This is a genomic window from Promicromonospora sukumoe, from assembly GCF_014137995.1.
Classification (GTDB): Bacteria; Actinomycetota; Actinomycetes; order Actinomycetales; family Cellulomonadaceae; genus Promicromonospora; species Promicromonospora sukumoe.
In genome coordinates this window covers 629,903-687,573 of the sequence record NZ_JACGWV010000002.1, presented here as the reverse complement: position 1 = coordinate 687,573, position 57,671 = coordinate 629,903, and the positions used below count along the sequence as shown (strand labels likewise).

41 protein-coding genes (2 of these 41 running past the window's edge) are annotated in these 57,671 nt (G+C 74.1%); 21 read left to right on the top strand and 20 right to left on the bottom strand.

Annotated features, from left to right (window positions below):
- Together FHX71_RS20060 and FHX71_RS20055 are read right to left on the bottom strand one after the other, a co-directional pair.
- Window positions 1-137: the 5' end (the start) of a Glu/Leu/Phe/Val family dehydrogenase gene (locus FHX71_RS20060; protein WP_376770151.1), read on the bottom strand. 1,171 nt of this gene lie to the left of the window's left edge; 137 of the gene's 1,308 nt are visible here — the first part of the coding sequence; it begins with the start codon at window positions 135-137; its stop codon lies beyond the left edge, outside the window.
- Between the two features lie 275 nt (window positions 138-412).
- Window positions 413-1,177, bottom strand: coding sequence for a TetR/AcrR family transcriptional regulator (locus FHX71_RS20055; protein ID WP_182619218.1), 765 nt, complete (start codon window positions 1,175-1,177; stop codon window positions 413-415).
- A gap of 90 nt (window positions 1,178-1,267) precedes the next feature.
- Here FHX71_RS20055 and FHX71_RS20050 point away from each other — a divergent pair, with 90 nt between their 5' ends.
- Together FHX71_RS20050 and FHX71_RS20045 are read left to right on the top strand one after the other, a co-directional pair.
- Complete coding sequence (locus FHX71_RS20050) at window positions 1,268-2,242, top strand: ATP-binding cassette domain-containing protein (RefSeq protein WP_182619217.1); 975 nt, start codon at window positions 1,268-1,270, stop codon at window positions 2,240-2,242.
- Window positions 2,239-3,030, top strand: coding sequence for an ABC transporter permease (locus tag FHX71_RS20045; protein ID WP_182619216.1), 792 nt, complete (start codon window positions 2,239-2,241; stop codon window positions 3,028-3,030). Before FHX71_RS20050 ends, FHX71_RS20045 begins: the two co-directional genes overlap by 4 nt.
- 10 nt (window positions 3,031-3,040) lie before the next feature.
- Here the strand turns inward: FHX71_RS20045 and FHX71_RS20040 are convergent, their stop codons facing one another.
- Window positions 3,041-3,811 carry an AraC family transcriptional regulator gene (locus FHX71_RS20040; protein WP_182619215.1) on the bottom strand — a complete coding sequence of 257 codons (771 nt, stop codon included), beginning with the start codon at window positions 3,809-3,811 and terminating at the stop codon, window positions 3,041-3,043.
- A 118-nt stretch (window positions 3,812-3,929) separates the two neighbouring features.
- Here FHX71_RS20040 and FHX71_RS20035 point away from each other — a divergent pair, with 118 nt between their 5' ends.
- Window positions 3,930-7,496 (top strand): bifunctional proline dehydrogenase/L-glutamate gamma-semialdehyde dehydrogenase, encoded by a 3,567-nt coding sequence (locus FHX71_RS20035; protein ID WP_182619214.1) that lies wholly within the window; start codon window positions 3,930-3,932, stop codon window positions 7,494-7,496.
- 99 nt (window positions 7,497-7,595) lie between these two features.
- Here the strand turns inward: FHX71_RS20035 and FHX71_RS20030 are convergent, their stop codons facing one another.
- From FHX71_RS20030 to FHX71_RS20000, 7 genes are all read right to left on the bottom strand, one after another.
- The gene (locus FHX71_RS20030) at window positions 7,596-8,588 is read right to left on the bottom strand and encodes a LacI family DNA-binding transcriptional regulator (protein WP_020016990.1); all 993 of its coding nucleotides are present in this window, start codon (window positions 8,586-8,588) and stop codon (window positions 7,596-7,598) included.
- Between the two features lie 29 nt (window positions 8,589-8,617).
- The gene (locus FHX71_RS20025; RefSeq protein WP_182619998.1) at window positions 8,618-10,216 is read right to left on the bottom strand and encodes a GH1 family beta-glucosidase; all 1,599 of its coding nucleotides are present in this window, start codon (window positions 10,214-10,216) and stop codon (window positions 8,618-8,620) included.
- A 5-nt stretch (window positions 10,217-10,221) separates the two neighbouring features.
- Complete coding sequence (locus tag FHX71_RS20020) at window positions 10,222-11,139, bottom strand: carbohydrate ABC transporter permease (protein WP_182619213.1); 918 nt, start codon at window positions 11,137-11,139, stop codon at window positions 10,222-10,224.
- A complete protein-coding gene (locus tag FHX71_RS20015; protein WP_182619212.1) occupies window positions 11,136-12,152 on the bottom strand; it encodes a carbohydrate ABC transporter permease in 1,017 nt (338 codons plus the stop codon). The genes FHX71_RS20020 and FHX71_RS20015 overlap by 4 nt, the downstream gene beginning before the upstream one ends.
- 193 nt (window positions 12,153-12,345) lie before the next feature.
- Entirely contained in the window at window positions 12,346-13,671 is a 1,326-nt protein-coding gene (locus FHX71_RS20010) for an ABC transporter substrate-binding protein (protein ID WP_182619211.1), read from the bottom strand.
- Window positions 13,672-13,863: 192 nt separating this feature from the next.
- Window positions 13,864-15,210 carry an ABC transporter substrate-binding protein gene (locus FHX71_RS20005; protein ID WP_182619210.1) on the bottom strand — a complete coding sequence of 449 codons (1,347 nt, stop codon included), beginning with the start codon at window positions 15,208-15,210 and terminating at the stop codon, window positions 13,864-13,866.
- Between the two features lie 292 nt (window positions 15,211-15,502).
- Window positions 15,503-16,027, bottom strand: a complete 525-nt coding sequence (locus tag FHX71_RS20000; RefSeq protein ID WP_182619209.1) for a DUF2505 domain-containing protein — start codon at window positions 16,025-16,027, stop codon at window positions 15,503-15,505.
- A 133-nt stretch (window positions 16,028-16,160) separates the two neighbouring features.
- Between FHX71_RS20000 and FHX71_RS19995 the strand changes: the two genes are divergently transcribed.
- Window positions 16,161-17,642 (top strand): sensor histidine kinase, encoded by a 1,482-nt coding sequence (locus FHX71_RS19995; RefSeq protein ID WP_182619997.1) that lies wholly within the window; start codon window positions 16,161-16,163, stop codon window positions 17,640-17,642.
- 156 nt (window positions 17,643-17,798) lie between these two features.
- Here the strand turns inward: FHX71_RS19995 and FHX71_RS19990 are convergent, their stop codons facing one another.
- On the bottom strand, window positions 17,799-18,047 hold the full coding sequence (locus FHX71_RS19990) for a WhiB family transcriptional regulator (protein ID WP_026365970.1): 249 nt from the start codon (window positions 18,045-18,047) through the stop codon (window positions 17,799-17,801).
- Window positions 18,048-18,586: 539 nt separating this feature from the next.
- Between FHX71_RS19990 and FHX71_RS19985 the strand changes: the two genes are divergently transcribed.
- Window positions 18,587-18,757 carry a hypothetical protein gene (locus FHX71_RS19985; RefSeq protein WP_182619208.1) on the top strand — a complete coding sequence of 57 codons (171 nt, stop codon included), beginning with the start codon at window positions 18,587-18,589 and terminating at the stop codon, window positions 18,755-18,757.
- Here FHX71_RS19985 and FHX71_RS19980 read toward each other — a convergent pair.
- A complete protein-coding gene (locus FHX71_RS19980; RefSeq protein WP_182619207.1) occupies window positions 18,705-21,980 on the bottom strand; it encodes an FtsK/SpoIIIE domain-containing protein in 3,276 nt (1,091 codons plus the stop codon). The genes FHX71_RS19985 and FHX71_RS19980 overlap by 53 nt on opposite strands.
- Before the next feature lie 381 nt (window positions 21,981-22,361).
- Here FHX71_RS19980 and FHX71_RS19975 point away from each other — a divergent pair, with 381 nt between their 5' ends.
- The 3 genes from FHX71_RS19975 (at window position 22,362) to FHX71_RS19965 (ending at window position 28,624) form a co-directional block, all read left to right on the top strand.
- Window positions 22,362-23,195: an ABC transporter ATP-binding protein gene (locus tag FHX71_RS19975; protein WP_182619206.1), complete on the top strand. Its 834-nt coding sequence runs from the start codon at window positions 22,362-22,364 to the stop codon at window positions 23,193-23,195.
- A 41-nt stretch (window positions 23,196-23,236) separates the two neighbouring features.
- Window positions 23,237-25,810, top strand: coding sequence for an ABC transporter permease (locus FHX71_RS19970; RefSeq protein ID WP_246403348.1), 2,574 nt, complete (start codon window positions 23,237-23,239; stop codon window positions 25,808-25,810).
- Window positions 25,811-25,915: 105 nt separating this feature from the next.
- Complete coding sequence (locus FHX71_RS19965) at window positions 25,916-28,624, top strand: FtsX-like permease family protein (RefSeq protein ID WP_312877149.1); 2,709 nt, start codon at window positions 25,916-25,918, stop codon at window positions 28,622-28,624.
- A 92-nt stretch (window positions 28,625-28,716) separates the two neighbouring features.
- Here FHX71_RS19965 and FHX71_RS19960 read toward each other — a convergent pair whose 3' ends face one another.
- Together FHX71_RS19960 and FHX71_RS19955 are read right to left on the bottom strand one after the other, a co-directional pair.
- Window positions 28,717-29,412: a response regulator gene (locus tag FHX71_RS19960; protein ID WP_182619204.1), complete on the bottom strand. Its 696-nt coding sequence runs from the start codon at window positions 29,410-29,412 to the stop codon at window positions 28,717-28,719.
- The gene (locus FHX71_RS19955) at window positions 29,405-31,066 is read right to left on the bottom strand and encodes a sensor histidine kinase (protein WP_182619203.1); all 1,662 of its coding nucleotides are present in this window, start codon (window positions 31,064-31,066) and stop codon (window positions 29,405-29,407) included. Before FHX71_RS19955 ends, FHX71_RS19960 begins: the two co-directional genes overlap by 8 nt.
- A 153-nt stretch (window positions 31,067-31,219) precedes the next feature.
- On the opposite strand from FHX71_RS19955, the gene FHX71_RS19950 reads away from it, so the two are divergent.
- The 4 genes from FHX71_RS19950 to purE are packed head-to-tail and all read left to right on the top strand — an operon-like array spanning window position 31,220 to window position 35,064.
- Window positions 31,220-31,903 carry a response regulator transcription factor gene (locus FHX71_RS19950; RefSeq protein WP_026366105.1) on the top strand — a complete coding sequence of 228 codons (684 nt, stop codon included), beginning with the start codon at window positions 31,220-31,222 and terminating at the stop codon, window positions 31,901-31,903.
- Between the two features lie 4 nt (window positions 31,904-31,907).
- Entirely contained in the window at window positions 31,908-33,263 is a 1,356-nt protein-coding gene (locus tag FHX71_RS19945; RefSeq protein WP_182619202.1) for a sensor histidine kinase, read from the top strand.
- Window positions 33,264-33,274: 11 nt separating this feature from the next.
- The gene (locus FHX71_RS19940) at window positions 33,275-34,558 is read left to right on the top strand and encodes a 5-(carboxyamino)imidazole ribonucleotide synthase (protein ID WP_182619201.1); all 1,284 of its coding nucleotides are present in this window, start codon (window positions 33,275-33,277) and stop codon (window positions 34,556-34,558) included.
- Window positions 34,555-35,064 carry a 5-(carboxyamino)imidazole ribonucleotide mutase gene (gene purE / locus FHX71_RS19935; protein WP_182619200.1) on the top strand — a complete coding sequence of 170 codons (510 nt, stop codon included), beginning with the start codon at window positions 34,555-34,557 and terminating at the stop codon, window positions 35,062-35,064. The genes FHX71_RS19940 and purE overlap by 4 nt, the downstream gene beginning before the upstream one ends.
- 76 nt (window positions 35,065-35,140) lie before the next feature.
- On the opposite strand, the gene FHX71_RS19930 is transcribed toward purE, so the two are convergent.
- The 3 genes from FHX71_RS19930 to FHX71_RS19920 form a co-directional block, all read right to left on the bottom strand.
- The gene (locus FHX71_RS19930; protein WP_182619199.1) at window positions 35,141-36,343 is read right to left on the bottom strand and encodes an LCP family protein; all 1,203 of its coding nucleotides are present in this window, start codon (window positions 36,341-36,343) and stop codon (window positions 35,141-35,143) included.
- A 388-nt stretch (window positions 36,344-36,731) separates the two neighbouring features.
- Window positions 36,732-38,051, bottom strand: coding sequence for an LCP family protein (locus FHX71_RS19925; protein ID WP_312877148.1), 1,320 nt, complete (start codon window positions 38,049-38,051; stop codon window positions 36,732-36,734).
- 93 nt (window positions 38,052-38,144) lie between these two features.
- Window positions 38,145-38,879 (bottom strand): TIGR03089 family protein, encoded by a 735-nt coding sequence (locus FHX71_RS19920; RefSeq protein WP_182619198.1) that lies wholly within the window; start codon window positions 38,877-38,879, stop codon window positions 38,145-38,147.
- Between the two features lie 493 nt (window positions 38,880-39,372).
- Here FHX71_RS19920 and FHX71_RS19915 point away from each other — a divergent pair, with 493 nt between their 5' ends.
- The 3 genes from FHX71_RS19915 (at window position 39,373) to FHX71_RS19905 (ending at window position 44,970) form a co-directional block, all read left to right on the top strand.
- A complete protein-coding gene (locus FHX71_RS19915) occupies window positions 39,373-39,714 on the top strand; it encodes a WhiB family transcriptional regulator (protein WP_036960858.1) in 342 nt (113 codons plus the stop codon).
- 211 nt (window positions 39,715-39,925) lie between these two features.
- On the top strand, window positions 39,926-43,357 hold the full coding sequence (locus FHX71_RS19910; RefSeq protein WP_182619197.1) for a glycosyltransferase family 2 protein: 3,432 nt from the start codon (window positions 39,926-39,928) through the stop codon (window positions 43,355-43,357).
- On the top strand, window positions 43,354-44,970 hold the full coding sequence (locus tag FHX71_RS19905; RefSeq protein ID WP_182619196.1) for a DUF5719 family protein: 1,617 nt from the start codon (window positions 43,354-43,356) through the stop codon (window positions 44,968-44,970). Before FHX71_RS19910 ends, FHX71_RS19905 begins: the two co-directional genes overlap by 4 nt.
- Window positions 44,971-45,015: 45 nt before the next feature.
- Here the strand turns inward: FHX71_RS19905 and FHX71_RS30160 are convergent, their stop codons facing one another.
- Window positions 45,016-45,663 carry a metallopeptidase family protein gene (locus tag FHX71_RS30160; RefSeq protein ID WP_312877147.1) on the bottom strand — a complete coding sequence of 216 codons (648 nt, stop codon included), beginning with the start codon at window positions 45,661-45,663 and terminating at the stop codon, window positions 45,016-45,018.
- Window positions 45,664-45,848: 185 nt separating this feature from the next.
- Between FHX71_RS30160 and FHX71_RS19895 the strand changes: the two genes are divergently transcribed.
- Window positions 45,849-47,489 carry a DUF2142 domain-containing protein gene (locus FHX71_RS19895; protein ID WP_182619195.1) on the top strand — a complete coding sequence of 547 codons (1,641 nt, stop codon included), beginning with the start codon at window positions 45,849-45,851 and terminating at the stop codon, window positions 47,487-47,489.
- A 1,327-nt stretch (window positions 47,490-48,816) separates the two neighbouring features.
- Here FHX71_RS19895 and FHX71_RS19890 read toward each other — a convergent pair.
- Complete coding sequence (locus FHX71_RS19890) at window positions 48,817-50,475, bottom strand: glycosyltransferase family 39 protein (protein WP_182619194.1); 1,659 nt, start codon at window positions 50,473-50,475, stop codon at window positions 48,817-48,819.
- 193 nt (window positions 50,476-50,668) lie between these two features.
- Between FHX71_RS19890 and FHX71_RS19885 the strand changes: the two genes are divergently transcribed.
- The 4 genes from FHX71_RS19885 to FHX71_RS19870 are packed head-to-tail and all read left to right on the top strand — an operon-like array spanning window position 50,669 to window position 54,276.
- On the top strand, window positions 50,669-51,730 hold the full coding sequence (locus FHX71_RS19885; RefSeq protein ID WP_376770150.1) for a glycosyltransferase family 2 protein: 1,062 nt from the start codon (window positions 50,669-50,671) through the stop codon (window positions 51,728-51,730).
- Window positions 51,727-52,824 (top strand): glycosyltransferase, encoded by a 1,098-nt coding sequence (locus FHX71_RS19880; protein ID WP_182619192.1) that lies wholly within the window; start codon window positions 51,727-51,729, stop codon window positions 52,822-52,824. Before FHX71_RS19885 ends, FHX71_RS19880 begins: the two co-directional genes overlap by 4 nt.
- The gene (locus tag FHX71_RS19875) at window positions 52,821-53,861 is read left to right on the top strand and encodes a lysylphosphatidylglycerol synthase domain-containing protein (RefSeq protein ID WP_312877146.1); all 1,041 of its coding nucleotides are present in this window, start codon (window positions 52,821-52,823) and stop codon (window positions 53,859-53,861) included. Before FHX71_RS19880 ends, FHX71_RS19875 begins: the two co-directional genes overlap by 4 nt.
- A gap of 52 nt (window positions 53,862-53,913) precedes the next feature.
- Window positions 53,914-54,276, top strand: coding sequence for a DUF3499 domain-containing protein (locus tag FHX71_RS19870; protein ID WP_182619191.1), 363 nt, complete (start codon window positions 53,914-53,916; stop codon window positions 54,274-54,276).
- Window positions 54,277-54,341: 65 nt separating this feature from the next.
- On the opposite strand, the gene manA is transcribed toward FHX71_RS19870, so the two are convergent.
- Window positions 54,342-55,592: a mannose-6-phosphate isomerase, class I gene (gene manA, locus FHX71_RS19865; protein WP_182619190.1), complete on the bottom strand. Its 1,251-nt coding sequence runs from the start codon at window positions 55,590-55,592 to the stop codon at window positions 54,342-54,344.
- Window positions 55,593-55,735: 143 nt separating this feature from the next.
- Here manA and FHX71_RS19860 point away from each other — a divergent pair, with 143 nt between their 5' ends.
- Window positions 55,736-57,671 carry the 5' portion of an acyltransferase family protein gene (locus tag FHX71_RS19860; protein ID WP_182619189.1) on the top strand. 131 nt of this gene lie beyond the right edge of the window, so only the first 1,936 of its 2,067 coding nucleotides appear in the window; the start codon lies at window positions 55,736-55,738; the stop codon falls past the right edge of the window.

The window sequence follows — 57,671 nt, the reverse complement described above, 5'->3', positions numbered from 1 at the left end:
CCCTCGTCGTAGCCGAGGATCTCCGCGGCCGTCGCGAGCTGTGCGTGCGCGGTCGCCAGCGCGGAGCCCTCCGCGGGCGTGTCCGCCGGGGCGAAGGTGGGCGGTGGTGTGGTGGTGGACGTCGTTGTCGTCGTCACGTGGGTCCTCCGTGGAGAACGGCGCCTCCCGCTTCGTGGGGGCGGGGGCGCGGGTTGCGCGGCGCGGGGTTTGCGCCTCGGTCTCACCGTATCGCTTCGATGGGCGAATGTGCTCGGCTGCGGGGTGTTAGCCGATGATTTTCCGGTGTCGGTGCCATTGCTTGGGAATCAGCGTTCCGTGACTCGCCAAGCGCAGGGGAGAAGGGCGCCCGCGAGGGCGGCCTTGGACGCGTCACAGGGTACGCCGGTCGGATGACTGCGCGCTGCCCCGTCGTTCAGCCGGCGGCGCCCCGCTCGTGCTCGATGTGGGCGAGCAGGCCGTCGAGGATGCGGGCCAGCCCAAACTCCAGCTCCCGGGCGGGGTCGGTCGCGGCCTGGTAGGCCTCGCCCGCGGCGGCGCCGACGCGTCCGGCCAGGGGGTACTCGCGCCCGGCCATCACCACGCCGAGCTCGTCGGCGTTCGCCGCCCACCAGTCGGCCTGGGTCATGCCCGACGAACGCTCCTCGGCGCGGATGCGCTCCTGCGCCTGCGCCACGCTGCCGGCGAAGCCCACGAGGAGGGCGACGGTCTGGTCCATCTCGATGTCGTCCAGGCCGGCCCCCTCGATCGCGGAGAGCTGCCACTCGTAGCGGTCGGACGCGCCCGGCCCCACCCAGGCCCGCAGCCCCGAGACCTCCAGCATCCAGGGGTGCTGCCGGCAGTCCTCGTAGTGGACCCGGGCGACCAGGGCCAGCCGCTCGCGCAGGTCGTCGGGCAGCGCGGGCGGCTTCCGGCGGCCGAGCACGCGGTCGAGCATCAGCGCGACGAGCTCCTCCCGGCCGGGCACGTAGGTGTACAGGCTCATCGCGCCGAGCCCGAGCTCCGTGGCGAGCAGGCGCATCGACAGGCCGGGCAGGCCGTCCCGGTCGGCGATCCGGATCGCGGCGTCGACGACGTCGTCCACGCTCAGCCGCTGCTTCCGTCCGCGCCGGGGCGCGGACGACGCGCCGTCGTCGTAGCGCCACAGGAGGCGGAGAACGGGGTCCGGGTGGTCCGACATGGACCCACCGTAACTTTTTCGTACGCCGTACGGAATGGGTGCTACGCTGGGCGAGTCGTTAGTCGTACGCTGTACGGAAAAGGAGACGCCATGTCCCTCCCACCCCTGGTCGCCCGCGGACTGCGCAAGCGGTACGGCGACACCCGGGCCCTCGACGGGTTCGACCTCGAGATCGGGTCCGGCGCCGTCCACGCGCTGCTCGGCCCCAACGGGGCCGGCAAGAGCACCGCCGTCAACGTCTTCGCCACCCTCACCCGCTGCGACGAGGGCGAGGTGCTCGTCGCCGGCCGGGACGTGCGCAAGGAACCTGCCGCGGTCCGCGCGTCCGTCGGGCTGGTCGGCCAGCACGCGGCGCTCGACGAGATCCTGTTCGGCCGCGAGAACCTCGTGATGTTCGGCCGCCTGTACGGCCTGCCCAAGTCCGTCGCGCGCGAGCGGGCGGACGAGCTGCTCGGCACCTTCGGCCTGCTGGACGCGGCCGACCGCAAGGTGTCCACCTACTCCGGCGGCATGCGCCGGCGGCTCGACATCGCGGCGGGGCTCATCCGCCGTCCGGCGCTGCTCTTCCTCGACGAGCCGACGACGGGGCTGGACCCCCGCGCCCGCAACGAGGTCTGGCAGACCGTGCGGCAGGTCGTCGACGCCGGGACCACCGTGCTGCTCACCACCCAGTACCTCGACGAGGCCGACCAGCTCGCCGACCGGATCACCGTGATGGACGCCGGCCGCGTGGTCGCCGAGGGATCGCCCCAGCAGCTCAAGCGGCGCCTCGGCGGTGACCGGGTGCTCGTGACGGCGCCCGCGCACGCCGACCTGGACCGGCTGGCCGCCGTGCTCGGCGGCACCGCGGACGCCGAGCTGCGGCAGGTCACCGTCGACGCCGGGCAGGACGGCGGGGCCGCGGCGCTGACCGCCGTCGTCCGGGCGCTCGACGCCGCCGGGCTGGAGGTCGACGACCTGCTGCTGCGCCGCCCCACCCTCGACGAGGTGTTCCTGCACCTCACGGCCCGGGACGCCGCAACCGCCCCGACAGAACCCGCCCCCACCGAAGGAGCCCTGCGATGACCGCCGTCGCCGCCACCCTGCGCCAGAGCTGGGTGATCACCCTGCGCGACCTCAAGCACTGGCAGCGCGAGCCGTGGACACCCGTCTTCGGGATCGCGTTCTCCGTGATGCTCGTGCTCGTCTTCGGCTACCTGCTGGGCGGCGCGATCAGCCTGCCCGGGGGCGGGGACTACCTCGCCTACCTGATGCCCGGGATCTTCGCGCTCTCGATGATGTTCGGCATCGAGGCCACGATGAGCGCCATCGCGAACGACTCGAAGAAGGGCGTCACCGACCGCTTCCGCTCGCTGCCGATCAGCGGCGCCGCCGTGCCGCTCGGCCGGGCCGGCGCCGACCTGATGAACTCCGCGGCCGAGCTCACCGTGCTCGTGGTGGGCGGGCTGCTCGTCGGGTGGAGCGCGACCGGCAGCGTGGGCGCCACCGTGCTCGGCATCGCGCTGCTGCTCTGGCTGCGGTTCGCGGTGCTGGTGCTCGGGGTGTTCCTCGGGCTCACGTTCCGCGGTGAGGGCGGCGTGACGGCGGTCCAGGTGCTGGTGTGGCCCCTCGGGTTCCTGTCGAACGTGCTGGTCGCGCCCGAGTCCATGCCCGGGTGGCTGTCGTTCCTCGCGCAGTGGAACCCGATCAGCGCGACGGCGGCCGCCTGCCGTGAGCTGTTCGGCAACCCGACCGGGATCACCGGGGGAGTGCTGGCCGACCACGCCGTGCTGCTCGCGGTGCTGTGGCCGGCCGTGCTGACCCTGGTGTTCCTGCCGCTGACGGCGCGCGCCTACCGGCGGCTGTCCCGCTGAGTCTCGCTCGTCAGGAGCCGGCGCGCCTGGACCGGCTCCGGAACGACGACGGCGTCTCGCCCGTCAGCCGCGCGAACGTGCGCGTGAACGACGGCTGGTCGTAGAAGCCCGCGGCGGTCGCGACGTCGGCCAGGGGCACGCTGCTGGAGGTGAGCAGGTGTGCCGCCCGGTCGACGCGCAGCCGCAGCACGAGCTGGCGCGGCGAGAGGCCGAAGACGCGGCGCACGCGCCGGTCCAGGGACGCGGGCGCCGACCCGGCGAGCGCGGCGAGGTCCGCCACGGACGGCACCTCGCCGCGCTCCAGCAGGTCCTCGACCTGCCCGCGCAGCCGGGCCATGGCCTGGATGGTCGCGTCGTCGGCGTCGCCGGAGCGCAGGTCCTGCGACACGGACACGAGCCCCACGTACTTGCCGTCGGCGTCGTGCAGGGGGAGCTTGGAGGTGAGGAACCAGCCCGGCGCGCCGCCCACGTGCCGGATCAGCTCCAGCTCGCCCCGCAGCGGCTTGTCGGTGGTGCGGACCAGCTCGTCCTGGCTCTCGTAGCGCTCGGCGAGCTCGGGGACGAACAGGTCGACGGCCCGCTTGCCGATCACGTCGCGCCGCGACCGCTCCCGCGTGCGCCCCACGAACACCTGGTTCACGAGCACGTACCGGCCGTCGGCGTCCTTGGCGCAGAACATGACGCCGGACAGCTCGTCCATGAGGGCGACCATGGCGGGGTGCAGGGCGTCCAGCAGGGCCCGCGCCTCGGGCCGAGCGGCGCCGTTCGGCGGGTTGCTCATCGGGTCCCGATGCTACGCGGCGGCGGCGCCCGTCCGCGCAGGCTCTTGGCCGAAACCGGTGCCGTTCGCGAGTGATCCTGCCAATACACGCGAGCCGCACGGGGTGCACCCTGGTGTCATGAAGACCTCTGCCCGGCGCGGGAGCGCCGACACCGCCGAAGCCCCGACCGGGGACGCAGGCGCACCGGACAGCGCGACGCCGCCGGCCCCGACCGAGCCGCCCGCGAAGCCCGCCGCCGACACCCTCGTCGAGGACGCCGTAGCCCTCGCCCGGACCTGGATCGGCACCGCCACGGGAGCAGACGCCGGCACCGCCGGCCCGGCCGCGTCGAAGACCGACAAGGCCGTCGCCCGCGCCTCCGCCGCCCTCGGCCAGCTCGTCTCCGACCCCGCGGGCCTCGAGCTCGCCGTCGGCTTCGTGGACGACGTCGCCCGCCCCCAGGACACCCAGATCGCCGCCAAGGCCCTGGCCCGGCTCGGCAAGAAGGCCGGCAGCGCCACGTTCCTCAGCGCGAGCGACCGGGCGCTGTTCCGCGCCGGCGCCCTGACCGCCCCCGTCCTGCCGGGCATCGTGGTGCCCGCCGCGCGCGCCCGCCTCCGCCAGCTCGTGGGCCACCTCGTGGCCGACGCCGGCAACGGCCTCACCGCGCACCTCGCCCGCACCCGCGCCGAGGGCTACACCCTCAACGTGAACCTGCTGGGCGAGGCCGTGCTCGGCAAGGACGAGGCCGCCGCCCGCCTGGCCCGCACCGTCGCCCTCGTGGAGCGCCCCGACGTCGACTACGTGTCCGTCAAGGTCTCCAGCGTCGCCGCACAGCTCGTCACCTGGGACCTCGACGGCTCCCGCGACCGCGTCGTCGAGCAGCTCCTGCCGCTGTACCGCTCCGCGCGCGACCACGGCGTCTTCCTCAACCTCGACATGGAGGAGTACCGCGACCTCGCCCTGACGACCGCGGTGTTCACCGACATCCTGGGCCGCGACGAGTTCCGCGACCTGGAGGCCGGCATCGTGCTCCAGGCCTACCTGCCCGACGCCCTGGGCGCACTGGACGGCCTCACCGAGTTCGCCGCCAAGCGCGTCGCGAACGGCGGGGCGCGGATCAAGGTGCGCATCGTCAAGGGCGCGAACCTCGCGATGGAGCACGTCGAGGCCACCCTGCACGACTGGGCGCAGGCGCCCTACGCCACCAAGCCCGACGTCGACGCCAACTACGTGCGCATGCTCGACCACGCCCTGCGCCCCGAGCGCGCGCACGCCGTCCGCATCGGCGCCGCGTCGCACAACCTGTTCCACGTGGCGCTCGCGATCCTGCTCGGCCGGGCGCGCGGCGTCTCCGAGGCGCTCGACATCGAGATGCTCCAGGGCATGGCGCCCGCCGAGGCCGCCGCCGTCCGCGACGAGGTCGCCAAGGACCACGGCCACGTGGTGCTCTACACCCCGGTCGTGCGCGACGAGGACTTCGACGTCGCCATCTCGTACCTGGTGCGCCGCCTGGAGGAGAACGCGACGGAGCAGAACTTCCTGCACGCGGCGTTCGCGCCTTCGCGGGTTGAGCCTGTCGAAACCCAGGTCTCGACAAGCTCGACCAGCGGTGGCTCCGCCATGGACCGCCAGGAGGCCGCGTTCCGCGCGTCCGTCGAGCTGGGCGTGCACTACGCGCCCGACGACGTCGCCCCGCGCCGCCGCCCGCGCCCCGCGCCCGCGCAGGTGACCGGCGCGTTCCACAACGCCGCCGACACCGACCCCGCCGTCGAGGCCCACCGCACCTGGGCCCAGCAGGTCACCAGCACGCGGTCCGGCTACGTGCCGGCGCTCGCCGAGCCGCTCGCGACGTCCGCCCAGGTGGACGACGTCGTCGCGCTCGCCCGCCGGGCCGGCACGGCCTGGGCCAAGGTCGCGCCGGCGGACCGCGGCCGCGTGCTGCGCGCCGCGGCCCAGCACCTGGAGGCCGCGCGCACCGACCTGGTCGCCGCCATGGTCCACGAGGCAGGCAAGACGGTCGCGGAGGCGGACCCCGAGGTCAGCGAGGCCGTGGACTTCGCCGCGTACTACGCGCAGGCGGCCGAGGCCCTCGACCCGGCGTCGGAGGCCTGGCCGGGCGCCCGCTACACGCCCGACGGCGTCACGCTGGTCACGCCGCCGTGGAACTTCCCCGTCGCGATCCCGATCGGCGGCGTGCTCGCCGGCCTGGCCTCCGGCTCGTCCGTCATCGCCAAGCCCGCGCCGCCCACGCCGCGCTGCCTGGAGATCGCCGTCGAGGCCGTGCACGCGGCGCTCGACGAGGTGGCGCCCGAGATCGGGCTGGACCCGGCCATCGCCCGCGACGTCGCGCAGTTCGTCCGCGTACCCGACGGCGACCTCGGCCGCCGCCTCGTGACGCACGACGGCGTGTCCCGCGTGATCCTGACCGGCGCGATCGAGACCGCGGAGATGTTCGCCTCCTGGCGTCCCGACCTGCCCGTGCTCGCGGAGACGTCGGGCAAGAACGCTATCGTCGTGACGCCGTCGGCCGACCTCGACCTCGCGGTCGCGGACGTCGTCCGCTCGGCGTTCGGGCACGCGGGGCAGAAGTGCTCCGCGGCGTCACTCGTCATCCTCGTCGGCTCGGTGGGCGACCCCCGCACCGCGACCGGGGAGCGGTTCCGGCGGCAGCTGGTCGACGCCGTGGCGTCGCTCGCCGTCGGCCCCGCGACCGACCTCGCCACCGTGATGGGCCCGCTCACCGAGCCCGCCGGAGGCAAGCTGCTGCGCGCCCTGACCACGCTGGAGCAGGGCGAGAGCTGGCTCGTGCGGCCGCGCCGCCTCGACGCCGTGGCGCAGGAAGCGGGTCTCGGCAAGGGCCGCCTGTGGACGCCCGGCGTGCGCGACGGCGTCCGCCCCGGCTCGTTCTTCCACCTCACCGAGGCCTTCGGCCCGGTGCTGGGCATCATGACGGCGCGCACCCTGGACGAGGCGCTCGACCTGCAGAACGCCGTCTCGTTCGGCTTGACCGGAGGCATCCACTCGCTGGACGACGCCGAGGTGGAGCACTGGCTCGACCGCGTCGAGGTCGGCAACGCGTACGTGAACCGGCACATCACCGGCGCCATCGTGCAGCGCCAGTCGTTCGGCGGCTGGAAGGCCTCCGTGGTCGGCTCCGGCGCCAAGGCCGGCGGCCCCAACTACGTGGCGCAGCTCGGCCGCTGGGCCGACGCGCCCGACGTGCCGTCGCGCACCGAGGACCCGGCGGGCTGGCTCGCCTGGGCCCGGGCCGACGACGCCCGCGCGTGGCTCACCGAGTTCTCCGGGGAGCACGACCCCTCGGCGCTCGGCGTCGAGTCGAACGTGTTCCGCTACCGGGCGGTCCCGGGCCTCACGGTCCGGGTCGGCGCCGGCGCGGCCGACGTCGAGGTGCAGCGCGTGCTGGCCGCCGCTGCCCGGGCGGGGGTCGACGTGACCGTCGTCGGGCAGGAGAGCACGGACGAGGCGTTCGCCGAGTCCGTCGCCGACGGCCTGGTGACCGGCCGCATCCGCGTGGTGGGCGAGGCGCCCGGGCTGCGCGACGCCGCCGCGAGCCGCCTCGGCTCGGTGACGGTGCTGGACGGGCCGGTCCTGGCGAGCGGCCGCCGCGAGCTGCTCACGATGCTCCGCGAGCAGGCGGTGAGCCGCACGATGCACCGCTACGGCCACCAGCGCACGGCCTGACCCCCTCGTTGGTCGAGCTTGTCGAGACCTGGTCAGGTCTCGACAAGCTCGACCAGCGGTGAGGCAAGCTCGACCAGCGGTTGGGCTCGACCAGCGGGACTAGGCGGACTCGCCCTCTACCAGGCGGGGGGCGAAGACGCGGCGCTCGTCGCGGACCGGGCGGCCCGCGACCAGGTCCACGAGCATGCTCGTCGCCGCGCCGACCATCTGCACGACCGGGTTGTGCACGGTCGTCAGCCGGGGTGACGTGGTCTCGGCGATGCCGAGGTCGTCGAACCCGACCACCGAGACGTCGCCCGGCACGGACCGGCCGCGCTCGGCGAGCACGCGCAGCGTGGCCTCCGCCATGAGGTCCGACGCCGCGAAGATCCCGTCGAGGTCCGGGTGCTGGTCCAGGAGCCGCGCTGCCGCGACCAGCGCCCCGGCGACGGTGAAGTCGCCCTCGACCATCGCGTCGTCGGGCAGCCCGGCGTCGCGCAGTGCGTCCCGCCAGCCCGTCATCCGGTCCACGCCGGCGGGCATGTCGAGCGGTCCGGTGATGGTGCCGATGCGCCGCCGGCCGCGGTCGATCATCCGCTGGGTCGCGATGCGCCCGCCGGTGACGTTGTCGACGTCGACGTAGCGCAGGCCGCGCGAGAAGTACGGGTCGGGCTCGAACAGCCGCCCGACGAAGACCGCCGGCAGCGCCGCCGGCCCGAGCTCCGTCTCGAGCTGGTCGCCCTTGTGGTGGGAGGCCACGATGACGCCGTCGACGTGGCCGCTGCGCAGGTAGCGGCCCACCCGTCCCCGCTGCTCGCCCGGGCGGGCGAGCAGGAGGACGAGCTGGAGGTCCGTCCCGGCCAGGCCCTCGCTGACACCCGCGAGGGTGCCGGAGAGGAAGGGGTCGGTCAGTATGCGCTGGTCCGGCTCGGGCACCACGAGGGCGATCGAGTCGGTCCGCCGGGTCACGAGCGACCGGGCGGCGCGGTTCGGTGCGTACCCGAGGCTGGCGACGGCGTCGTCGACCGCCGCCTGTGCCTCGGGGGAGACTCGCAGGCCGCCGTTGATGGCACGCGACGCCGTCGACCGGGACACCCCGGCCGCCTGAGCCACGTCATCGAGGGTGGGTGGGCCTGAGGTCGTCACGCCTTGCGAACCGCCTTGTCTCCGCCGTCGTCGTCGGCCGGGTACGACGCGGGCGTCGCCGATCGCTCCGGAACGGCGTTGGCCCGTGCGACCTGACCGTACCAGCGGCCCGATGCCTTGACCGTACGCTCCTGCGTCTCGTAGTCGACGCGCACGAGACCGAAGCGCTTGCCGTAGCCCCACGCCCACTCGTAGTTGTCGAGCAGCGACCAGCCGAAGTACCCGCGCACGTCCACGCCCTCGTCGATCGCGTCCTTGACGGCACGCAGGTGCACGTCGATGAAACCGAGGCGGTCCTGGTCGTCCACGAACCCGTCGGGCCCGGCGACGTCGTCGTACGCGCTGCCGTTCTCCGTGATGTAGAGCGCGATGCCGCGCGGACCCGTGTAGTCCTGCTGCAGGCGCAGCAGCAGGCGGGTGAGGCCCTCCGGCTGCACCTCCCAGCTCTGGTCCGTCACGGGCAGCCCGCGCGGGTGCGTGTACGCGCCGTCGCCCGCCGGGAAGGGGGACGACGACGGACGGGACACCGGGGCGCCGCCGTCCAGCGGGTGCTCGGCCGGCACCGCCGCCACGGCGTTGCCGTGGTAGTAGTTCACGCCGAGCGAGTCGATGGGCGTCGAGATGATCTCGAGGTCGCCGTCCTGGATGTGCTTCTCCAGGCCGTACTCGCGCACGTCGTCCAGCACGTCCTGCGGGTAGGCGCCGCGCAGGATCGGGTCGGCGAAGATCCGGGTGAACCCGCCGTCGAGCCGGCGCGCGGCGTCGACGTCGGCGGGGTCGTCCGGGTTCAGCGGGTCCTCGACCTCGAAGTTCAGCGTGATGCCGAGGTTCGCGTCCGGTGCCCGCTCGCGGAGCGCCTGCACGGCCAGGCCGTGGGCGAGCGAGAGGTGGTGCGCGGCGGCCAGGCCGTCCTCGCGGGACTGCCGGCCCGGCGCGTGCTGGCCGCCCGTGTAGCCCAGGAAGGCGGCGCACCACGGCTCGTTGAGCGTGGTCCACACGTCGACGCGGTCGCCGATGGCCTCGTGCATGGTCACGGCGTAGTCGCGGAACCGGTACGCGGTGTCGCGGTTGACCCAGCCGTTGGACTCGGCCTCGATCGCCTGCGGCAGGTCCCAGTGGTAGAGCGTGAGCCACGGCAGGATGCCGGCGCCCAGCAGCTCGTCCACGAGCCGGTCGTAGTAGGCCAGGCCGGCCGGGTTGACCTCGCGACCGCCGGGGACCACCCGGGACCACGACGTCGAGAACCGGTACGCCTTGATGCCGAGGTCCTTCATGAGTGCGACGTCGGCGGGGTAGCGGTGGTACTGGTCGCAGGCGACCTCGCCGTCCTCCTGGTTCAGGACGGCGCCGGGCACCTTGGCGAACACGTCCCAGACGGAGTCCTCGCGGCCGTCCTCGTGGGCGGCGCCCTCCACCTGGTAGGCGGCGGTCGCCGCGCCCCAGAGGAAGCCGTCCGGGAACGCGACGCTCCCGGTCGCGTTGGCCGACGGCGCGGTGCGCGGCGTCGACGGCGTGAACGGCAGCGCGATCCCGGGGGCGGGCACGCGGCGCGCCGTCGGGTCGGTCTTGAAGCTCTGCGTGAGCTCGCGGGTCATCTGGGTCATCCCTTCACGGCTCCCTGCATGATGCCTGCGACGAGCTGCTTGCCGACGAAGGCGAAGATCACCAGCAGGGGGAGCGTCACGAGGAACACACCGCCCATGACCAACGAGTAGTCCACGAAGTAGTTCGACTGCAGCGACTTTACGACGAGCGGGAGTGTCGGGTTGCTCGAGTTGAGCACGATCGACGGCCAGAAGAAGTTGGTCCACTGCTGGACGAACGTGAACAGGCCGAGCATGGCCGCGGCCGGACGGGCCGCGGGCAGCGCGATGCTCCAGAACGTGCGGATCATCGAGGCACCGTCCACGCGGGCGGCCTCGATCAGCTCGTAGGGCAGCGACTCCGACAGGTACTGCGTCATCCAGAACACGCCGAACGCCGTGACCAGCGCCGGGACGATGACGGCCTGGAGCTTGCCGATCCAGTCGAGGTCCGACATCAGGATGTACATCGGGATCACGCCGAGCTGGGTCGGCACGGCCATCGTCGCGATGACGAACACGAGCAGCGGCCCGCGGCCGCGGAAGCGCAGCTTCGCGAACGAGTAGCCGGCGAGCGTCGAGAACAGGACGACGGCGGCCGAGACGACGACGGCGATGATCAGCGAGTTGGCCAGTGCCTTCCAGAAGTTGATCTGGGTCGACTCGATGACCGTCTGGAACTGGGTGAACAGCGACAGGTCGGGAAGCCACTGCGGCACGGGGTTGCGCGAGATCTCGACCGGGTCGGACGAGCCGAGCAGCAGCGTGTAGTACAGCGGGAAGACCGAGATCAGGAGCACGACGCCGAGGGCGGCGTAGACGACCCAGCCGGCCCGGCGGGTGGCGCTGCCGGAGGCCTTGCGGTCCCGCTTGCGGGCGGCGGCGCGGGCCGCGCCCTCGCCGGCGGTCTGGGCGGTGACGGCGACGGAGCTCATGCGTTCCCCCTGGTGTTGCTCTTGCGCTTCGACTTCTTCGCCGCTCCCGACGTCGAGATCTGGCGCGTGATCAGGAAGTTCACGAAGCCGATCAGGACGATCAGCAGGAACAGCATCCAGGCCACGGCCGAGGCCCGGCCGAGGCTGTGCTGGTTGCCCCACGCGACGTCGTACAGGTACAGGACGGTGGTCATCCAGTTGCGGTCCGGCCCGCCGAGGCCGGTCGCGTCGAACATGCGGACCTCGTCGAAGATCTGCAGGCCGCCGATGGTCGAGGTGATGACCACGAAGATGATCGTGGCGCGGATCTGCGGCACGGTGATGGAGAAGAACTGGCGCACGCGGCCGGCGCCGTCGATCACGGCGGCCTCGTAGAGCTCGCGCGGGACGGCCTGCATGGCCGCGAGGAAGATCAGCGCGTTGTAGCCGACCCAGCGGTAGTTGACGATGCTCGCGATGGCGACGTGGCTGGCGAGCCGGTCACCGTGCCACGCGATCGGGTCCATGCCGATGACGCCGAGCATCGAGTTGATCAGGCCGTACTGGTCGGCGAAGAGGCGGCCGAAGATCATCGACACGGCGACGGGGGCGACCACGTAGGGGATCAGCACGCCCATGCGCCAGAACGTCGCCGAGCGCAGGTTCTGGTCCAGTAGGGCCGCGATGGTGATCGCGATGATCACCTGGGGCACCGAGGACAGCACGAAGATCGACAGCGTGTTGCCCAGCGACTTCCAGAACGTGGGCTGGGCCAGCACGTCCGAGAAGTTCTGCAGGCCGACGAACTCGCCCTGGCCGCCCAGCAGGCTCCAGTCGTGCACCGACACGTAGGCGGTGTACGCGAGGGGGAACAGGCCGGTCACCGCGAAGAGGATGAAGAACGGCGAGATGTAGAGGTACGGGGAGAGCTTCACGTCCCAGCGGCCGAGCCGCTGGGAGAAACCGAGTCTGCGCGACTCGCGCTCTGGTGCACCGGACCCCGGTGCCGATCGTTGAGGTGTCAGGACAGCCATGTCATCTTCCGCTTCATCTTCCGCTGGGTCATCGTCGTGTCGTCGCTTCGGTGCGACGCCCGCGTGGCGCAAGCGGTGGCCGGGCCCGTCGAAAGTGGTTCTCGACGAGCACCGGCCACCGGTCGCGGTCGGAGCTCAGGCTCCGCCTGGGTCCAGGGTCAGCCCTGGGTCCGGGCGCTGCCCGGGTTCAGGCTCAGCCGAGGGCAGCGGCCTTCTCGACGGCCTCGTCCCAGGACTCCTCGGCGTCCTGCGACTTGGTGATGTCGACGCGGTTGAGCGCGTTGGTCACCTCGTCACGGATGGCGAAGTAGTGGGCGCCCTTGTACGGCGCGCCCTCGATCGCCTGCGCGCGGGTGGAGAAGATCTGGCCCACCGGGGCGTCGTTGAAGAACTCGTTGGTGAAGCCCTGGACGGCCTCGGAGTCCTGCGCCTCGATCTGCGACGGGAAGGTACCCGACGTCTCGAACGCCTTGGTCTGCTGCTCCGGGGCGGTCAGCCACGCGGCGAGCTCCTTGGCGGCCTCGGTGTTCGCGCCCGAGGCGGGGACGGTCAGGAACGAACCGCCCCAGTTACCGCCGCCACCGGGGAAGACGTCAGCGACGTCCCAGCCCTCGATGCCGCCGGAGTTCTGCTCGATCGGGCCGGTCATCCAGGCCGGGCAGAGCATCGTCGCGAAGGCGTCGTTCTGGAAGCCGGCGACCCAGTCGTCGCCCCACTGCTCCAGGCCGGCCGACAGGTCGTCGTCCACCGAGCCGACGATCTCGTCGTAGATGGCCTTGACGTCGGCGTTGTCGCCGAGGTCCTTGGCCTCGCCCGTCTCCGGGTCCTCGAACGCGGCGGGCAGCTGGTTGATCATGCCCTGGAAGGTGCCCGCGGAGCTGTCGTACCAGGCGGCGTCCGACTCCTTGACGAAGTCACGGCCCGCGGCGAAGTAGTCCTCCCACGTGGAGCCGTCGCCACCGAGCAGCTCGGCGACCTCCTCGCGGTCGGTCGGCAGGCCGGCCTCCTCGAACAGGTCGGCGCGGTAGCAGATGGCCTCGGGGCCGATGTCGGTGCCGTAGCCGATGACCTTGCCCTCGGCCGTGGTGGCCTGCTGGACCTTCCAGTCCACCCAGCGACCGTCGAGCTCGGGGTCGGCCAGGTCGGTGAACAGGTCGGGGTACTGCGACAGCTCGGGGAGCCAGTCGACCTCGATGGCCTCGATGTCGGCCAGGCCCTCGCCGCCGGCGGCGAGCTTCGTGGTCATGTTGCTGCGCGCGTCGTCGGTCGTGGCGGCCTTGACGTGCTCCACGGTGACGTTCGGGTGCTCCTCGGTGTACGCGGCGAGCATCTCGTCCGTGTAGCCGAAGTCGTTGAACGTCGCGACCTTCAGGGTGATCGGGCCGTCCTCGGAGGATCCTTCGTCGGATCCGTCGCCGCCGCCACAGGCGGTCAGCGCGAGGGCGATGGCGGCCACGCCGGCCGACGCCTGGAGGGTACGGGCGGCGGTGCGCCGCGTGGATCGGGTACTGCTGAGCACTGGGGACTCCCTTGTCGTGCGGTCTGGTCCTACGGGTCATGCTGGTCGCGGTCTCGTGCCGGACGGGCACATCTGCGTACCGGCGCTGGAAGCGCTCCCACATCTGGGGTGTGGGAGCGCTACCACGCGACCTGATCGTTGCGGTCCGGGCCCTGCCGTGTCAAGGCGGGCAGGGGGCGAAGCCGGACCGGGTCACTGCTTGATGCGGAAGCCTCCGACGGTCTGGACCGCCTGGTTCCACGCGATCTCCGGGCTGTTCGTCCCGGCGTCGACGGCGGCCAGCGCGTTGTTGACCTCGTCGCGGATCGCGAAGTAGTACGGGCCCTTGTGCGGTGCGCCGTCGATCGACTGGGCCCGGGCGGTGAAGATCTTGCCCACCGGGGCGTTGTTGAAGAACGGGTTCACGTAGCCCTGCACGGCGTCGGAGTCCTGCGCCTCGAGCTGCGACGGGAACGCACCGGCGGTCGTGAAGGCCTCGGTCTGCTGCTCGGGAGCGGTCAGCCAGGCGGCGAGCTTCTTCGCCTCCTGCGTGTGCTGGCCGGCGGACGGGACGGCGAGGAACGAGCCGCCCCAGTTGCCACCGCCACCGGGGAAGACGTTGGCGACGTCCCAGCCCTGCACGCCCTCCGAGTAGGACTCGATCGGCCCCATCATCCAGCCGGGGCAGAGCATCGTGGCGAACGAGTTGTCCTGGAAGCCGGCGGTCCACTGCGGGGTCCACTGCTCCAGGCCGGCGGAGAGACCGTCGTCGATGCCGTCCGTGATCTGGTCGTAGATCGCCCGGACGTCGTTGTTGATCGACAGGTCGGTCGGCTTCTGCGTCGCCGGGTCCTCGAACGCGGCGGGCAGCTGGTTGACCATGCCCTGGAACATGCCGGTCGTGCCGTCGAACCACGCGGAGTCGGACTGCGCCGTGAACTGGCGGCCCACCTCGAAGTAGCGCTCCCACGTGGCGTCCTTGCCGCCGAGCAGCTCGGCGACCGCGTCGCGGTCGCTCGGCAGGCCCGCCTGCTCGAACAGGTCGGCGCGGTAACAGATGGCCTCGGGGCCGATGTCGGTGCCGTAGCCGAGCAGCTCGCCGTCCGACGTCGTGGCCTGCGCGACCTTCCAGTCCACCCAGCGCTTCGTGACCTCGGGGTCGGTCAGGTCCTCGAAGAGGTCCGAGTGCTCCATGAGCTCCGGGAGCCAGTCGACCTCGGCCGCGACCACGTCGGCGAGCTCCGAGCCGTCACCCGTGGTGAACGCCTTGAGCATCTGCAGGCGCGCCTCGTCGGAGGTCGGTGCCACGATGTGCTCCACCGTCACGTTCGGGTTCTCCTCGGTGTACCGGGCGAGCAGCTCGTCCGTGTAGCCGAAGTCGTTGAACGTGGACACGGTGAGGGTGATCGGGCCGTCGTCGCCGCCGCCCGAGCCCGCGGAGTCCTCGCCCAGGAGCGAGCCACATCCGGTGAGGGGCAGGACGAAGACCGCGAGCGCGGCGACGCCGGCGCGGTGGGAGGCGACGGTCCGGCGACGGTCCGGTCCGTTTTTGCTGGGCACTGGTACTCCTCGTGTTCGGTACGCGTGTCGATGCGTGAAAGCGATATCAGAGCACAAACTCGCCCACATCCGACACGAATGTTCGCTCAGGGTTCTAGCACCTCGCTGTTCCAGAAGGTGCGAGATGGAACGAACGTAAAGTACCAATTGAGAAACGATGTCTGAAATGCCGCAGTCGTGCCTGGAAGGGAAAATACTTGTCAGGATCTGAGCGGGGCGCACCGTCCGGCGCGATCCGCAAGGGCATCCTGGCAGGGGCATCCCCATCAGGGGAAGTCCCGTGCGGGACGGCTCAGGCCGTACCCGTGCGCTTGCCGGCGAGCCAGTCGCGCCCCGCCTCGGCCTCGGTCTCCAGCGTGGTGCGTACCGCGCTGACCGCCGCCTCCTCGATCACGGTGCCGAACAGGGGCACCGTCGCCCGGACGTCGCCCGCGTAGGTGAGGCGCGTACCGCCGTCGGGCAGGGCCGTCAGGGCCGCCGTGGCCGTGACCCGGACGGGTGCGCCCAGGATCTCGACCGCCACCGTGCCGGTGCGGCGGCCCTCGGACGCCGCCTCCCAGGCCTCGGCCTGGCGGATCTCCAGGTGGGCGCCCACGAACGGGCGTGCCTGCACGGGGATGATGTCGGTCGGCAGGGTGCGGCGGACCACCACGGTGAACCCGGTGACCGCGGTCCCCGTGACGTCGGCCTGCTCGACCACGCCGTTCACCGATCCGGTGGAGCGCTGGGCCCGCCACCGCACGAACGACTCGTCGGCGAGCATCGCGGAGACGTCGTCGATGTCTGCGGGGAACGTCAGGTCCACTGTCAGGTGCACGGGCTCTCCTCCTCGCGCCGACGGGGCATGCCGGTGGTGGAACTCTAACCGACGCGTTGCCGGCATCCGATCTGTGCGCCGCGCCCCAGCGGGCCTCGAAGCGGTTCCGACATAGGCTGGGCGCGTGTCCGCCATGAGTGACCTGATCCTTGAGCACGCCGACCTCGAGCCGGCCGACGTGGAGTGGCTGCATCTCCTGGTCGGCGACTGGCAGGTGGTCTCGGACCTCGCGTTCGCGGACCTCGTGCTGTGGCTGCCGACCGACGACGGGCGGTTCGTCGCCATCGCGCAGTGCCGGCCCTCGACGGGCGCGACCGTGCACTACGACGACATCGTCGGCTCGTTCGCGCCGGAGGGGCAGCGCCCGCAGCTCGCCAAGGCGATGGCCGAGGCGAAGGCGCAGCGCGCCCGCGAGCCGCGCTGGTTCGGCGCGTACGCGGTGCGGGAGGAGGCGATCCCCGTCGTCCACAAGGACACGGCGGTCGCGGTGATCGCGCGGCAGACCAACCTCGGGTCGGGCCGCACGCCCTCGCGGCTGGAGCTCAACTACGTCGAGGCGGCCGACGACCTCGTCGCGATGATCCCCCGGGGTGAGTTCCCCCTGCCGAACGCCGCGACCGGCTCCCGCCGCGGCGCGCCGCGCGTGGGCGACGGCCTGATCCGCCTCAACTCCGAGGGCGAGGTGCTGTACGCCAGCCCGAACGCGCTGTCGTGCTTCCACCGGCTCGGCGTGATCGGGCCGCTCGTGGGGCAGTCCCTCGTCGAGGTGACGGCCGACATGGTGGAACAGCTCCAGCCCGTGGACGAGTCCCTGCCGCTCGTGGTGATGGGGCGCGCGCCGTGGCGCACGGACATCGAGGCGCACGGGGTGTCGCTGTCGTTGCGGGCCATGCCGCTGACCGACCGCGGTCAGCGCATCGGCGCCGTGCTGCTGTGCCGCGACGTGTCCGAGCTGCGGCGGCGCGAGCGCGAGCTGATCACCAAGGACGCGACGATCCGTGAGATCCACCACCGCGTGAAGAACAACCTGCAGACCGTGGCCGCGCTGCTCCGGCTCCAGGCCCGGCGCATGGACGTGCCGGCGGCCAAGGAGGCGCTCGAGGAGGCCATGCGGCGCGTGTCGACCATCGCGCTGGTGCACGAGAGCCTCTCGCAGACCCTCGACGAGCAGGTCGAGCTCGACGACATGGTGGGCAGGGCGCTGCGCCTGACGGCCGACGTCGCGTCGGCGGACACCTCCGTGCGGACCGTGCGCACCGGCTCGTTCGGGATGGTGCCCGCGCAGGACGCGACGCCGCTCGCGCTCGTGCTCACGGAGCTGGTCACCAACGCCGTGGAGCACGGGTTCGTGGGGCGTTCCGTGGGCACGGTCGAGATCGCCGTGGAGCGCGAGAACTCCGACCTGCGGGTGGTCGTGGCCGACGACGGCGTGGGGCTGCCCGAGAACGGCGGCGCCGGCGGGCGCGGGCCCGGCAGCGGCCTGGGCACGCAGATCGTGCGCACGCTGGTCACCAACGAGCTCGGCGGGACCATCGAGTGGTCGGCGCGCGAGGGCGGCGGCACCGAGGTGGTGCTGCAGCTCGTGCTGCGGGTCGCGGAGCCGGCCCGCTCCTGACGCGTCAGGCCGCTGACGTGTCAGACCCACAGGTCACCCGGGTGACCTGTGGGTCTGACACGTGGATAACGACGCGAGCCACGCCTGGGCGGAGGGGGTGTGCTCAGGCGTGGCTCGCGGAGAATGTGGTGCTGGGTGGTGCTGTGCTGCTGTCGGTCAGCCGGCGCGACGAGCGCGCGCGGTGCGGCGCTTGAGCGCACGGCGCTCGTCCTCGCTCATGCCGCCCCAGACGCCGGCATCCTGGCCGGACTCGATTGCCCACTTGAGGCAGGTGTCGACTACGTCGCAGCGACGGCACACGGCCTTGGCCTCCTCTATCTGCAACAGGGCGGGGCCCGTATTGCCGATGGGGAAGAACAGCTCGGGGTCTTCTTCGAGGCATGCTGCGCGGTGGCGCCAGTCCATGGTCACGTACTCCTTGGAAGGAACTTCCCACCGTCCGGCTCGCCACTAGGGAGCATCGTCGTCGTGCGTCTGGGGCGCGCAGGTCTGGTTGTGGATCGTTTTCCGATCCCTGTGCGCCAGGCGGCGACCGACGGGGGTGTGTTCGGGGGTGTGTGGGATTGCTGCGTCTAGGTTCACACGCTCGTGAACGCTCGCACAAGGGGTTACGGCGAAGTTTCTCAGCCGTGAACCCTGAGGTATCCGTCACACTATTGTGAATACCCCTGTCACCAGTATCCTAGTCCGTCGTGCCAGTACTGGAAGCCTTTTTCGCGCCCCGTGTCCCGGCGTTTCTTCGTGCCCTCGTGATCGGCGTCATGGCTGAGGTGATCGGCCTCGTTGCTTTCGCCGTGGTGTTACTTGGTGAACTCCTTACGGGCGGTTCCTCGTCACTAGGCGTGAGTCTCTTTCTGGTTCTCTTCCTGCTGGGAGTTGCCTGGGTTCTCGTGGTGAGCTGCCGGGCACTTCTCGCAGGTCGCCGATCCGGCCGCGGACCCGTCGTGACCTGGCAGCTCTTTCAGATCATCGGGTCGATCGCGGCGGTCGGCAGCGGCGGCGGGCTCGCCGTCGTGCTCGGGTGGGTGGCCCTCGTGGTCGCGGTCGCCGTCGGCGTGCTGCTCATGACGCCCTCCGTCGTCGCGGCGACGTCGGGGACCCGCTCGGAGGACTGAGAGCCCCGGTTCGTTCCGGTTCGCGTTGGTCCGGTCCTATCCCGTCTGGTTCCAGCCTGCCGGGGTCCAGGACCTGGCACAGCGCCGGTTCGCCCCGGCCGCACCACGCGGCCCGTCCCGGCGGTCCGCCCGCGCCCGCGAGCCGGACCGGGGCGCCGAGCACGACGTCGGACGCGCGGTCGGTGCCCAGCAGCACCAGACGCGGCCCGAACCGTGCCGCGAGGCCGCCGACCGACGGGCCGTCGGCCGTCACCGCGAAGGCGATCCCCGACCGCAGGGCCGCGGCCGGCAGCGCGCCGCGCGCGTCCTCGATGCCGTCGACGAGCACGAGGGTGCGGTCGACGTCGGGCGTGCTGGTCCCGGGCGTGACGGGCCGGGGCGTGCCGGTGCCGGTACCTGTCCCGTTGCCGTTGTCGACGGCGTCGGGCAGCAGGTGGGCGAATGCCCCGGCGTCGTCCGGGCGGTGGGTGCCCCCGTAGGCGGGATGGTGCGCCAGCGCGGCGAGACCTGCGGCGTCGCGCGCGAACCCGTGGACCGTCCACCCCTGCCGCAGCGCGGCCAGACCGAGGGTGACCAGTGCGGTGGTGCGCCCCGAGCGGGCCTGCCCGACGACGGCGAGGTGGCCGTCTTCCGGCCGCCAGGTGACGGTCGTGCGGCGCTGCCGGTCCGGGTCATCGCCCAGCGCGAGCGCGAGGCCGGCCCGGTCCCGGCGGGCGCGCGGCGGGAGGCAGGCGACCCCGGCCGACCGGGGGAGCGGGGGCAGCCAGGGCGGTTCGGCCGGCCGGTGCCCCAGCGCCTGCGCGGCGTGGCGAGTGGCGTCGACGACCAGGGTGGCGACGTCGGGCCCTGCGCTATCCCGGCTGGCGGCGTCTGCCTTCGCGGGGCTCCGTACCGCGTCGGCCGGTACCGCGATGACCAGGGCTGACGCACGGCCGACAGCCCGGGCCGGGGCCCGGCGCACCAGGGGCGTGCGGGCCTCGGGCGCCGCCGTGGCGTGCGCGCACTGCAGCACCGCGGGCGGCGCCGACCCGATCCGGAGCACGGCCCGGCCCGGGGCCGTGCGGGGGAGGTACGCGGCGGCGGGGTCGTCGACGACGTCGCGGGACTCCAGGGGGTCGGTCACCCGCAGCGCGACCCGCGCGCTGACATTGGCTCGCAGGTCGGGGCCGACGGCACCGCCCGGCCGCTGGGTCGCGAGCACCAGGTGCACACCAAGCGACCGCCCCTGCGCCGCGACGCGGAGGAGTGCGGGCAGGAACGCGGGCAGGTCGTCGGCCAGGGCGCGGAACTCGTCGATCACGACCACCAGCCGGGGGAGCACACCGGGCGCGAGCGCGACGACGTCCGCCACGTCGTGGTCGGCGAGGACCCGCTCCCGGCGCCGTAGCTCCGCGCGCAGCCCACTGAGCGCCCGCGCGGCCAGCCCGGGTTCGAGGTCGGTGACCTGGCCGACGACGTGCGGCAGCCGTCCGCACACGCCGAGGCTCGCGCCGCCCTTGAAGTCGACGAGCACGAGAGCGAGGTCGGTGGGGGACCGGGTCAGCGCCAGCCCGAGCACGAGCGTCTGCAGCAGCTCGGACTTGCCCGAACCCGTGGTGCCCGCGACGAGCAGGTGCGGGCCGTCCCGGACCAGGTCCAGGAGCACGGGCCCGCCGTCCGCGCCGATGCCGAGCGGCACGGCCCAGCCCTCGGCGCCCGACCAGCGGGCGGCGACCAGGTCCGGCCCGGGCACCTCGTCGAGGCCGTGTGCCCTGGTCAGGGACACCGTGGCCGGCAGCCGGGGGTCGTCCGGGCGCGCCACGGGCCCTCCGGTCCGGGCAGCGCCGCCGAGCATCCCGCCCGAGCCGCGGCCGACGAGATCGTCGCCGGTGCCTGAGGGTCCGCCGAGCGCCGCGGCCGTCCGGCCGAGCCAGGCCCCGCCCGCGAGCAGCCGGGCCAGGTGCTCGGCCCACTCGGCAGTGACGCCGACCAGCGGGACGACCCGCGCGGCGCCGTCCGGCGCGGTGATCCGGACCCGGCGTGCGTCGAGCACCCGCACGACGGAGCGGCAGCCGGGCGGCACGGTCCCGACGGACATCACGAGGGCGGGCGGTACGGGTCCGGCAGTCGCCGCAACTGCGCCGGGCGCCCCGGGACCGGAGGGCACGACGTCGCCGACCGCTGCCCTGCCCCCGTCCGGCAGCCCGTCCACGACCAGCACCGTCGGCCCGCCCCCGGGCAGCCAGCGCAGCCAGGACCAGCCCGGGGCGTCGTCGGCGACCCGGACCGCCGCACCCCGCGCGGCCGGCCCGGCGACGAGCGCGCGGGCGACGGACCGGGCCAGGTCACCGGGGCCGAGCACGGCGACGCAACCGTCCCGCAGAAGGGCGGCCCACGGCGCGCCAGGCCCGGGCGCCGGCCCCCGGGGAGCCGCGCCGGAACCGGGCCCACCACCGGCCTTGTCCGCGGACCATGCCTCCCGCGCCGCCGCCCACGCGCCCGTCGAGACGTGGGACGCGGCGTACGCGAAGGCGAGGAGGTGCGCGGGACCGGGGAGCTTTCGCACGGTGCCCCGGGTGCCGTCGCGCGGCACCGTTCGCTGCCGCGCCGCACGGAGCTGTGGAGCGGCGACAGCCAGGCCGACCAGTGCGAACACCGCCAGCACGGGCTGCCGCAGGGCCGCCGCGAGCACCAGCGAAGCGACGGCCGGGAGCAGCACGAGCGGCCACGAGAGCCCGCCCGGCGCGGCCGCGGGCCCGGGCCCGAGCCAGGTCGCCGGGCCCCGCGACCGGCGGATCACGAGGCGCCCGCCGTGCCGCAGCCGAACCCACGTCCGGAGCGCGGCCCACGCACCGCCGGCACCGACGACCGTCCCGGCGGCGGGACCGGCCACCCGGACCACCAGCCAGCGCCCGGCGAGACCGGCGCCGGGCCCGGCACGGGTCGGGTCCCCGCCACCCGCCCCACCATCGCCCTCCCCGCCGTCCGCCCCGTCCCCGTTGGAACCAGGCCTCCCCGCCCGCAGCACCACCCCGGGCAGCAGGGGCCGCACGCCGACCACCTGGTCGTCGCCCAGGGCGGCGCCGTCGGCGGTGAGCCGCGCCCACCGCAGCTCTGGCCGGCGGACGAGCGCCGCGAGGGGTGCGCGCAGGGCGCCCAGGCGGGCGCCCTGCCGCAGCAGGAGGTCCTCGCCGGGGTGCAGGGTCACGCGCACGGCGCCGTCGGACGTCGGGGTGGTGGTCATGCCCCCAGCCTCACCGCCGTCGGGCACCTCCGGGGCTGTGACCAGGGCTTCTGTGCACAAACCCAGTTTCCACAGGCCCGGCGTCGCGCTCCCTGGGGCACAACCCCTGGGGGACTGCCCCTACCCGGGGCTGACCAGACGTACGACCAAGGGATGACGAGACCAGGGAAGGATCAGGCCGACGCCCGATGCCGTGACCGCCCCCGGCTCCGTAGGTTCGTTGATGCCGGCCGAACCGGGGTCTCCCCGGGAAGGCCGGACCACTTCCGGGCCGCAGACGGGAAACCTTCCCGCAGGCATCGCCCGGTGCGAGCCACCACCGGCGGCCCGCCCGCACGACCCAGCAGCGCCCTACCAAGCGTCACAACCGAGGAGATTCTCGTGGACACCACCGTGTACGTCCCGGCGGACCAGCCCGCCCCCGGCCCGGACAGCGCCGCCCGTGCCGTACGGGCCCGGAACCTGACCAAGACGTACGGCAAGGGTGAGGCGATCGTGCGCGCCCTGGACGGCGTGGACGTCGACTTCGAGCAGGGCAAGTTCACCGCGATCATGGGCCCGTCCGGTTCGGGCAAGTCGACCCTGATGCACCTGCTCGCGGGTCTGGACTCCGCGACCAGCGGTCAGGCGTTCCTCGGCCAGACCGAGATCACGGGCCTGAACGACAAGTCCCTGACGAAGCTGCGTCGCGACCGGATCGGGTTCGTGTTCCAGCAGTTCAACCTGCTGCCGATGTTCACCGCGGAGCAGAACATCACCCTGCCCGTCGAGCTGGCCGGTGCCACCCTGGACAAGGCGTGGCTGGACACCCTGGTGGAGACCCTGGGCCTGACCGGCCGTCTCACGCACCGTCCGGGTGAGCTCTCCGGTGGGCAGCAGCAGCGGGTCGCGATCGCGCGTGCGCTGATCGCGCAGCCCGACGTCGTGTTCGCGGACGAACCGACCGGCAACCTCGACTCGCGCTCCGGCGCCGAGGTCCTGTCCTTCCTGCGCCGTTCGGTGCGGGAGCTGGGCCGCACGATCATCATGGTCACCCACGACCCGTCGGCCGCCGCCTACGCGGACCGGGTGGTCCTCATCGCGGACGGCCGCATCGCGGGCGACATCAGCGATCCGACGCCGGAGTCCGCGATGGCCGGTCTGGACGCCCTGCGCACCCTCGAACCCGCCGTCACCACCGGAATCACCGGCGCCGTGTCCGGGGCGGGTGCGTGATGTCCGCTTCTTTCCCCACAGCGCGCCTCACCCTGGGGCAGATGCGCCGCAGCACCGGCCGCCTCGCCGCCGCCGGTGTCGCGATTGCCATCGGCACCGCGTTCGTCGCGGCCACGCTCCTGGTCGGCAACATCATCACGAGCACCACCTACGACCAGGTCGCCGCCCGGTACGCCGACGCCGACCTCGTGGTGTCCGACGACTCCTACGCCCTGACGCCGGACGACGTCGAGGCCGTACGGGCCACCGACGGTGTCGCGGCGGCCGACGGGTCCCTGAGCACCTATGTTGCGCTCAACCACGGCGGCAAGACGATCTACCAGTCGATCGTCCCGCAGGCCTCCGACCCCCGGCTCTCCCCGCTGGCCCTGACGGACGGGGCGTGGCCGGAAGGGGCCGACAGCATCGCCCTCCCGGCGGACGTCGCCGAGCGGTTCGACCTCGGCGTGGGGGACACCGTCTCCGCCAGCCGCTGGGTGATGGACGACGAGCCCACCGTCGCGGCCGACGGCACCAGCTACTACGACGGTCAGGACGTCGACGAGAAGCTGAAAATCTCGGGGTTGGTGGACGACCCGAACCAGGCCTTCGCGCTCGCCGGCGGCATGGCCGTCGTCGCCCCGGAGACCATGGCCCAGTGGCTCGCCGACGACCGGGAGCCCGGTCAGCCGGAAGAGCTCCAGGAGATCGTCGTGGCTCTCGACCAGCCCGGCGACCCGGCCGCGGTCGACGCGGTCCGGGACGCGCTCGCCGAGGCGGTTCCGGCGGCCACCGGCGTCGTGACCACGCAGGAGTACGCCGAGGAGGTCGTGGCAGGCCTCACGGGCGGCCAGAACATCATCTTCCTGGTGTTCGTCCTGGGCTTCGCCGCCGTGGCGCTCGTCGTCGCGGGCCTCGTCATCGCCAACACCTTCCAGGTGCTCGTCGCGCAGCGGTCGCGGACCCTCGCCCTGCTCCGCGCCGTCGGCGCGGACACCGGCCAGATCTACCGCAGCGTCCTGCTCGAGGCCGCCGTCCTCGGCCTCCTCGCCTCGGTGGCGGGCGTGCTCCTCGGCTCCCTGCTCGTGCAGGGTGGCCTGCTGGTGGCGCCGGCCTTCGGCCTCGGGGTCCAGCTCCCCACGACCATCGCCGTGAGCGCGCCCGTCGTGCTCCTCCCGCTCGCCGTCGGCGTGCTGGTGACGCTCGCCGCCGCGCTCGCCCCGGCCCGTGCGGCCTCCCGCGTGGCTCCGCTCGCCGCCCTGCGGCCTTCCGACGCGCCGACGCTGCGCGGTGCCGGCCGCGCCCGTGCCGTCCTGGCCGGGCTCGCCACCTTCGGCGGGCTCGCCGTCATGGCCGGCGGGGTCTACCTGGGCATGACCGACAAGGCGGACATCGGCGTGCTGGCCGCCGTGGCCGGTGGCTGCGTGTCACTGGTGGGCGTGGTGATCGGTGCCGTCTTCTGGCTGCCCAAGGTCGCCGCCGGTATCGGCCGCATGATCGGCTCGGCCGGCCCCTCCGCCCGTCTCGCGGCAGCGAACACGCAGCGCAACCCGCGTCGTACCGCGGCGACGGCGACCGCCCTGCTCATCGGCGTCACGCTCGTCTCCATGATGACCACGGGCGCCGCCAGCGCCCGGCTCGCCATGGACGAGGAGCTCGACGCGCTGTACCCCGTGGACCTCCAGGTCTCCTCGACGTCGTACGGCGCGGCGGGCGACCTGGTCGCCCTGCCGGGCTCCGTGACCGACGCCGTGCGCGGCGTCGGCGACCTGCGCGCCGTGGCCGAGGTGACCACGTCCACCGCGACCGTGGGCGGGGGCGTCGAGTCGGTGGTCCCGGTCACCGCCGCGGAGCCCGAGCAGCTGCGGGAGGTGCTGAACACCCCGGGCGACGTCGCGTCGCTGGAGCGCGGCACGTTGCTCCTGCCCGACCGGGTCGCCGAGAGCTACGGCCTGGAGGGCCAGGACAGCCTCACGCTGACCGGACCGGCCGGCGAGGTGACCCTGGACGTCGTCCGCACCGACCTGCGTGCCTCTTCCGCCTACCTGACCCCGCTCGACCTGGCCGCCTTCAACCAGGACGTGGCCGCGAACACCCTGTGGGGCAGCGTCGCCGAGGGCCAGGACCCGGCGGACGCCGTCGCCGCCGTGCAGGACGCCGTCTCCGTGACCGGGGAGGCCGTGGACGTGACGGGCGCGGTCGTCGAGCGGGAGGCCTACGAGGAGGTGATCGACGTCGTCCTGGGGATCGTCGTCGGCCTGCTCGCGGTGGCCGTGATCATCGCGCTCATCGGCGTGGCGAACACCCTCTCGCTGTCCGTCGTCGAACGTACCCGCGAGAACGCGATGCTCCGCGCGATCGGGCTGTCCACCGGGCAGCTGCGGGCCACGCTCGCCGTCGAGGGCATGCTGATCGCCGGCGTCGGCGCGGTCCTCGGGATCCTGCTAGGCCTCGTGTACGGCTGGGCGGGCGCGGCCTCGGCCCTGTCCATGGTGGGCACCGTGCCGCTCGCGGTCCCGTGGGTCGAGATCGCGATCGTCCTCGCCGTCGCCCTGGTCGCCGGTCTGGTCGCCTCGGTCGTGCCGGCGCGGGCCGCCGTGCGCACGCGCCCCGTCGCGGCGCTCGCGACCGAGTAGGAGGAACAGGTAGGGCGCAGGTCAGCACGCAGCAGCCGCAACGACTCGAGGGAGAGATCTCGTGGACACCAACGTGCACGTACCGGCGGACCGTTCGGCTTCCGCGTGCTGACCAGCCCCACCCTCCGGCTCACCCTCGTCCAGATGCGGCGCAGCGTCGGCCGGCTCGCCGCGGCGGGCCTCGCCGTCGTCATCAGCACCGCGTTCGTGGCGGCGACGCTCCAGGCGGGCACCGTCATCACCCGCACCACGTACGACCAGGTGGCCGCGCAGTACGCCGACGCCGACCTCGTGGTCTTCGACCGCGAGGGCACCATGACGGCGGCGGACGTCGACGCGGTGCGGGACGTCGACGGCGTCGCCGCCGCGGACGGGTTCCAGGGCGCGTACGCGGAGCTCGTCCACGGCGGGCGGGCGGTCTACCAGTCTCTGGTGGGCGCCCCGTCCGACCCGCGGCTCTCGCCGCTGGTCCTGGCCGACGGCGCGTGGCCGGACCGGCCCGACCGCATCGCCCTTCCCGCCGACGCCGCCGAGCTGTTCGGCGTCGGCGTGGGCGACACGATCACCTCGACGCGCTGCATCCAGGGGGAGCGCCCCGCCGTCGACAAGAACGGCGCCGAGTGCTTCGGCGGCCGGCAGGCCGTCGAGCGGCTCACGGTGTCCGGCGTGGTCGACGACCCGCGGGGCGCGTACGCGGCGGGCGGCGGCGTCGCCGTCGTCACCCCGAAGGCCCTGCGGGACCGGCTCGCCTCCGTCCCGGCCGACGGCGGGAAGGCCGACGCCGGGAGCGCCGACGGCGCTGGCCGCAAGAAGGCCGACGCTGCCGACGGCAAGAAGGCCGATGCCGCCGACGGCACGAACACGGCCGGTCCCGCCGGCATGCGGACCCTCGTCGTCGCCCTCGACCACCCCGGTGACCCGGCCGCCGTCGCGGCGGCGCGGGACGCCCTCGCCGCCGCGGTCCCGTCCGCCACGGGCGTGACCACGCCGCGGGAGTACGCCCAGGACGTCGTCTCGGCGATCTCGGACGGCCAGAACATCGTCTACCTCGTGTTCGTCCTGGCCCTGGCCGCGGTGTCCCTGGTGGTCGCGGGCCTCGTCATCGCCAACACGTTCCAGGTGCTGGTCGCCCAGCGGTCGCACACCCTCGCGCTGCTGCGCTGCGTCGGCGCGGGCACGGGTCAGGTCTACCGCGGCGTCCTGCTGGAGGCGGCGGTCCTGGGCACCGTCGCGTCGGCGGGCGGGATCGTCGTCGGGTCCCTGCTCGTGCAGGCCGGGCTCCTGGTCGCGCCGAACTTCGACCTCGGCGTCACGCTGCCGCGGTCCGTCCCCCTGAGCCTGCCCGTGGTGCTCGGCCCGCTCGGCGTCGGCCTGCTGGTGACGCTGGCCGCCGCGCTCGCCCCCGCGCGGGCGGCGTCGCGCGTCGCCCCGCTGGCGGCCCTGCGCCCGTCCGACGCACCCGGCCGCCACGGCACCGGGCGCGGCCGGGGCGTGCTCGCGGCCCTCGCGACCCTCGGCGGGCTGGTGCTGCTGGGTGCGGGCGTGGCGCTCGGCATGGACGGCAGAGTCGACGTCGGCCTCTTCGCGACCGTCCTCGGCGGCTCGGTCTCGCTCGCCGGCGTCATCGTCGGGTCGGTCTTCTGGCTGCCGCGGGTCGCCGCCGGGTTCGGGCGCCTCGTGGGCGCCGGCGGACCGGCCGCCCGCCTGGCCTCGGCCAACGCGCTGCGCAACCCCCGCCGCACCGCCGCGACGTCGACCGCGCTGCTCATCGGCGTCACCCTCGTGTCCATGATGACGACGGGCGCCGCCAGCGCCCGCGCCGCCCTCGACGACGAGCTCGACGCCCGCTTCCCCGTCGACCTCCAGCTCACCGGCACCACGCTCGACCGGGACGGCGCACCGGCCGCCGTGCCCGCCGTCGTCACCGAGGCGCTGGCCGACGTCGACGGGCTGGGCGCCGTGGTCCCGGTGACCAACCTGTCGGCCGAGCGGGCCGACGGCGGCCGCCCCGTGCAGGTCGCCGTCGTCGACCCGGCCGACCTGCGCGCCGTGGCGAACACGCCCGCCGACGCCGACCTGCTGCGCCCCGGCACCCTCGTGGTCCCGGAGCGGGCGGCCCGGTTGTACGGCCTGGAGGGCGCAGACACCGTCGAGCTCACCGGCCCCGGCGGCGACCTCACGCTCGACGTCGTGCACAGCGGCTCCCGGTCCGACCGCGCCTACCTCACCCCGCACGACCTCGACGCCCTCGCCCCCGACCACCCGGCCGGAGAGCTGTGGGCGGGCGTCGACGACGAGCACGACGCCGCCGACGTCGTCACCGCCGTGCAGGACGCGGTCTCGACGACCGGGGAGACCGTCGGGATCGCCGGGATCGTCGTCCAGCGGTCCGCCTACCAGCAGATCATCGACGTGATCCTCGCGATCGTCGTCGGCCTGCTCGCCGTCGCCGTGCTCATCGCCCTGATCGGCGTCGCCAACACCCTGTCCCTGTCCGTCATCGACCGCACCCGCGAGAACGCCATGCTGCGCGCCATCGGGCTCTCGCGCGGCCAGCTCCGGGCCACGCTCGCCGTCGAGGGCATGGTCATCGCGGGCGTCGGCGCCGTGCTCGGCGTGCTGCTCGGCCTCTTGTACGGCTGGGCCGGTGCCACCACGGCCCTGTCCACCCTCGGCACCGTGCCGCTCGTGGTCCCGTGGCCCGACGTCGCCGCCGTGCTCGGCGTCGCCCTCGTGGCCGGGCTGGTCGCCTCGGTCGTGCCCGCACGGGCCGCCGTCCGGATCAGGCCGGTGGCAGCCCTAGCCACCGAGTAGCCACCGACCAGCCACCGAGCCGCCGCTGAGTGCTGGGTAATTGCGCCCGGAACGGCCGCGGAAGCGCAAATACCCAGCACTCAGCGAGCGGGTCAGGAGCCCGGGCGGACGAGGCCCGTCTCGTACGCCGTCACCACGGCCTGGACCCGGTCGCGCGCGTCGAGCTTCGCGAGGATGCGGCCCACGTGCGTCTTGACGGTCGCCTCGGCGACGAACAGGTCGGACGCGATCTCCGTGTTGGACCGCCCGCGCGCCATGAGCACCAGGACCTCGCGCTCGCGGCCCGTGAGGCCGGCCAGCGCCTCCTGCGGCCCCGCCGCCTCCTCGGGCGGCAGCGCCGTGACCAGGCGCTCCATCAGCCGCCGCGTGGACGACGGCGCGATCACCGCGTCGCCCTGGTGCACGGTGCGGATCGCCGTGAGCAGCTCCTCCGGCTGGGCGTCCTTGAGCAGGAACCCGCTGGCGCCCGCGCGGATCGCGTCCAGCACGTACTCGTCCAGGTCGAACGTCGTCAGCACGACGACGCGCGGGTCGCCCGCCGCGACGCCGCCGTCGCCCAGCAGCGCCCGGGTCGCGGTCAGGCCGTCCATCCCGGGCATGCGCACGTCCATCAGCACGACGTCGGACACCGTGGCGGCGAGCCGGCGCAGGGCGTCGCGGCCGTCGTCGGCCTCGACCACCACCTGTAGGTCGGGCTGGGAGTCGATCACCATCCGCAGCCCGGCGCGGACCAGCGGCTGGTCGTCGACCAGCGCGACCCGTACGGGCGCGTCGAGGGCCTCAGTCATCGTTCTCCTCGGTCGTGGTGCTCGGTTCGGTGGTGCTGCGTTCAGTGGTGCGGCGTTCGGAGATGCTGCGCCCGGTCGTGCGGGCAGCGGCCCGCGCGGGCTCGTCGCCGGTCCCGGAGGACGCGGGGGGTACAGCGGGCTCGGCGGGCTCAGTGGGCTCCGCGGGCTCGGTGGGCTCAGTGGGTTCGGCTGCCTCCGTAGGGCCGACGGCGTCCACGGGCCCGGCCGGTTCGGCGAGGCCCTCGGGGTCCGCGAAGGCGCCGGCGGGCGGCCGGTCCGCGGCCCGCGGGATCGGCACGACGAACCGGACCGAGAACCCGCCGCCGCGCCGCGGCCCGGCGGTGAGCGTCCCGCCGAACATCTCGGCGCGCTCGCGCATCCCCAGCAGGCCGAAGCCCGCCGCGGGCGCCGCCTCGGCGGGGCCGGGGGAGCCGTCGGCCGCCAGGCCGCGGCCGTCGTCGTCCACGCGCAGCTCCACCTCCTCCTCGCCCCAGCGCAGCAGCAGGGTGACGGCGGGCCGGGGCCCCGCGTGCTTGCGCACGTTGGTCAGGGCCTCCTGGCACACGCGGAACAGCGTGAGCCCGACGCCGGGCGGCAGCCGCCGCTCCACGCCCACCCGGGCCCAGGAGACGCGCAGGCCGTCGTCGCGGGCCTGGTCCACGAGATCACGCAGGTCGGTGACGTCGGGCTGGGGCCGCAGGGGAGCGGCGGCGGGCGGCGTCGCGGGACGGGCGCCGCCGGGACCGCCGGTGCCGTGCGCCGGGCCGGCCGTACCGGCAGCCCCGGCCGCGGCTCCCCGGGCCGGGAGCGCGCGGGCCGGGTGGTCGGGCGCGACCAGGCCCAACGGCGTCGTGCTCCGGTCCGGACCCTCCCGCAGCACGCCCAGCAGGCGGCGCATGTCGGCCAGCGCGGCGCGTCCGGTCTCGGCGATGGTGCCGAGGGCCCGCTCGGCGGCGGCGGGGTTCGCTGCCGCGGCGTACCGGCCGCCGTCGGCCTGCGCGATGACCACCGACAGGGAGTGCGCCACGATGTCGTGCATCTCGCGCGCGATCCGGGACCGCTCGGCGGCCGTGGAGATCTGGGCCTGCTGGTCGCGCTCGATCTCCAGCCGCTCGGCACGGTCGCGCATGGCGACGAGCATCGACCGCCGTGACCGGCGGACCAGGCCGAACGCGAAGGCGCAGGCCAGGAACATCACGATCACCACGACCGTGCCCGCGGTCGGGCCGAGGTCCGGCCCGTAGTCCGACCCCTGCATCTGGAACCACATGGTCGCGCCCACGACCAGCGGGCCGACCACGGCCATCCCGCACGCCATCAGGTACGCCCAGCGGGGCCCGTAGACGGTGACGCAGTACATCGACACCAGCACGGCCAGGTCGGCGGGCATCAGCACCGGCACGTGGAAGACGACGAGCTGCACCATGCACGCCACGAAGACGGCGACGCACGAGGCGACCGGCCGGGTGCGGCACCAGGCGAGCGGCGCGACCACCGCGGCGGAGATCAGGGCGGCCTTGGTGGAGGAGAGGTAGTAGGGGGCGCTGTCGCCCGCCGTGACGGCCACGACGACCACGGCCAGCGCCGTGATGACGAGGTCCATCACGAACCGGTACCGCTCGGACCAACCTGCCCACCGTTCGTACCAACCCATGCAGGTCAGAGTAGGTGGAACCGTTGCGCCGGCGCGTCATACCGTGGTAGCACTTGCGCCATGGCGGTATCAGCCGAAAGGATTCGGTACGACGCCTGTCAAGAGGCGTGACCGGGTAGCGCCAGAGCGTCGGTTATGCCCTACGATGGCGAAATGACTCACGTACTCCTAGCCGAGGACGACCCGGCCATTGCCGAGCCGTTGGCACGAGCGCTCTCCCGTGAGGGATACGACGTCGTCGTGCAAGGAACCGGCAAAGGTGCGATCGAGAGCTCGACCGGTGCGGACATCGTCGTTCTGGACCTGGGCCTTCCCGACATGGACGGGCTCGATGTCGCGCGCGAGATCAGGGCCAATGGCCTCACCGTTCCCGTCCTGGTGCTGACCGCCCGCGCCGACGAGGTCGACCTCGTCGTGGGCCTCGACGCAGGTGCCGACGACTACGTCACCAAGCCCTTCCGCCTGGCCGAGCTGCTCGCCCGCGTGCGGGCGCTGCTGCGCCGCTCGCACGGCGAGACCGGCGAGGAGGAGGAGCTGCACGCGCAGGACGTCCGTGTCGACGTCTCCGCGCACCGCGCCTTCCAGGGTGACCGCGAGCTGCACCTGACCACCAAGGAGTTCGACCTGCTGCGCGTCCTCGTGCAGAACGCGGGCTCCGTGGTCGTCCGGGACACGCTGATGCGCGACGTGTGGGGCTCCGACCCGGTCGGTTCGACGAAGACGCTGGACATGCACGTGTCGTGGCTGCGCCGCAAGCTCGGTGACGACGCCAACGCCCCGCGCTACGTCTCCACCGTGCGCGGTCTCGGCTTCCGTTTCGAGATCGGGGCGAGCTAGCCAGATGCGCGCCCGCGTACTGCAGGCGACGATCGCCGCGGTTGCGGTCGCGGTCCTGCTCCTGGGCATCCCGCTCGCGATCTTCGGGGCCCGGTACATCTACGGCCAGGAGGTCCAGCGGGTCGAGACCCGGGCGCAGGACCTCCTGGCTTCTTCCGTCAACTCCTACGAGCGCAACCGCTCGGCCGCCGAGGCCGGCTTCGTCGACCAGTCGGTCGTCGACCGCGCCGTCCAGCCGCAGGGCAACGACATCGTCGCCTTCGTGACGGTCAACCAGCCGAACGGCGAGCAGCTCGTCTCGGGCGAGCCCGTGGCCGGCGCCACCATCGACCGCGGGCTGACGTCCGAGGAGCAGCCCGTCATGGGCGTGGTGGTCTCCGTCTCGGCCTGGCCGGCGTACATCAAGGCGATCAACGTCGTGGTGCTCGTCGTGTTCGGCAGCGTCGGCGCGTTCGCCGCGGGCGCCGTGACGGCGGCCTGGCAGGCGAACCGGCTGGCACAGCCCTTCGTGTACCTCGCTGCCTCGGCCGAACAGCTCGGCGCGGGACAGGTGCGTCCACGGCTCGATCCCTCCGGGGTGGAGGAGATCGACCTCGTGGCGGCCGAGCTGGCCCGCAGCTCGGACCGGCTCGCGGCGCGGCTCGCGGTGGAACGGCAGTTCACGTCCGACGCCTCGCACCAGCTCCGCACGCCGCTCACCGCGCTGACGATGCGCCTGGAGGAGATCACGCTCACCTCCAGCGAGCCCGAGGTGCAGGAGGAGGCCCGGATCTCGCTCGAACAGGTGGAACGCCTGGTCGGCGTGGTCGACGACCTGCTCGCCCGCTCCCGGCGCGCGCAGGGCGGCACCACGGAGTCCGTGGACGTCGCCGTCGTCTTCCTCCAGCAGGAGGAGGAATGGCGGGAGTCGTTCGAGCGGGCCGGCCGGCACCTGAACGTCGAGGACTCGGGCGGCGCCCGCGTGCTGGCGACGCCGGGTGCGCTCGCCCAGGTGCTGTCCACGCTGCTGGAGAACTCGCTCAAGCACGGCGGCGGCACCACGACGCTGCGCATCCGCGAGGGCCAACGCGGTGCCATGGCCGTCGAGGTCACGGACGAGGGCGAGGGTGTGCCCGAGGACATGCAGGGCAAGATCTTCGAGCGCGGCGTCACGTCCGGCGCGGGGACGGGCCTGGGCCTCGCCCTGGCGCGCGACCTCGTCGCGGCCGACGGCGGCAACCTGCAGCTCACGCAGCGCACCCCGCCGGTGTTCTCGGTGTTCCTCTCGGGCGTGCCGAAGACCCTCGACCCGCACCAGGTGCTCCCGGTCGGGTCGAAGATCTCCACCCTCGGGCAGAAGAAGGTCCGCGGCCGCCGGTAGGCTTCACCGACGTGAGCGCAACAGATTCCCGTCAGCCCGGACCGCCCGTCGTCGCCGTCGTCGGAGGTGGGCAGCTCGCCCGCATGATGGCCCCGGCGGCCGGAGAGCTGGGTATCCGGCTCCGCGTCCTGGTGGAGGACCCGGCGTCGTCCGCGGCCCAGGTCGTCACCGACGCCCCGGTGGGCGTCGCGTCCGACGAGGCCGCGATCCGCTCGCTCATCGCGCCCGACGGCGACCGCGCCGCGTCGGTGCTGACGTTCGAGCACGAGCACGTGCCCAACGCGCTGCTCACGGACCTGATCGAGCACGGCACGCCCGTGCGGCCGGGTCCGCACGCCCTGGTGCAGGCGCAGGACAAGATCGTGATGCGGCAGCGGCTCACGGAGCTCGGCGTGCCGTGCCCCCGCTGGGCGCCGCTTCCCGCGTCGTCCCCCGAGGAGGGGCGGGCCGCCCTGGCGGCCTTCCTCGACGAGGTGGGCGGCAGCGCCGTCGTCAAGACCTCCCGGGGTGGTTACGACGGCAAGGGCGTGCGCGTGGTCACGTCCCCCGACGACGTCGCCGACTGGTTCGCGGCCGTGGCCGACGGCGGCCCGCAGCTCCTGGTCGAGGAGAAGGTGCCGTTCACGCGCGAGCTGGCGGCGCTGGTGGCCCGGCGGCCGTCGGGCGAGGTGCGCCCGTGGCCCGTCGTGGAGTCGATCCAGCGCGACGGCGTCTGCTCCGAGGTGATCGCCCCGGCACCGGGCCTGTCCGCCGACCTGGACGCCCAGGCGCGCGAGATCGCGGCGACCGTGGCCGAGGGGCTGGACGTGACCGGCGTGCTGGCCGTCGAGCTGTTCGAGGTGCCCGGCCCGGACGGCACACCGACGGTGCTCGTCAACGAGCTCGCGATGCGCCCCCACAACAGCGGCCACTGGACCATCGACGGCGCCGTGACCAGCCAGTTCGAGCAGCACCTGCGCGCCGTCCTGGACCTGCCGCTGGGCGCCGCCGAGCCGACGGCCGCCTGGACCGTCATGGCGAACGTGCTGGGCTCCACGCTGGACGAGCTCACCGACGCGCTGCCCGACGTGCTGGCCGCGTTCCCCGAGGCGCGCGTCAACCTGTACGGCAAGGGCATCCGCCCGGGCCGCAAGCTGGGTCACGTGAACGTGAGCGGCGACGACCTGGGCGAGGTGCGGCGGCGGGCCGTCGCGGCGGCGGCGCTGCTGCGCGGCGAGGCTCTCGCGCGGGTCGAGCCTGTCGCCCTTCGACAGGCTCAGGACCCGACCACCACCGAGGAAGAGGCGAACGCATGAGCACCAACCCGCAGGTCGGCATCGTGATGGGGTCGGACTCCGACTGGCCCGTCATGCAGGCGGCGGCCGAGGTCCTGGGCGAGTTCGGCGTGCCCGTCGAGGTCGACGTCGTCTCCGCCCACCGTATGCCCACCGAGATGATCGACTACGGGCGGCAGGCCGCGGGCCGTGGCCTGCGCGCGATCATCGCGGGCGCGGGCGGTGCCGCACACCTGCCCGGCATGCTGGCGTCGGTGACGCCGCTCCCCGTGATCGGCGTGCCGGTGCCCCTGAAGTACCTGGACGGCATGGACTCGCTGCTGTCCATCGTGCAGATGCCGGCGGGCATCCCGGTCGCCACGGTGTCGATCGGCGGGGCGCGGAACGCGGGCCTGCTCGCGGCGCGCATCCTCGCCTCGGGCGAGGGCGCGGACGCCGCTGCGCTGCGGGAGCGCCTGGAGGCGTTCGCGGCCGAGCTGAGCGAGATCGCGCACGCCAAGGGCGAGAAGCTCCGCGCCCAGCTCTGACCCGCCTCCTGACATGTCAGACGCCCAGGTCCCTCGAGGGACCTGGGCGTCTGACACGTAGCGGGAAGCGGGCGGGTCAGGAGCCCGGCATGCCGCCGATCTTCTCGCCGGCCGGGTACTCGCCGTCGCGGATCTTGGTCCAGAACTCGCCGGTCTGGTTCTCGTCCAGCAGCACCGCCGAGGCGCCCGACGGCGTCCGGTAGTTGATCGACGCGATCGGCGGGGTGCCGGTCACGCCGTCCTTGCCGTTCGCGGACCGGAACGCCAGCCCGAGCTGGGCGATGTCGATGATGCCGGTGTCGGTGTCGGTCACCAGGGCCGAGAGCCCGGCGTCGGCGAGGCCGACCTGGCTGACCGGGTTGAGCAGGACGGCGGGGTCGGCGACCTTCTGGCCGATCTGCCCGATGACCTGCTGCTGACGCTGCGCGCGGCCGATGTCGCCCGTCGGGTCGGCGTAGCGCATGCGGGAGAAGGCGAGTGCGGTCTTGCCGTCCGCGACGTGGCAGCCCTTCTTCCACTTGAGCTTCGACTTCACGTCGTGCACGTTTTCGGGGTAGCACAGCCGCACGCCGCCGACGGCGTCCACGACACCCTCGACGCCGCCGAAGCCCACCTCGACGTAGTGGTCGACGGTCAGACCGCTGAGCTGCTCCACGGTCTGGACCAGCATCGGCGCGCCGCCGTAGGAGTAGGCGGCGTTGATCTTGTTGCCACCCGAGCCGTCAGGCATCTGCGCGAAGGTGTCACGCGGGATCGAGATGAGCGCCACCGGGCCCGACCGCGGCTTGTGCAGCAGCATGATCGTGTCCGTCCGGGCACCGCTCGTGGAGTCGTTGATGCCGCCGCTGCCGCGGGCGTCCGAGCCGGCGAGCAGGTAGGTGGTGCCCGGCGTGTTCTTCGCGTCGGACAGCGCCTCGACGTGCTGGATCTTGCCGTTGGCCCAGATCAGCAGCCCGATGGGCCACGCGAGGATCGCCAGGAGCACCAGCACGGCGATGACGCCGGCCACGCGGCCCTTGCGGATGCGGATGTTGCCGCCGCCCCGGCCGCCGCGCCCGCCCGAGGCGAGGGCACCGGCGGGGTAGCTGCCGCCGCGTCCGTTGCCGCCGGCCGCGGGGCGCGGGGCGCTGCGGACCGGCGTCGGGCGCACGGGCTGGGCGCTCGCCCGGACCGGACGGCCCGGCGGGATGGCCTGCGGCGGCTGGCCGCCGCCCTGGGGCGCCTGGCGCGGCGGGATCGAGCGCGGCACCTGTCCGGCGGACTCGCTGCGCGCGGGCATGCCCGACCTACGTGGTGGAACAGGCGGGGGAGTGTTTCCCCTGCGATCGCCGGACACCGGTACCTCCCGAGAAGACTGTCTACGGATACGTGGTTCGTAGCGCGCTTCGTCGGAGCCTTCCGGCCGTCCGATGCGGTGGGCGCCACCGACGCCGGGAACCCCGACGCCGGGCGTCTCCGCATTCGCGGGTCCGCCCTGCTGCTTGCTGCTCGACGCGTCCGGCACGGTGCGCGGGCGCTCGCCCGTGTCGCCGACCGGGATGGCGTCGTCCGCGCCCGGGCGCCCGCTCGCGCCCTGGGGCGTGAAGCTGGGCGGTATCCGGACACGCGTGACGTCGTCGTCGGCCTGCGGGGCCGAACGGTTCGACGTTCTGGGATCTGACATGGGCTCAGCCGCAGACCTTGGTGGTGTCGGCGCCGGTGAAGGCCTCTTCACCAGCCTGCTTGATCTCGGTCGAGGTCGGCGTGGGCTCGCTCTCGGAACCCTTGCCGCCCTTGTCGGCTCCCGTGCCGGTCCCGGCCTCGGTCCCCGCGTCCTTCTCGCCCGACGTCGTCCCGTCCGCCGAGGCGGACGCCGAGGGGTCCGCCGCCGGGTCGTCCGGGTCGCCGCCGAGCGGCCTGTCGTTCTTGACGTCGTCCCACAGCGTCACGGCGTCGTCCGTCCATACGACGTTAGCCGCGTTGTTCGGGTCGTACTCGTTGGGGACGGTCATGAACGTGATCGTGTCAGGCCGCACGTTGCGCAGGGAGTAGGCCAACCCGGCGAGTCCGTCGATGCTGGCGAGCTCCTCGTTCATGGTGAGCGATCCGGTGACCGCCTTGAGGAACTTGAGCGTCTTGGACGGGTTGGTCAGCACCTCCTGGCTCATCACCGTGCGGGCGAGGGAGGCCATGACCTCCTGCTGCCGGCCGATGCGGCCCAGGTCGGAACCGTCGCCGAGCCCGTCACCCTTGCGGGCCCGGGCGTAGTCGAGGGCCTTCTGCCCCTTGAGGGTGTGGATGCCGGGCGCGAGCGAGAGGTGGTTCGCGTCGGCGGAGTAGATCTCCTCCTCGACGCACACCTCGACGCCGCCCACGGCGTCGACCATCGCGGAGAAGCCGGCGAAGTCCACGACGATGAAGCCGTCCATGTAGACGCCGGTGAGCTCCTCGATGGTCTTGACGGCGCACAGGGCGCCGTCGGCGACCTCACCACCGGCCTGCACGCCCTGGGAGAACGCGGCGTTGAACTTGGTGCCGTACAGCTCGGCCGTCGTAGTGTCGTCGGTCGTGGTGCAGCTCGGGATGTCGACCGTCGAGTCGCGGGGGATCGAGATCATCTCGATCCGCGACCGGTCGCCCGAGATGTGCATGACGACGGTCGTGTCCGAGCGGGCGCCCATCTCGCCGCCGCCCGCCAGCGCGTCGTTGTCGCCGCTGCGCGAGTCGCTGCCCATGACCACGATGTTCAGCGGCGTGCCCGCGTTCGGGTCCTTCGGCAGCACCTGCTTGGGCCGGTTCGTCCCGAGGGCCGCCATGTCGGCCGTCTCGATGTTCCCGGTGAGCTGGGTGACGGCTGCGGCCCCGCCCGCGACGGCCAGCGAGAGCACCGCGACCAGCGTCATGGCGATCACGCGGGCGCCGCCGCCCAGCTGTCTCAGCGTCCGGGCATGGGACGGCCCCCGGGAGGGGTTCGTCGCACCTGAGGCGCTGAAGTCAGGAAATGTCACGGTCACCGATCCTAGAGACTGCATGTTGCACGGCGGCGCATCGCCCGGGGGCGGACCGTAGAGGGTTCGTGGAGAAGCCTTGGCCCGAGCGGCTCAGACGATGCGTTCGCTGCCGCGCAGGCGCTCGAGGCGGGCGTCGTCGGCCTCCAGGGCCGCGGCCGTCGCGGCGGAGGTGAGGACCACCGAGCCGCCGCCGGCCCAGGTGCCGAGCAGGTCGCGCAGCACGTCGGCGACGGGGCCACGCCCGTCGACCAGCACGCGCGTACCGTCGCCGGGCTCCGGGACCAGTCCCTTGTGCCCGACGGCGCCCGCGGCGGTCACCAGCGCGTCCTGGTTCGGGTCCACCTCGGGCACCCAGCCGATCACGTCGCCGTACGTCATCACGGCCGACGCGGCGTCGATGGCGCCCGCCGGCAGGTCGCCGTCGTACCGCCGGGCCAGCGCGGGCAGCGAGACGACGACGAGGTCCGCCCCGCCGTCGGCCCACCGCTCCGGGGTGTCCGTGACGACGACGTCCGGTCCGGCCACGGCGGCGTCGGGCAGGGCGACCGTCGCGCCCGTCCGCCAGGCGGCCAGCGCCCACACGGCGGTGCGCCAGTGCACGGGCAGGTCGACGACGACGGTGGTGCCCGGGGCCGCGTCGAACTCCTCGACGAGCAGGTTGACCGTCTTGCTGGCCCAGTTGGCCAGGACGGCGCCGGAGAGCTCGACCCGCTCGCCGTCGTCGCCGTACCAGGTCAGGCGCGGGCGGCCGCCGTCGGCGGCGAGACGGGCGAGGAGGGTCGCGACGTCGGGCACGGGGCCCGAGCCGGGGAGCGCGATCTGCATGCGGCCCAGCCTAGGTGGGAAGTCCGCGCGTACGCGGTGCGTACCCCGTACGTGTCAGACGTACAGGTCACCCGGGGGACCTGTACGTCTGACACGTGGGGTGGCGGGCGGAGGAACCGAATGGGCCGCCCGGACGTTCTCTGGTGCTTGGGTCTGCTCTTCGCGGGCCTTTGTGCCGTAGGTCGGCGGAAGTGCGCTCCGGCGTGTCGCCGCGCCGGTGGTTTCGTGACCAGGAAAAGCGACCTGGGAGTGAGACGTGCGCCACGACCTGCGGAAGGACTCGTGAATTACCCGTGGAACCCGTGGGCGATAGCACATTTCCGCTTGACGACTCCAGGCGACACGCGTGTAATTCCATGTATGCAGTTTTCGTAGCGAATACGCAACGGGGCCTGAAACTGCAGGTCTTGCCGGTCAGGCTTGATGGGCCGGTCGATCAGCACGATCTACCGGTCAGGCCTCGGGGCACGGACACGGCATGGAGGGGCACGTCATGTGGAACATGCTGGAATCGGACGTGGAGTTCCCGACTGACGCCGAGAGCGAGGTGGCGCCGGTCGCACCGGTCCTCCCGCTCTTCGGCGAGCTGTATGTGCTGAACGAGCCGGACGACTCCCTGCTCGGGTGGCAGGAGCGCGCCCTGTGCGCGCAGACCGACCCGGAGGCCTTCTTCCCGGAGAAGGGCGGGTCCACACGCGAGGCCAAGAAGGTCTGCTCGGGCTGCGAGGTCCGCGCCGAGTGCCTGGACTACGCGCTTGAGAACGACGAACGGTTCGGCATCTGGGGTGGACTCTCGGAGCGGGAGCGCCGCAAGCTCAAGCGTCGCGCCGTCTGAGCCGGAGGCGTAGCGCAGGGTGAGGGCCGAGGAACGAGGCATCTCGCCCGGAGCGAAGCCGCAGGCTCAGACGGCAGAAAAGCAGAGTGTGAGCGTCTTGACGTCGCCCCGAGAGCCGCTCCGGGAGGGGTGCGCAACCAGCGCACCGTTCACTGCTCCCCGGCGCGTCTGCGGCGTGTCGGCGTAGACGCGCCGCATGATGTGGAGCGAGATGAGCGCTCCACGTACCGACAGCCTGTCGGCCCCCAGCCCGGACCGAGGCCCCGACGCGGGCCCGGCGGGACCGGTGTGGGCCAAGGTCCCGGCCCAGCCCTCCGTGCATCCGCCCGTGGCGGTCACGGTGACCGCCGTCGTGGTCACGCGCGGCAGCAGCCCCTACCTCGCCGCGACCCTGGCCGCGCTGCGGGCCCAGTCCCGCACCCCGGACGACGTGGTGGTGGTCGACGTCGACACCGCCCCGGCGACGTCGGGCCACCAGGACCTGCAGCTCGGCGGCGCCCGCTACGTGGCCGGCGCGGGCGCCCGTACCTTCGGTGACGCGATCCATGCCGCGCTCGCCGCGACCGGTGCCCCGGAGCACGGCTGGTTCTGGTTCCTGCACGACGACTCGGCCCCCGCGCCGGGTGCGCTGGCCGCGCTGACCCGCGCGGTCGAGCACTCGAACGTGGTGGCGGTGGCCGGCGCGAAGCAGCGGCGCTGGGAGACGGGCCCGGACGGCCTGCCGCTCGACCCGGACACGTCCGACCGGGGTGTGCTCGTCGAGGTGGGGCACACCGTGTCGCCGCTCGGCCGGCGCATGACGGGCATCGACGACACCGAGATCGACCAGGGGCAGCACGACTCGCGCGAGGACGTCCTCGCCGTCGGGCTGGCGGGCGCGCTGGTGCGCGTGGCGGTGTGGCGCGAGGTGGGCGGCACCGACCCGGCGTACGGGCCGTTCGGCGACTCGACCGACTTCTGCCGCCGCGTGCGGCTGGCGGGGCACCGCGTCGTCGTGGTGCCGGACGCCGTGGTGCGGCACGCCCAGGTCGCCCTGCACGCTCCCGGCTCCGCGGGCGCCTGTCGCCGAAGCCAGCTCTACCTGCGCCTCACGTCCGTCGCGCCGTGGGCCCTGCCCTTCGCGATGCTCGGGATGGTGGTGTGGGCGCCGTTCGCCGCGGGCTACCGGCTCGCGATGAAGCACCCCGACCGTGCCCGCGACGAGCTGGTCGCGCCCCTGTGGGCCGTGTTCCGCCTGGGCCCGCTCCTGCGTGCCCGACGACGCGCCGCGCGCACCTCGACCGTGCCACGCAGCGTGCTCCGGCCGCTGCTGGGCACCTGGCGCGAGGTCGCCACGGAACGCCGTGACAAGCGGCTCGCGCGCAGCGAGGCCCACCGCGTCGACGCCGCGCCGTCCGAGCTGGAGCAGGCGGAGCTGCAGGTCCTGGCGGTGCGGCGGCGTTCGGCGCTCGCCGTCGTCGTGGTCGCGGCCGTGGGCCTGGCGGCGGCGCTGTTCGGCCCCGGGCTGGGCGCGCTCGCGTCGGGCGGACGGCTGGTCGGCGGGGCCCTGCTGCCGGCCGGCGGCACGACGGCGACCGCGTGGTCGGCGGCGACGTCCGGCTGGGTGCGCGACGGGCTCGGCACGGCCGCTCCGGCCGACCCCCTTCTCCTCGTCCTGTCCGGGCTGTCGGTCCTGGCGGGCGGCACCCTGCAGCACGCGGTGAACGCGCTGCTGCTGCTGGCGCTGCCGCTGGCCGCCGTCGGCGCGTGGGCCGCAGCGGGCACGGTGACGCGCTCGGTGTGGTTGCGGGCGTTGGCCGCGTCCGCCTGGACGGTCGCCCCCGCGTTCCTCGGCGCTCTCGACGGCGGCCTGCTCGGTGGTGTCGTGGCGCACGCGCTGCTGCCCTGGACCGCCGTCGCGCTGGTCCGCGCGGTCGGGGCCCAGGCCGTCGACCAGGTCACGCCCGCCGACGACCCGGCGGACGCCCCGGACGGCGCGGCCTCGCCTGCCATCGCCCCGCACGCTGCCGCCCGCGTTACCCGCCCGAGCGCCGGCTCGCTCGGCGCGGCCGGTGCGGGCGGCCTGCTGCTGGCCTGCGTCGTCGCGGGTGCGCCCGTGCTGCTGCCCGCCGCCGTCCTGGTGCTGGCCGGCGCGATGCTCGTTGCCCCGTACCGCCGCGTGCACCTGGCGCTCGCGCTGGTGCCCGCCCTCGTGGTCGGCGCCCCGCTCTGGTGGACCGTGCTGCGCGACCGCGACCTGGGCCTCCTGACCGCCGAGCCGCTCGCCGGCTCGGGCGTCCCGGCTCCCGGCACCGCCTCCGGGCTGGAGCTGCTGCTCGGCCTGCCGGCCGCGCCCGCCGCCTGGTTCGACGTGCCCGACGGCGGCCCCCTGCTCACCGCGGCCGGTGCCGTGGTCGCGGCGGCCCCGTGGGTGCTCGGCGCGCTGGTCCTGGTGCTGGCGGTCGTCGGGCTCGTGGGTGCGCTGGCCGGGATCGGCCGCAAGGACGTCGCGGGCGCCGCGCGGCGTGTGCCGGCGACGTCCCTGGTCGGCTGGCTGGTCGCCGCGGCGGGCCTCGCCGTGGCCGTGCTCGCGCAGGATCAGGGCCGGTGGGCCGGCCCCGGGCTGTCGCTCCTGCTGCTCGGCCTCGGCGCCGCGGCCGTGGCCGGCGCGGGTGTGCTCACCGGGCACGGCGCGGAACTTCGCGGCTTCCTGGGCGGGACCCGCCGGGTCGCCGTCGTCGGGCTGACGGTGGTTGCGGTGCTGCTCCCCGCCACGCAGGCGGCCGCGTGGCTGACCGCCTCCGGTGGCGTGACGAGCGGCGCCCGCGCCGGGATGCTGCACGTGACGACGGACCCGGTGGTGCCCGCCGTCGGGCAGCAGATGCAGGCGCCGCCCCGGCAGGCCCGGGTGCTCGAGGCGGGCTTCGCCGACGACGGCGCGGTGCGGTACGCGCTGCTCCGCGCCGACGGCTCCCAGCTCGCCGACGCCGCCGTCGCGGCGCGGGCCGCCGCGGTAACCCCTGACGAACGGGTCGGGGACCCGGCGACCGACCCGGCCGCCACGCTCGACGTGGTCGTGGCCGCGCTGACGTCCGGCACGACCGAGGGGGTGCCGCAGCAGCTCGCCGACCTCGGGATCGGGGCGGTGCAGGTCCGCTCGGGTGCCAGCTTCGAGGAGTCGGGCACGGCGCCAGGTACGGACCCCGGCCCCGCCGTCGGCGACCTGGTGGCCACGCTCGACATGGTGCCCGGCATGAGCCGCGTGACCGAGGGGCAGGCCGTCTCGGTGTGGCGCGTGGCGCCCACCGAGGAGCCGGCGCCCGGCTGGGCGCGGATCGAGGAGGACGGCGCGACGCGCCAGGTGCTGCCGTCGGGCGGCACGGCCGTCCACACCGACGTCGAGGCCGGGACCGACGATCGCACGGTCGTGCTCGCGGAGTCCGCGGGCCGGGGCTGGCACGCGTCCCTGGACGGGCAGCGGCTGGAGCCGGTCGAGGCGGAGGAGTCCGCCGGCCTGCAGGCCTTCGAGCTCGGGCCCGACGCCGGGCACCTCGTGGTCCGGTACGACGCACCGCACCGCACGGCCTGGCTCGTGCTCACGACGTTCACGCTGGTGGTCTTCGCCCTGCTGGCTCTGCCGGTGGGACGCAGGAGGGGTCGATGAAGCGCAAGAACCGCACGGTCCCGACCGCCCTGAGGCGGGCAGCGGCCGCGGTGGGTGGCCTGCTGTGCGCCGGGGCCGTCGTGGCCCTCGCCACGACGGGCACGCTGACACCGGGCGCCGCCGGGCAGGACGCCCCCGCGGTCGACGATGCCCGCGTGGTGCCCGTCGCCGCCGCCGAGACGGGGCTCGTCTGCCCCGCGCCCGCCCGGCTGGAGCAGCCCGACGCCGGGGACGACGCGTTCAGCGCCGCCCCGGTCGGGACGACCACGTCGCTGACGACGGCCGTGCTCGACGGGGCCGAGGGCGAGGAGCCCCTGGTCACGACGCTCGGCGGGGAGCAGGGGGCCGACCTCACCGGGCCGCTGGACCAGGGCGCCGACGCCGCGGTGCGCACGGGCGCGCCGCCCGACGCACGCGCGCTGCGCCTGACCCCGGGCGGCGCGACCTATGCGGCCGGGACCGTGGCGTCCGTGACCACCGAGGGCGACCTGCGCGGTCTGGTCGCGGGGCCGTGTGCCGAGCCCGCCGTCGAGCACTGGCTGGTGGGCGGCAGCACCTCGGTCGGGTCGAGCGGCCGCCTGGTGCTGCAGAACCCGGGCCGCACGCCGGCCACCGTGACCCTGCAGGCCTGGGGTGCCTCCGGTCCGGTCGTGCTCGGGAGCCAGTCGCTCGTCGTCGTGCCGGCGGGTGAGCAGGTGGTCACCATGCTGGAGGCCGTCGCCCCCGACCAGAGCCGTCTCACGCTGCACGTCACCGCCGAGGGCGGCCGCGTGGGCGCCTACGTGCAGCACCACCGGATCGACGGGCTGGTCCCCGCGGGGGCCGACCTCGTCGTGGGCGGCGGCGCGCCGGGGCGCACGACGGCGGTGTCGGGCGTGGTCAGCACCGGCGAGACGGTGGACGACGCCCACGCGCCACGGCTCGACGTGCTGGCGCCCGGGGACCGCGCGGGCACGGCCCGGCTCGCGGTGCTCGGCCCCGACGGCCCAGTCCGGCTGCGTGGCGGCGAGGAGCTGCCGCTCGAACCGGGCGCGGTGACGACCCTGTCGCTGGGCGGCCTGCCCGAGGGCACCTACACCGTGGTGGTCGACGCCGACGTGCCGGTCGTGGCCGGTGCCGCCGTGGACCGCAAGGGCAGCGCCGCGCGCGACGCCGTGGTCACCGAGGACCCGTACGACCGGGCCTGGCTCACCGGGCAGGCCGTCGGCCCGTCGGGCGCCTCGGCCGACGGCGCCGTCGCGGTCCCGGAGCACGTCTCCTGGGGCGTGACGCTGGCCGCCCTGCCCGACGACCGTGACCCCGACCGGATCGACGACGCGACCGGCAGCACCGAGGTGACGCTGCGCGGCGTCGGGCCCGACGGCGCCGAGGCCTGGACGCACCAGGTCGACGTGCCCGCGGGACGGACCGTCGAGGTGGGCTGGGCCGAGCTGCACGCGCTCGGCGACGCCGTGGCCGTGGTCGCCGAGCAGCCCGCCGACACCCCCGGGGTGGTGTGGTCGGTGCGCCTGGCCGAGTCCGACGACACGACGCTGTTCTCGGTGCTCGCGCCGACGCCGCCGCTCGCCGCGGACGGCGACGTGCGCGTGCGGCGGGTCGACGCGGCGGGCTGAGGACCGGGCGGGCCGGCCGCGCCACGCGGGCTGCCCGGGGCCGGGCTAGGAGCGCTCGCCGAAGTTCGGGTCGATCTCCTCCGGCGTGCGGGCCAGCAGGTGCGCCACCTGCTCGACGACGACGTCGCGCACCAGGTCGGCGAGGTCCTCCAGGTCGACGGCCCGCACCTCGACGGGGCGGCGGTAGACGACCACGCGACCGGGACGCCCGGCCTCGGCGGGGAAGAACCGCCCGAGCAGCACGCCGCCGTCCTCCCACGGCGCGGGGTCCGACGGCGGCACGTCCTCCACGGCGAACTCGGTGCCGCGCAGGTGCGTGGCCCAGGTGCGGTCGAGGTCCTCGACGACGTCGAGCACGAGGTCGTCGAACCGCTGGGCGCGCGTGCGGTGCGCGGGGGCGCCGGGCGGGAGCATCGGGCCGCGGAGGCCACGGCCGCGCCGGTCCCGGCGCCGGGGCCCGGCCTCCTGCGCGGAGGCCTCGCCGGGCGCCCCGGGGCGGGCGGCCGCGAGCCGGAGCAGGTCGGACTGGGAGGCCTTGGCGGAGCCGGACGAGCTGCCCGTGGAGCCGTTGCCCGAGGTCGAGCCGTTGCCGGGGGTGGAACCGTTGCCGGAGGAGCCGCTGGACGAGCTGCCGGCCGGGCCGGAGCCACGGCCCGAGCGCCGGTTCCGGCCGCGAGGAGAAAACGGAGGCACCTACTGACGATACGTCGGATCGGGGCCGCGATCTGTCACCTGACGCCCGGGTCGCGCGCCTGAATGGTGCTCCAAGGTGGTGCTCCAGGGGCGCGACTTCGGTCGGTTGCGTTGAGATCGGTCCACCGACCGACCGATCTCAACGCAACCGACCGATCTCGACAGGGCACCCCTATCCTGAGGGCGTGCGTGACGATCCCCGCGAAGTTGCGTACCGCAGAGCCCTGGCGCTGGTCACCGCGCTCGTCACCCTGGTCGGCGGGCTCTGGGCGGTGCTGACCCCGGCGTTCCGGGCCCCTGACGAGCCGCAGCACGTCAACAGCGTGCTCCGCCTCGCGTACGGCGGGGGCTGGCCACCGGCCGGCGAGGCGCTGGTGGGCCCCGCGGTCGACGAGGCACGGGACCAGGCCGCGCTCGCGACCGACGTCCCCGGGCGGCACCTGGACCGTGCCGACGTCCCCGCGTTCGTCGACGTCGCGCCCACCCCGGGCGCCGACCGCGGCACGGTGTCGGACCGGAACGCCCTGGCCGACCCGATCCCGCCCGGGACCAGCACGCGGCACCTCGACCCCGAGGCCGTGGACCAGATGACGCAGCACCCGCCCCTATACTACGCGGTGGCCGCCGGGGTGCTGCGAGTCACGGGGCTGGCCGAGGCGCGGTGGGACCACCAGCTCCTCGCGCTGCGTCTGTTCGACGTCGTCCTGGTGCTGCCCCTGCCGTTGCTCGCCGCCGCGTCCGTGCGGCGGCTGGCGAGGTCGCGGCCGGCGGCGCTCGTGGCGGCGTCGTTCACGCTGTTCGTGCCGCAGGTCGGGCACATCCTGGGCAGTGTCACCAACGACGCGCTCGTCACGCTCAGCGGGGCGGCGACCGCGTACCTCTGCGTCCGCGTGCTCACGGGCGACGTGCGACTGCGCACGGCGGCCGCGCTCGGCGCGGTGGTGGGGGTCGGGCTGCTCACCAAGGTGATGGCCGCGTTCGCGCTGCCGGTGGTCGTGGCCGCCTACCTGATGGCGTCCGGCCCGCGTGGCCGCCGGGTGGCCGGCGTGCTCGTGGCGGGCGGCGCGGCGTTCGCCGTCGGCGGCTGGTGGTGGCTGCGCAACCTGCTGGTGCTGGGCACGGTGCAGCCGGTGGGCATCCCGGACCGGTTCCTGGACGACGCGGAGCCGCAAGGACTCTGGTACTTCCTGCGCACCGTCGTCACCAGCCTGACCCGGTCGTTCTTCGGCAACTTCGGCTGGCTGGAGCTCCGCCTGCCCGACGCCGTCTTCTGGACCGCCGCCGTGGTCGTCGCGCTCCTGTGCGCGCTGGCCGTGCTGCGCGGTCCCGCACGCCGGGCCACCGCAGTGCTCCTGCTCCAGCCGGTGGCGCTGTGGTGCGGCGTGCTGGTCAACGCCTGGCCCGACTACGCCGCGCACGGCTGGATCTCCGCGGTCCAGGGCCGGTACCTGTTCGCCGGCCTCCTCGCGCTGAGCGCCGGGACCGCGGTGGGCCTGCTCGTCCTGCTCGGGCCGCGCCTGCGCCGCGCGACGCCGTGGGTTCTCGTCGCGGCGGGCCTGGCCTCGGCGAGCGGCCTCGCCTACGGGTTCTGGGGCTTCTACCAGGGCCCCGGCGAGTCGCCCGCCGACGCCGCGGCCCGCTGGGCCGGGTGGAGCCCGTTGACCGGACCTCAGCTCGTCGTGGCCGGCGCGGTCGTCGTGCTGGTCTGGATCGCGGCGGTGGTGGCCGCTGCCCGGTTCGCCCGCAGCGCGAGCGCCGCCGACACCCCGACGGCGGCCGCCGCGACCGCGCCGACGGCGGCGGCCGGCAGCGGCAGCTCCGCGTAGTAGCCGGGCGGCGCGGGCGCGGCCAGCTCGACGGCGAGCCACACCGCGAGGTCGAGCAGGGTCAGCGCGGTCCACGCCGGGACGAGCAGCCGGGGCCGCGCGGCCAGGCCCGCCGCGATCGCGAGGCACAGCGGGAGCGACACGACCAGCAGGTACCGCGGGTAGACGCCGCCGCTGCTCGCGGCGTACGTGACCTGAACCGTCACCGAGACCACGACGGCGACGACAGGCAGGGCGCGCAGCAGCAGCCGGTCGACCGGCAGGGCGCCCGGCTCGTCGTCCGGCAGCCGGCGCTCACCCTGCTTGCCGCGCCGGCGGAGCGCCACGACCAGCGCGATCACCAGGGGCGTCCACACGAGCAGCACGGCCGTGACGACGAGCGTGCTGCTCGTGAGCGGCGTGCTCGGGGGCAGCCGCCCGGCCCACCAGAACAGGTCGGGCAGGCGGGCCCAGGTCTCGGGGTCGGCGAGCACCGCTACGACGGATCGCTCCTGCCGGTTCTGGTTCGCCAGTGCCCAGTCGAAGTGCGAACCGGTGACCGTGCCGGTCAGCTCCAGGTTGCGCAGGTAGAACCAGCCGCTGGTGGCGAGCACCGCGCCGGGCCCGGCCAGCGCGAGCGCGCCGACGTGCGCCCACCGGCCCCGGCTCTGCGCGGCCCGGACGGCCCCGGCGGCCAGGGCGAAGGCCGCGACCACGGCGGCGATCAGCGCGGCGGACAGCCGGGTCAGCGCGCACGCCGCCGCGACCAGCGACAGCAAGGTGATCAGCCGGGCGTCGAGCCCGCGCCGGACCGCGGTCGCGGCCAGCCCGAACAGGACGGTGACGCCCGTCGCCGCCAGCAGGTCGTTGTAGGCGCCGCCGCCCACGTGCGCGGCGGCGGGCATGGCCCCCGCGAGGAACGCGACGAGCGGGGGCAGCGCGCTGCCCGGCCGGGTCAGCCGGCGCGCGCTCGACCAGGCGGCGAGCACGAAGACCCCGCTGAGCAGCACGTTCACGCCGCGGGCCGCGTAGACGGCGGCGACCGGGTGCCCGGCGTCGGCCAGCGGTCCTACCAGCGGGGCGATGAGCAGGTAGTACAGCGGCGGGTGCTGGGCGGTCCACTGCACGGGGGCGAGCCAGGCGCCGTCGGGCCGCAGCTCCAGCCCGTCCTCGAAGACGGGCAGCTCGCCGTGCCACACCTGGTAGGCGTAGTCGACGTGCGGGGGCTCGTCGCCGGTCGCGTACGGGGCGTCGGCGAGCGCGACGGTCAGGGCCAGGAGCATCCCGGAGAGCACCGCGGCCAGGACCGCCAGGCGTTCGGTCCGTGCGATGCCCGAGTGCGCCCGGCTCATGCCGCGACCACGGGGTCGGTCGCGGCCCCGGGGGTCCCTGCGGCACGCCCGGGCCCGGTGCCGGGGCCGGGCGGCGTCGGGCCGACGGCGGTCCGAGCGCACCAGACCCCCACGGCGAGCGCGAGCGCCAGCCCCGCGGCGACCACCGCCACGAGGACGGCGGCGGGGAACGGGTACCAGTGGCCGACGGCGGCCACGGCCCGGCCGAACGCGCCGAGGCCGCCGCCGTCCGCGGGCCACCAGTACAGGCGCCACACGTCGTGCTGGTAGGCCAGGTGCATGCCGCCGGCGAGCACCAGCACCACCAGCGGCGCCGCCCGCCGCCATGCGGGCCGCAGCACGGCGGCGCCGGCGAGCGCGATGACCAGTAGGCCGACCAGGCCCGTGTAGAGGTAGCGGCCCTGCTGCGCGGCACCGACGTCACCGAACGCGGCGAACTGCTCCCACGAGCCGCGGGCGACGATCCCGGCCAGGGCCGGGACGGGGAACAGGAGCACGAGCGCGGTGAGCCGCGGTACCGGGCGCCGCACCAGAGCGGTGGTCAGCCCCGCGAGGACCAGGACGAGCGCGACGCGGGCCATCCACCACGACACGTCGTGAGCCCGCGCGGCGGCGTGGTCCTGGACGAAGAAGAGCGTGACCATCCGCTCGGCGAACCGCCCGAGCCAGACGTGGCCGCCGTCGGACCAGCCGAAGACCGGGGTGAGGTCGGGCGGGGTGGCGTGCGTGCCGTGCGGCTGCAGCATCCCGTGGACCACCACGTTGCGCACCCACCACGCGACGCCCGGCACCGTGGTGACGGCGACCACCAGCAGCGATGTCACGGCGGATCGGAGGCGCTCGCGGTGTCGCCAGCCGGCCACGAGGTAGGCCAGGAGGATCCAGGCGGGGAACATCAGCGCGAAGCCCTTGGTCAGCAGTGCGAGCGTCGAGACCAGCCCGAGCAGGAGGGCCGTGCGGCGGCCGAGGTCGCCGGTCAGGACCCGGGTGACGAGCAACGTGGCGCACGCCCCGAGGACCACGAGCAGGTTGTCGTTGTTGACCGCGGACTCCAGGTGCGTCAGCTCGGGGACCGCGAGCGGGGCCAGGGCCGCCGCCACCGGGAGGGGCTCCGGGAGCCGCAGCCGCCGGGCCGTCGCGAACAGGAGCAGCGGCAGCGGCAGGGCGAGCAGCGCGTTCCACCAGCGCAGGAGCAGCCAGACCTGGTCCAGCGGCGCGTCCTGCCACCCGGGCAGCAGGCTGACGACGCCCGCGCCCATCAGGTAGTAGAGCGGCGGGTGCTGCACGAGCTGGTTGAAGACGGGGGCCACGCCGTCGGGCCCTTCCGCCGTCATCGTCGCCGGGCCGCCCGCGTCGAGGTACGACGGCCGTTCGCCGCGCGGCGGCACGTCGTCGCGGTCCGCCAGGTGCTGCGGCCCGTCGAGGCTGTCGGCGTCGACGAACCCGCCCGCCGTCACGCCCTGCGTGACGTACGCGGTGCCCGGGCCGGGCCAGGGCCACGCGTCGCCCTGGCGTACCTGGAGGATCAGGTCCACGTGCTGGCGCTCGTCGGGGGAGCGGACGTTGGGGAAGACGGCGGTCTGGCCGAGCATGACGGCCAGGTGCAGCAGCACGATCAGCCACACGACGACGGGGACCGCGCGGGGTCGGGACACGCGTGCAGGGTAGCCACGGCAGGTTGCCCCGACCGGGCGCCCCGGTCACGGCCCGGTAACAGTCATTTCTGGGAACGCAGTGTTCACGCCCTGGTCATGTACCGCTCCTACGCTCGTGAAGCCAGTCACTGCTCCTCCGGACACTGCTCATCGAAGGCACAGGGCCATGAAGCTGTTCGTGCAGATTCCCTGCTTGAACGAGGAAGAGACCCTTCCTGACGTGCTCGCCACGATCCCCCGCAGCATCCCGGGGGTCGACGAGATCGAGATCCTGGTCATCGACGACGGGTCCACGGACCGCACCGTGGAGGTCGCGCGCCGCCTCGGCGTGCGCCACATCGTGCGCCACACGCGGAACATGGGCCTGGCCCGGTCGTTCCGCGACGGCGTGGACTACGCGCTGCGGCACGGCGCGGACGTGGTCGTGAACACCGACGGCGACAACCAGTACCCGCAGGACCGCATCGGCGACCTGGTCATGCCCGTGGTGCTGGGCGACGCCGACATCGTCATAGCGGACCGGCAGACCGCCACCATCGAGCACTTCTCCCCGCTGAAGAAGCTGCTGCAGCAGGTCGGCAGCGCGGTGGTGAACTTCGCCGCCGGCACCGACCTGCCCGACGCCGCGAGCGGGTTCCGCGCCTACTCCCGCGGGGCGCTGCTGCGGCTGAACGTCGTCACGCAGTTCAGCTACTGCATGGAGACGATCATCCAGGCCGGGCACAAGCGCATGCGGATCGTGAGCGTGCCGGTCACGACCAACCCGAAGACCCGGGAGTCCCGGCTCTTCTCGAGCATGTGGCAGCACATCGCCAAGTCGGGGCAGGCGATCAGCCGGTCCTACGTCATGTTCCGGCCGCACACCGTGTTCGTCACGCTCGGGCTGCTGTTCGCGCTCGGGGCCGTGCTGCCGTTCGGCCGGTACGCGGTGCTGCTCGCCACCGGGACCGCGGGGCAGCACCTCCAGTCGATCGTGCTCGGGGCGACGTCGCTGGTCGGCGCGCTGCTCAGCTTCGCCCTGCTCGTGCTCGCCGACCTCCAGCGCACCAACCGGGTGCTGCTCGAGGAGACGCTGGAGCGCCTCAAGGAGGTGCAGTACGGCACGACGACGGGGCCTGCTGCGGTGGACGGCGCGGGCGGCCGTCCGGCGTCGGGCCACCTGCCCGGGACCGCGGCCCGCACGGCGCAGCCCGCGGCCGCCCAGGCCCGGCCCGCCGAGCCCGGCCTCGCGGACGTCCCGGCGGCCGTGCAGTGATCACCTTCGGCACCTACGACGCCGCACGGCACCCCCGCACCGCCGTCCTGGTCGCCGGGCTGCGCGCCCACGGGGTCAAGGTCACCGAGCTGAACCGGCCCCTCGGGTTCTCCACCGCCGAGCGCGTCCGGATGCTCCAGCAGCCGTGGCGGCTGCCGGCCCTCGCGGCCCGGCTGCTGCGGTGCTGGGCCGCGCTCGTGAGCGACGCGGTGCGGCACCGGCGCGCGGAAGGGCGGCCGGCGGCGGTCCTCGTCGGGTACCTCGGCCACTTCGACGTGCTCCTCGCGCGCCTGCTGTACCCCCGCTCCGTCGTCGTGCTCGACCACCTCGTCTTCGCCGGGGACACGGCCGCCGACCGCGGCGCCGCCGGCCTGCGCGTCCGGCTGCTCACCAGCCTGGACCGGCTCGCCGTCGCCTGCGCCGACGTCGTGGTGACCGACACCGACGAGCACCGGCGGATGCTGCCCGACCCGGACAAGGGCGTCGTCGTCCTGGTCGGCGCCCCGGACGAGTGGCGGACCCCGCCGGTCTCGACAAGCTCGACCGGCGAAGGAAGCCTGTCCGTCGTCTTCTTCGGCCTCTTCACCCCGCTCCAGGGCGCCCCGGTCCTCGCCGCCGCCCTGCGCGACGCCGTCGCCGCGCGCGCGCCCCTGCGCGTCACGATGGTCGGCACCGGCCAGGACCTGCCGCGCGCCCGCGAGGTGCTGGCCGCGACACCCGGCGTCACCTGGCACGACTGGGTCGAGCCCGGAGAGCTGCCCGCCCTGGTCGCCGCGCACGACGTCTGCCTCGGCATCTTCGGCGACACCCCGAAGGGCCTGCGCGTGGTGCCGAACAAGGTCTACCAGGGGCTCGCGGCCGGCTGCGTCGTCGTCACCTCGGACACCCCGCCGCAGCGCCGCGCGCTCGGCGAGCACGTCGAGCTGGTCCCCGTGGCCGACGCCGCGGCGCTCGCGGCCGAGCTCGTCCGGCTCGGCGACCCCGCGGCGCTGGCGGCGGCCCGGGCGCGGGCAGCGCGCGGCCGCGACCGCATCCGGCCCCAGGTGGTCGCCGAGCCGCTCGTGGCGGAGCTGCGCCGGCGGGACGCGCTGTGACCGTCCCGCCCGGAGCGACTGCGCGGCCCGACGCGCCGTCGTCCGGCGGCCCCGGTCCCGGCGACGACGGCGCCCGGGGCCGGCTCGTGCCCGCCGCGCTCGCGCTGCTCCGCTCGCCGTGGGTCCGGTGGGGCTTTCTCACCGTCGCGCTCGGGCTGGCGCTCTGGTACGTGCTCGGCAACCGCGAGGCGCTGCTCCGGGCCGCGGCCGGGCTGTCCGCGGCCGAGGTGACACTCGTCGTCGTGCTCGGCGTGCTCTACGTGTGGTGCACCCTGCTGGCGTGGCGGGCCGTCCTCGCGGACCTGGGCTCGTCGCTGCCGCTGCGCGCCGCCGTCGCGGTGTTCGGCATCAGCCAGCTCGGCAAGTACGTGCCGGGCGGGGTGTGGAACGTCGTGGCCGCCGCCGAGGTGGGCGCGGGGCACCGCGTGCCGCGCAGCCGGTCGGCGGCCGCGATGCTGGTGGCCGTCGCGGTCTCGGTGGCCTCGGGCGCGGCGGTGGGCGCGGTGGCGCTGCCGTTCGTCTCCGCGGGCGCGCTCGGCGCGTGGTCCTGGGTGGTGTGGGCGGCGCCGGTGGTGGTGCTCGTCCTCGCGCCGCCCGTGCTGAACCGGCTGGTCGGCCTGGCCCTGCGCGCCGCGCGGCGCGGCGCCCTGGAGCACCCGACCACCTGGGGCGGCCTGGGCCGTGCCGCCGCGTGGTCGGTGGCTGGCTGGCTGGTCGCGGGGCTCCAGCTCTGGGTGCTGTGCGGGGCGCTGGGCCTGCCGCTGACACCCCGGACGTTCGCGCTGGCGACGGGCGGCTGGGCGCTGGCGTGGACCGCGGGGTTCTTGTTCGTCGTCGCGCCCGCGGGTGCGGGCGTGCGTGAGCTGGTGCTCGCGGCGGTGCTCGCCGGGGCGCTCCCGGGCCCGGCCGCGGGGCTCGCGGTGCTGGTCAGCCGGGTGGTCCTGACCCTGGTCGACCTCGCGTTCGCGGGCGCCGGGCTGCTGCTCGCACGGTCCGCCGGGCGAATTGGTGCCGGATCACCGCCGTTACGCCCGTGAATGCCCGGCGTGTTCGGCACGTCCTACCCGGTCAGCGGCGTAGTCTCGGCGCGTGAGATCGGTGAGACAGTGTTCGCGCTCGGCCTGCACCAATGCGGCTGTGGTGACGCTCACGTACGTGTACGCGGACTCGACCGCGGTCTTGGGTCCGCTGGCGCACCTGGCCGAGCCCCACAGCTACGACCTGTGCGCGGAGCACGCCGAGCGGCTGACCGCGCCGCGCGGTTGGGAGGTGGTCCGCCTCATGCCGGAGTTCGAGGACGCCGGGCCGAGCCCCGACGACCTCTCCGCCCTCGCCGACGCCGTGCGCGAGGCGGGCCGACGTCGTCGTCCCGCCGAACCGCCCACGGTGACCGAGACGGCGCGCCGCGGCCACCTGCGCGTCCTGCGCGCGGACGACGACAACTCGGCCTGACCCGCCTGCTCCGTGTCAGACGTACAGGTCACTCCCGTGACCTGTACGTCTGACACGTGAGGGGGTTACGGGACCCAGGCGCACGCGGCGTGGCCCGCGCCCGAGAGCTCCAGGTTGCCGGCGTCGTGCGGCACGAAGACGGACTCGCCCTGCGTGAGGCGCAGCGGCCCCTCCTCGGAGCGGTCCGCCGTGAGCGTCAGCTCGCCGTCGAGGCACAGCAGGATGCGCGGCCCCGTGGCCGGCAGCGCCACGGGCTCGGCCGGGTCGACGTCGGCGGTCGTGAGCGCGAACTCCGTGACCGGCACGCGGTAGGTGTGCACCTGGCCGCGGCTGCCCGCCGTCGTCACCTCGGGGGCGGCCGGCTGCTGCGGCGCGAACACGGTGCAGGCGACGAGGTTCTCCTCGTCCACGAGCTTGGTCGTCAGGCCCGCGCGCAGCACGTTGTCGGAGCTCGCCATGATCTCGATGCCCACGCCGGACAGGTAGGCGTGCACCACGCCCGCGGGCGTGAAGGCGGCCTCGCCCGGCTCGAGCGAGAACCGGTTCAGCATGAGGGACGCGATGGCGCCCGGGTCGCCGGGGTGCTGCTCCGCCAGGTCGACCACCGTACGGTCGGCGCGCTCGAACGGGGAGCCGGCCGCCAGGCGGGCCCGCACCGAGTCGAGGGTCGCCTCGATGTCGGCGGCGCAGGCCTCGTCGGCGCGCGCGGACAGCAGGTGGTTGAACGCGTCCCGCATGCCGTCGTGGCTGCGGTCGTGCAGCAGCGCCGAGCGGACCGCCTCGACCATGTCGCCCGCCAGGCCCTCCAGCACGTCCAGGATGGTGCGCGGCGTGCGGAAGCCCGCCAGCCCCTCGAACTGTGAGATCGCGACGATCATCTCGGGCTTGTGCTGGTCGTCCTTGAACGACCGCTTGCCCGACGTCAGGGCCATCCCGGCCTTGTTCTCGCGCGCGAACCCCTCCCGGGCCTGCCGCGGCGAGGGGTGCACCTGCAGGGACAGCGCCTTGCGCGCGGCCAGCACCTTCAGCAGGTAGGGCAGGCGGGGGCCGAACTGCTCCGCCACACGGTGGCCGAGCGTCTGCACGGGCGCCTCGCGGACCAGCCGGTCCAGGGCGACGTGGTCGACGTCGTCGTCGTGCGTGATCCGGCTGACGGACGGCGCGCTGGGGTGCGCGCCGAGCCACATCTCCGCCTGCGGCTCCCCGTCGGGCTCGGTGCGGAGCAGGGTGGGGATCGCGTCGACGGACCCCCAGTCGTACCGCTGGATCGTGTTGTTCAGCGGCAGGGGCACGTGGAACTGGGCAACGGCAAGCACCGCGTCAGGATAGCCCGGAGGGCGTGCACGGGTGGGGAGAGTTGGGGCGAAAGTGATATTTGCCCCGGGCGTTCACCCCGTCCGCCGCGCCCGGTGACGCGCCCGGTTCTCCGGTGAAGAGCCCGTGCTCCTACTATGCGCTGGTGCACTCAGAAGCCGTCCCCCGGGCGGGCCGAATCCCCGAGATCCATGGTCTGCGCGGACTGGCCCTGGTCCTCGTGGTCCTGTTCCACCTGTTCGGCAACGGCCGCGTCTCCGGCGGCGTCGACGTCTTCCTGGCGCTCACCGGCTTCCTCGTGACCCGTTCGCTGGTCGGCCGCGTGGAGCGCGGGGACCTGCGTCTGGTCGAGTACTACGGGCGCACGTTCTCCCGGCTGTCGGCCCCGTCGCTCGTCGTGCTGGCGGCGACGGCGGCCATCATGGTCCTGGTCCTGCCGCAGGCGATGTGGCAGAGCACCCTGCGGGAGATCGGTGCCTCGGCGGTCTACCTGCTGAACTGGGAGATGATCCACTCCCAGCTCGCGTACGGGGCGGCCGGCCCGTCGGCCAGCCCCCTGCAGCACTTCTGGTCGCTGGCGGTGCAGGGCCAGTTCATGATCGTCTGGCCGGCGCTGCTCCTGCTGCTCGCCGTCGTCGCGCGCAAGTGGTTCCGGCCCACGCTGGCCGTCGTCACGGTCCTGGCCACGGCGGCGTCCCAGGTCTTCGCGCTCCACGTCGGGGCCGTCGACCAGCCGCTCTCCTACTTCCACTCGGGCACCCGGTTCTGGGAGCTCGGCCTCGGCGCGGCCCTGGCCCTGCTCCTCGGCTGGGTCCAGCCGACCGGGGCACTGCGCCCGGTGCTCGGCTGGCTCGGCCTGGGCCTCGTGGTCTCCTCCGGCTTCGTGCTCGACGGCGTGGCCCTGTTCCCCGGCCCGTGGGCCCTGTGGCCGGTCGGCGGCGCCCTGCTCGTGATCCTCGGCTCCGCACCGGACTCCGCGTGGGGCCCGCGCGGTCTGCTGGAGGTGGCGCCGCTGCGGTTCCTCGCCGACATCTCGTTCCCGCTCTACCTGTGGCACTGGCCCCTGCTCATCGGCTACCTCCACCTCACCGGCGCGCAGCGGCCGGACTGGGTCGCGGCGGTGGTGATCTTCGCGACGTCGACGGCGCTCGCGTGGCTGACCCACCGGTTCGTGGAACGCCCCGTCGTGACCGCCCGGCGGTTCACCGGCCGGCCCCGCCTGGCCACGGCCGTGGCGCTCGCCCTCGTGCCGGCACTCCTGTGCGTCGTGGCGGTCGACCGGGTGGCGGCGCACCAGACGGCGGTCGAGGCGGAGGCGGAGGCGGAGGTCGAGCGGCTGGCCGGCTGCATCGGGGCGGCGACCATGGACCCCGGCACGCCCCCCTGCGAGATCGAGGACGCGAGCTCGCTCGTGGATGCGTTCAGCACGGGCTACTCCGACCCGGGCGGATCGGCCGCCGACTGCTGGTCCAACCGCGAACGGCCGGTGCGCCTCGGCGTGTGCAGCCTGGGCCCCGAGACGGGGTACACGCGCACGCTGCTGGCCACGGGCGACTCGCACAGCCACCAGATGCTCTCGGCCTACCAGCGGATCGCGCAGGAGCGCGGCTGGCGGATCGACGTCGCGGGCCGCGCGGGCTGCCACTGGAACGCGCGCCCGATGCTCAAGTCCGTGCAGGAGTCCATCGACCTGTGCACCGAGTGGAACCGCCAGCTCGAGGAGTACGTGCGCTCGCACCCCGAGTACGACGGTTACCTGGTGCTGCACTCCAGCAAGCAGTCGGTCCAGGCCGTCGGCGACGAGGACCGCACCGAGGCGCTCGGCGCGGGCCTCGCGGAAGCGTGGGCCCAGCGCCCCGACCTCTCGGCGCCGGTCGTCGCGATCCGCGACAACCCGATCTTCGAGGAGAACGCCGACGTCTTCGAGCGGGAGGTCGTGCCCTGCATCGAGGAGAACGGTGACGAGGCGGGGACGGTCTGCGCCCGGGACCGGGAGGACGTGCTGCGCGACGACGGCTCGGCGGCCGCCGTGCGGCTGGACCCGAACGCGCGCCTCGTGGACATGACCGACTACTTCTGCG

Excerpts from the sequence above, each read along its gene's own strand:
- FHX71_RS20055 (WP_182619218.1), bottom strand. The coding sequence starts at position 1,177 with ATGTCGGACCACCCGGACCCCGTTCTCCGCCTCCTGTGGCGCTACGAC.
- FHX71_RS20050 (WP_182619217.1), top strand. The coding sequence starts at position 1,268 with ATGTCCCTCCCACCCCTGGTCGCCCGCGGACTGCGCAAGCGGTACGGC.
- FHX71_RS20045 (WP_182619216.1), top strand. The coding sequence starts at position 2,239 with ATGACCGCCGTCGCCGCCACCCTGCGCCAGAGCTGGGTGATCACCCTG.
- FHX71_RS20040 (WP_182619215.1), bottom strand. The coding sequence starts at position 3,811 with ATGAGCAACCCGCCGAACGGCGCCGCTCGGCCCGAGGCGCGGGCCCTG.
- FHX71_RS20035 (WP_182619214.1), top strand. The coding sequence starts at position 3,930 with ATGAAGACCTCTGCCCGGCGCGGGAGCGCCGACACCGCCGAAGCCCCG.
- FHX71_RS20025 (WP_182619998.1), bottom strand. The coding sequence starts at position 10,216 with ATGACCCGCGAGCTCACGCAGAGCTTCAAGACCGACCCGACGGCGCGC.
- FHX71_RS20020 (WP_182619213.1), bottom strand. The coding sequence starts at position 11,139 with ATGAGCTCCGTCGCCGTCACCGCCCAGACCGCCGGCGAGGGCGCGGCC.
- FHX71_RS20015 (WP_182619212.1), bottom strand. The coding sequence starts at position 12,152 with ATGGCTGTCCTGACACCTCAACGATCGGCACCGGGGTCCGGTGCACCA.
- FHX71_RS19995 (WP_182619997.1), top strand. The coding sequence starts at position 16,161 with ATGAGTGACCTGATCCTTGAGCACGCCGACCTCGAGCCGGCCGACGTG.
- FHX71_RS19990 (WP_026365970.1), bottom strand. The coding sequence starts at position 18,047 with ATGGACTGGCGCCACCGCGCAGCATGCCTCGAAGAAGACCCCGAGCTG.
- FHX71_RS19980 (WP_182619207.1), bottom strand. The coding sequence starts at position 21,980 with ATGACCACCACCCCGACGTCCGACGGCGCCGTGCGCGTGACCCTGCAC.
- FHX71_RS19970 (WP_246403348.1), top strand. The coding sequence starts at position 23,237 with ATGCGCCGCAGCACCGGCCGCCTCGCCGCCGCCGGTGTCGCGATTGCC.
- FHX71_RS19960 (WP_182619204.1), bottom strand. The coding sequence starts at position 29,412 with ATGACTGAGGCCCTCGACGCGCCCGTACGGGTCGCGCTGGTCGACGAC.
- FHX71_RS19955 (WP_182619203.1), bottom strand. The coding sequence starts at position 31,066 with ATGGGTTGGTACGAACGGTGGGCAGGTTGGTCCGAGCGGTACCGGTTC.
- FHX71_RS19950 (WP_026366105.1), top strand. The coding sequence starts at position 31,220 with ATGACTCACGTACTCCTAGCCGAGGACGACCCGGCCATTGCCGAGCCG.
- FHX71_RS19945 (WP_182619202.1), top strand. The coding sequence starts at position 31,908 with ATGCGCGCCCGCGTACTGCAGGCGACGATCGCCGCGGTTGCGGTCGCG.
- purE (WP_182619200.1), top strand. The coding sequence starts at position 34,555 with ATGAGCACCAACCCGCAGGTCGGCATCGTGATGGGGTCGGACTCCGAC.
- FHX71_RS19930 (WP_182619199.1), bottom strand. The coding sequence starts at position 36,343 with ATGCCCGCGCGCAGCGAGTCCGCCGGACAGGTGCCGCGCTCGATCCCG.
- FHX71_RS19920 (WP_182619198.1), bottom strand. The coding sequence starts at position 38,879 with ATGCAGATCGCGCTCCCCGGCTCGGGCCCCGTGCCCGACGTCGCGACC.
- FHX71_RS19915 (WP_036960858.1), top strand. The coding sequence starts at position 39,373 with ATGTGGAACATGCTGGAATCGGACGTGGAGTTCCCGACTGACGCCGAG.
- FHX71_RS19910 (WP_182619197.1), top strand. The coding sequence starts at position 39,926 with ATGAGCGCTCCACGTACCGACAGCCTGTCGGCCCCCAGCCCGGACCGA.
- FHX71_RS19905 (WP_182619196.1), top strand. The coding sequence starts at position 43,354 with ATGAAGCGCAAGAACCGCACGGTCCCGACCGCCCTGAGGCGGGCAGCG.